54 protein-coding genes and 1 rRNA gene (1 of these 55 running past the window's edge) are annotated in these 55,481 nt (G+C 58.9%); 30 read left to right on the top strand and 25 right to left on the bottom strand.

The genetic code is table 11. From position 1 onward, the window contains the following. The 3 genes in view from ACJ8HA_RS22130 to ACJ8HA_RS22120 are tightly spaced (at most 28 nt apart) and all read left to right on the top strand, a layout consistent with a single transcriptional unit that may run on beyond the window. Window positions 1-1,070, top strand: the 3' portion of a protein-coding gene (locus tag ACJ8HA_RS22130; RefSeq protein ID WP_043141021.1) for a glycosyltransferase family 4 protein. Its footprint begins 97 nt before the window's first position; only the last 1,070 of its 1,167 coding nucleotides appear in the window; the start codon falls outside the window, past its left edge; the stop codon is at window positions 1,068-1,070. A gap of 28 nt (window positions 1,071-1,098) precedes the next feature. Next, window positions 1,099-2,340 (top strand): O-antigen ligase family protein, encoded by a 1,242-nt coding sequence (locus tag ACJ8HA_RS22125; RefSeq protein WP_043141024.1) that lies wholly within the window; start codon window positions 1,099-1,101, stop codon window positions 2,338-2,340. Continuing rightward, window positions 2,337-3,314 carry a glycosyltransferase gene (locus ACJ8HA_RS22120; protein ID WP_442515520.1) on the top strand — a complete coding sequence of 326 codons (978 nt, stop codon included), beginning with the start codon at window positions 2,337-2,339 and terminating at the stop codon, window positions 3,312-3,314. The genes ACJ8HA_RS22125 and ACJ8HA_RS22120 overlap by 4 nt, the downstream gene beginning before the upstream one ends. A gap of 36 nt (window positions 3,315-3,350) precedes the next feature. Here the strand turns inward: ACJ8HA_RS22120 and ACJ8HA_RS22115 are convergent, their stop codons facing one another. Together ACJ8HA_RS22115 and ACJ8HA_RS22110 are read right to left on the bottom strand one after the other, a co-directional pair. Then, on the bottom strand, window positions 3,351-4,445 hold the full coding sequence (locus ACJ8HA_RS22115; RefSeq protein WP_025304689.1) for a glycosyltransferase family 9 protein: 1,095 nt from the start codon (window positions 4,443-4,445) through the stop codon (window positions 3,351-3,353). An 8-nt stretch (window positions 4,446-4,453) separates the two neighbouring features. Further along, complete coding sequence (locus ACJ8HA_RS22110) at window positions 4,454-5,410, bottom strand: polysaccharide deacetylase family protein (RefSeq protein ID WP_025304690.1); 957 nt, start codon at window positions 5,408-5,410, stop codon at window positions 4,454-4,456. Between the two features lie 210 nt (window positions 5,411-5,620). Here ACJ8HA_RS22110 and rfaQ point away from each other — a divergent pair, with 210 nt between their 5' ends. The 3 genes from rfaQ to ACJ8HA_RS22095 are packed head-to-tail and all read left to right on the top strand — an operon-like array spanning window position 5,621 to window position 8,930. Further along, window positions 5,621-6,703 carry a putative lipopolysaccharide heptosyltransferase III gene (gene rfaQ / locus ACJ8HA_RS22105; protein ID WP_043141032.1) on the top strand — a complete coding sequence of 361 codons (1,083 nt, stop codon included), beginning with the start codon at window positions 5,621-5,623 and terminating at the stop codon, window positions 6,701-6,703. Then, complete coding sequence (locus tag ACJ8HA_RS22100) at window positions 6,700-7,827, top strand: glycosyltransferase family 4 protein (protein WP_043141035.1); 1,128 nt, start codon at window positions 6,700-6,702, stop codon at window positions 7,825-7,827. Before rfaQ ends, ACJ8HA_RS22100 begins: the two co-directional genes overlap by 4 nt. Before the next feature lie 2 nt (window positions 7,828-7,829). Continuing rightward, complete coding sequence (locus ACJ8HA_RS22095) at window positions 7,830-8,930, top strand: glycosyltransferase (RefSeq protein WP_442515519.1); 1,101 nt, start codon at window positions 7,830-7,832, stop codon at window positions 8,928-8,930. Between the two features lie 44 nt (window positions 8,931-8,974). Here ACJ8HA_RS22095 and ACJ8HA_RS22090 read toward each other — a convergent pair whose 3' ends face one another. Next, the gene (locus ACJ8HA_RS22090; RefSeq protein ID WP_043141040.1) at window positions 8,975-9,988 is read right to left on the bottom strand and encodes a glycosyltransferase family 9 protein; all 1,014 of its coding nucleotides are present in this window, start codon (window positions 9,986-9,988) and stop codon (window positions 8,975-8,977) included. 125 nt (window positions 9,989-10,113) lie between these two features. On the opposite strand from ACJ8HA_RS22090, the gene waaA reads away from it, so the two are divergent. The 3 genes from waaA to coaD are packed head-to-tail and all read left to right on the top strand — an operon-like array spanning window position 10,114 to window position 12,654. After that, complete coding sequence (waaA, locus tag ACJ8HA_RS22085; RefSeq protein WP_025304695.1) at window positions 10,114-11,391, top strand: lipid IV(A) 3-deoxy-D-manno-octulosonic acid transferase; 1,278 nt, start codon at window positions 10,114-10,116, stop codon at window positions 11,389-11,391. Continuing rightward, window positions 11,392-12,165, top strand: a complete 774-nt coding sequence (locus ACJ8HA_RS22080; protein ID WP_025304696.1) for a glycosyltransferase family 2 protein — start codon at window positions 11,392-11,394, stop codon at window positions 12,163-12,165. A gap of 3 nt (window positions 12,166-12,168) precedes the next feature. Beyond that, window positions 12,169-12,654 (top strand): pantetheine-phosphate adenylyltransferase, encoded by a 486-nt coding sequence (gene coaD, locus ACJ8HA_RS22075; RefSeq protein WP_004931181.1) that lies wholly within the window; start codon window positions 12,169-12,171, stop codon window positions 12,652-12,654. A gap of 3 nt (window positions 12,655-12,657) precedes the next feature. Here the strand turns inward: coaD and mutM are convergent, their stop codons facing one another. From mutM to radC, 4 genes are all read right to left on the bottom strand, one after another. Further along, entirely contained in the window at window positions 12,658-13,473 is an 816-nt protein-coding gene (gene mutM, locus ACJ8HA_RS22070) for a bifunctional DNA-formamidopyrimidine glycosylase/DNA-(apurinic or apyrimidinic site) lyase (protein ID WP_025304697.1), read from the bottom strand. 81 nt (window positions 13,474-13,554) lie between these two features. Further along, window positions 13,555-13,722: a 50S ribosomal protein L33 gene (gene rpmG / locus ACJ8HA_RS22065; RefSeq protein WP_002442576.1), complete on the bottom strand. Its 168-nt coding sequence runs from the start codon at window positions 13,720-13,722 to the stop codon at window positions 13,555-13,557. A gap of 11 nt (window positions 13,723-13,733) precedes the next feature. Beyond that, window positions 13,734-13,970, bottom strand: coding sequence for a 50S ribosomal protein L28 (rpmB, locus tag ACJ8HA_RS22060; protein WP_004931195.1), 237 nt, complete (start codon window positions 13,968-13,970; stop codon window positions 13,734-13,736). 262 nt (window positions 13,971-14,232) lie between these two features. Continuing rightward, entirely contained in the window at window positions 14,233-14,916 is a 684-nt protein-coding gene (radC, locus tag ACJ8HA_RS22055; RefSeq protein WP_025304698.1) for a RadC family protein, read from the bottom strand. Window positions 14,917-15,099: 183 nt separating this feature from the next. Here radC and coaBC point away from each other — a divergent pair, with 183 nt between their 5' ends. The 3 genes from coaBC to slmA all read left to right on the top strand — a co-directional run bounded on the left by coaBC (window position 15,100) and on the right by slmA (window position 17,601). Continuing rightward, window positions 15,100-16,317 carry a bifunctional phosphopantothenoylcysteine decarboxylase/phosphopantothenate--cysteine ligase CoaBC gene (gene coaBC / locus ACJ8HA_RS22050; protein WP_442515518.1) on the top strand — a complete coding sequence of 406 codons (1,218 nt, stop codon included), beginning with the start codon at window positions 15,100-15,102 and terminating at the stop codon, window positions 16,315-16,317. Then, a complete protein-coding gene (dut, locus tag ACJ8HA_RS22045; RefSeq protein ID WP_016929680.1) occupies window positions 16,295-16,753 on the top strand; it encodes a dUTP diphosphatase in 459 nt (152 codons plus the stop codon). The genes coaBC and dut overlap by 23 nt, the downstream gene beginning before the upstream one ends. A gap of 251 nt (window positions 16,754-17,004) precedes the next feature. Further along, on the top strand, window positions 17,005-17,601 hold the full coding sequence (slmA, locus tag ACJ8HA_RS22040) for a nucleoid occlusion factor SlmA (RefSeq protein WP_025304700.1): 597 nt from the start codon (window positions 17,005-17,007) through the stop codon (window positions 17,599-17,601). Window positions 17,602-17,632: 31 nt separating this feature from the next. On the opposite strand, the gene pyrE is transcribed toward slmA, so the two are convergent. Both pyrE and rph read right to left on the bottom strand, forming a co-directional pair. Further along, a complete protein-coding gene (gene pyrE / locus ACJ8HA_RS22035) occupies window positions 17,633-18,274 on the bottom strand; it encodes an orotate phosphoribosyltransferase (protein WP_004931204.1) in 642 nt (213 codons plus the stop codon). Between the two features lie 96 nt (window positions 18,275-18,370). Beyond that, on the bottom strand, window positions 18,371-19,087 hold the full coding sequence (gene rph / locus ACJ8HA_RS22030; protein ID WP_442515517.1) for a ribonuclease PH: 717 nt from the start codon (window positions 19,085-19,087) through the stop codon (window positions 18,371-18,373). Window positions 19,088-19,213: 126 nt separating this feature from the next. Here rph and ACJ8HA_RS22025 point away from each other — a divergent pair, with 126 nt between their 5' ends. Then, entirely contained in the window at window positions 19,214-20,077 is an 864-nt protein-coding gene (locus ACJ8HA_RS22025) for a YicC/YloC family endoribonuclease (protein ID WP_025304701.1), read from the top strand. A 55-nt stretch (window positions 20,078-20,132) separates the two neighbouring features. Here ACJ8HA_RS22025 and ACJ8HA_RS22020 read toward each other — a convergent pair whose 3' ends face one another. Next, window positions 20,133-20,522: a hypothetical protein gene (locus ACJ8HA_RS22020; protein WP_060448513.1), complete on the bottom strand. Its 390-nt coding sequence runs from the start codon at window positions 20,520-20,522 to the stop codon at window positions 20,133-20,135. A gap of 361 nt (window positions 20,523-20,883) precedes the next feature. Here ACJ8HA_RS22020 and ACJ8HA_RS22015 point away from each other — a divergent pair, with 361 nt between their 5' ends. Beyond that, window positions 20,884-22,068 (top strand): NupC/NupG family nucleoside CNT transporter, encoded by a 1,185-nt coding sequence (locus tag ACJ8HA_RS22015; protein ID WP_004931212.1) that lies wholly within the window; start codon window positions 20,884-20,886, stop codon window positions 22,066-22,068. Window positions 22,069-22,102: 34 nt separating this feature from the next. Here ACJ8HA_RS22015 and ACJ8HA_RS22010 read toward each other — a convergent pair whose 3' ends face one another. Then, complete coding sequence (locus ACJ8HA_RS22010) at window positions 22,103-22,537, bottom strand: DUF3574 domain-containing protein (protein ID WP_049209087.1); 435 nt, start codon at window positions 22,535-22,537, stop codon at window positions 22,103-22,105. Window positions 22,538-22,790: 253 nt separating this feature from the next. Between ACJ8HA_RS22010 and ACJ8HA_RS22005 the strand changes: the two genes are divergently transcribed. From ACJ8HA_RS22005 to recG, 6 genes are all read left to right on the top strand, one after another. Continuing rightward, entirely contained in the window at window positions 22,791-23,408 is a 618-nt protein-coding gene (locus ACJ8HA_RS22005; RefSeq protein ID WP_442515516.1) for a trimeric intracellular cation channel family protein, read from the top strand. A 211-nt stretch (window positions 23,409-23,619) separates the two neighbouring features. Continuing rightward, window positions 23,620-24,243, top strand: a complete 624-nt coding sequence (gmk, locus tag ACJ8HA_RS22000; protein WP_033636481.1) for a guanylate kinase — start codon at window positions 23,620-23,622, stop codon at window positions 24,241-24,243. Between the two features lie 54 nt (window positions 24,244-24,297). After that, entirely contained in the window at window positions 24,298-24,573 is a 276-nt protein-coding gene (gene rpoZ, locus ACJ8HA_RS21995; protein ID WP_004931221.1) for a DNA-directed RNA polymerase subunit omega, read from the top strand. An 18-nt stretch (window positions 24,574-24,591) separates the two neighbouring features. Then, complete coding sequence (gene spoT, locus ACJ8HA_RS21990) at window positions 24,592-26,703, top strand: bifunctional GTP diphosphokinase/guanosine-3',5'-bis pyrophosphate 3'-pyrophosphohydrolase (protein WP_015379445.1); 2,112 nt, start codon at window positions 24,592-24,594, stop codon at window positions 26,701-26,703. 5 nt (window positions 26,704-26,708) lie between these two features. After that, a complete protein-coding gene (gene trmH / locus ACJ8HA_RS21985; RefSeq protein WP_033639122.1) occupies window positions 26,709-27,404 on the top strand; it encodes a tRNA (guanosine(18)-2'-O)-methyltransferase TrmH in 696 nt (231 codons plus the stop codon). Next, window positions 27,401-29,482, top strand: coding sequence for an ATP-dependent DNA helicase RecG (recG, locus tag ACJ8HA_RS21980; RefSeq protein ID WP_089196366.1), 2,082 nt, complete (start codon window positions 27,401-27,403; stop codon window positions 29,480-29,482). The genes trmH and recG overlap by 4 nt, the downstream gene beginning before the upstream one ends. A gap of 42 nt (window positions 29,483-29,524) precedes the next feature. Here the strand turns inward: recG and gltS are convergent, their stop codons facing one another. Next, a complete protein-coding gene (gene gltS / locus ACJ8HA_RS21975) occupies window positions 29,525-30,736 on the bottom strand; it encodes a sodium/glutamate symporter (RefSeq protein WP_025304708.1) in 1,212 nt (403 codons plus the stop codon). Window positions 30,737-30,976: 240 nt separating this feature from the next. Between gltS and ACJ8HA_RS21970 the strand changes: the two genes are divergently transcribed. Together ACJ8HA_RS21970 and ACJ8HA_RS21965 are read left to right on the top strand one after the other, a co-directional pair. Next, window positions 30,977-32,377 (top strand): nucleobase:cation symporter-2 family protein, encoded by a 1,401-nt coding sequence (locus ACJ8HA_RS21970; protein ID WP_442515515.1) that lies wholly within the window; start codon window positions 30,977-30,979, stop codon window positions 32,375-32,377. A 128-nt stretch (window positions 32,378-32,505) separates the two neighbouring features. Beyond that, window positions 32,506-34,167 carry an AsmA family protein gene (locus ACJ8HA_RS21965; RefSeq protein WP_442515514.1) on the top strand — a complete coding sequence of 554 codons (1,662 nt, stop codon included), beginning with the start codon at window positions 32,506-32,508 and terminating at the stop codon, window positions 34,165-34,167. 38 nt (window positions 34,168-34,205) lie between these two features. Here ACJ8HA_RS21965 and fabY read toward each other — a convergent pair whose 3' ends face one another. From fabY to typA, 5 genes are all read right to left on the bottom strand, one after another. Then, window positions 34,206-35,153 carry a fatty acid biosynthesis protein FabY gene (gene fabY, locus ACJ8HA_RS21960; protein WP_025304711.1) on the bottom strand — a complete coding sequence of 316 codons (948 nt, stop codon included), beginning with the start codon at window positions 35,151-35,153 and terminating at the stop codon, window positions 34,206-34,208. 21 nt (window positions 35,154-35,174) lie between these two features. Continuing rightward, complete coding sequence (dtd, locus tag ACJ8HA_RS21955; RefSeq protein ID WP_025304712.1) at window positions 35,175-35,612, bottom strand: D-aminoacyl-tRNA deacylase; 438 nt, start codon at window positions 35,610-35,612, stop codon at window positions 35,175-35,177. Next, on the bottom strand, window positions 35,609-36,502 hold the full coding sequence (locus ACJ8HA_RS21950) for a virulence factor BrkB family protein (protein WP_025304713.1): 894 nt from the start codon (window positions 36,500-36,502) through the stop codon (window positions 35,609-35,611). The genes dtd and ACJ8HA_RS21950 overlap by 4 nt, the downstream gene beginning before the upstream one ends. Window positions 36,503-36,553: 51 nt before the next feature. Next, window positions 36,554-37,144 carry a glucose-1-phosphatase gene (yihX, locus tag ACJ8HA_RS21945; protein WP_025304714.1) on the bottom strand — a complete coding sequence of 197 codons (591 nt, stop codon included), beginning with the start codon at window positions 37,142-37,144 and terminating at the stop codon, window positions 36,554-36,556. Window positions 37,145-37,309: 165 nt separating this feature from the next. After that, window positions 37,310-39,133, bottom strand: a complete 1,824-nt coding sequence (typA, locus tag ACJ8HA_RS21940) for a ribosome-dependent GTPase TypA (protein WP_004931243.1) — start codon at window positions 39,131-39,133, stop codon at window positions 37,310-37,312. 370 nt (window positions 39,134-39,503) lie between these two features. On the opposite strand from typA, the gene glnA reads away from it, so the two are divergent. The 4 genes from glnA to ACJ8HA_RS21920 all read left to right on the top strand — a co-directional run bounded on the left by glnA (window position 39,504) and on the right by ACJ8HA_RS21920 (window position 43,813). Beyond that, window positions 39,504-40,913, top strand: a complete 1,410-nt coding sequence (gene glnA / locus ACJ8HA_RS21935) for a glutamate--ammonia ligase (protein ID WP_025304715.1) — start codon at window positions 39,504-39,506, stop codon at window positions 40,911-40,913. Between the two features lie 193 nt (window positions 40,914-41,106). Continuing rightward, window positions 41,107-42,156 (top strand): nitrogen regulation protein NR(II), encoded by a 1,050-nt coding sequence (gene glnL, locus ACJ8HA_RS21930; protein WP_004931246.1) that lies wholly within the window; start codon window positions 41,107-41,109, stop codon window positions 42,154-42,156. An 8-nt stretch (window positions 42,157-42,164) separates the two neighbouring features. Beyond that, complete coding sequence (gene glnG, locus ACJ8HA_RS21925) at window positions 42,165-43,577, top strand: nitrogen regulation protein NR(I) (protein ID WP_025304716.1); 1,413 nt, start codon at window positions 42,165-42,167, stop codon at window positions 43,575-43,577. 113 nt (window positions 43,578-43,690) lie between these two features. Further along, window positions 43,691-43,813, top strand: a complete 123-nt coding sequence (locus tag ACJ8HA_RS21920) for a YshB family small membrane protein (RefSeq protein WP_015379453.1) — start codon at window positions 43,691-43,693, stop codon at window positions 43,811-43,813. Window positions 43,814-43,847: 34 nt separating this feature from the next. Here the strand turns inward: ACJ8HA_RS21920 and hemN are convergent, their stop codons facing one another. Together hemN and yihI are read right to left on the bottom strand one after the other, a co-directional pair. Continuing rightward, the gene (gene hemN, locus ACJ8HA_RS21915) at window positions 43,848-45,221 is read right to left on the bottom strand and encodes an oxygen-independent coproporphyrinogen III oxidase (RefSeq protein ID WP_049209085.1); all 1,374 of its coding nucleotides are present in this window, start codon (window positions 45,219-45,221) and stop codon (window positions 43,848-43,850) included. A 182-nt stretch (window positions 45,222-45,403) separates the two neighbouring features. Further along, window positions 45,404-45,943 (bottom strand): Der GTPase-activating protein YihI, encoded by a 540-nt coding sequence (yihI, locus tag ACJ8HA_RS21910; RefSeq protein WP_072008264.1) that lies wholly within the window; start codon window positions 45,941-45,943, stop codon window positions 45,404-45,406. A 734-nt stretch (window positions 45,944-46,677) separates the two neighbouring features. On the opposite strand from yihI, the gene yihA reads away from it, so the two are divergent. Continuing rightward, entirely contained in the window at window positions 46,678-47,322 is a 645-nt protein-coding gene (gene yihA / locus ACJ8HA_RS21905) for a ribosome biogenesis GTP-binding protein YihA/YsxC (RefSeq protein ID WP_019452177.1), read from the top strand. Window positions 47,323-47,600: 278 nt separating this feature from the next. Here yihA and ACJ8HA_RS21900 read toward each other — a convergent pair whose 3' ends face one another. Together ACJ8HA_RS21900 and polA are read right to left on the bottom strand one after the other, a co-directional pair. Further along, window positions 47,601-47,648, bottom strand: coding sequence for a spot 42 RNA, inhibition of DNA synthesis (locus ACJ8HA_RS21900; RefSeq protein WP_071892919.1), 48 nt, complete (start codon window positions 47,646-47,648; stop codon window positions 47,601-47,603). A 191-nt stretch (window positions 47,649-47,839) separates the two neighbouring features. Next, window positions 47,840-50,638: a DNA polymerase I gene (gene polA / locus ACJ8HA_RS21895; RefSeq protein ID WP_038630023.1), complete on the bottom strand. Its 2,799-nt coding sequence runs from the start codon at window positions 50,636-50,638 to the stop codon at window positions 47,840-47,842. A 497-nt stretch (window positions 50,639-51,135) separates the two neighbouring features. Here polA and ACJ8HA_RS21890 point away from each other — a divergent pair, with 497 nt between their 5' ends. Next, the gene (locus ACJ8HA_RS21890) at window positions 51,136-52,032 is read left to right on the top strand and encodes an acyltransferase (RefSeq protein ID WP_025304720.1); all 897 of its coding nucleotides are present in this window, start codon (window positions 51,136-51,138) and stop codon (window positions 52,030-52,032) included. A gap of 43 nt (window positions 52,033-52,075) precedes the next feature. Here the strand turns inward: ACJ8HA_RS21890 and dsbA are convergent, their stop codons facing one another. From dsbA to ACJ8HA_RS21875, 3 genes are all read right to left on the bottom strand, one after another. Next, window positions 52,076-52,699, bottom strand: a complete 624-nt coding sequence (dsbA, locus tag ACJ8HA_RS21885; protein WP_025304721.1) for a thiol:disulfide interchange protein DsbA — start codon at window positions 52,697-52,699, stop codon at window positions 52,076-52,078. 29 nt (window positions 52,700-52,728) lie between these two features. Beyond that, a complete protein-coding gene (locus ACJ8HA_RS21880) occupies window positions 52,729-53,715 on the bottom strand; it encodes a serine/threonine protein kinase (RefSeq protein ID WP_049209084.1) in 987 nt (328 codons plus the stop codon). Window positions 53,716-53,813: 98 nt separating this feature from the next. Then, window positions 53,814-54,083, bottom strand: coding sequence for a YihD family protein (locus ACJ8HA_RS21875; protein WP_004931268.1), 270 nt, complete (start codon window positions 54,081-54,083; stop codon window positions 53,814-53,816). A 148-nt stretch (window positions 54,084-54,231) separates the two neighbouring features. Here ACJ8HA_RS21875 and mobA point away from each other — a divergent pair, with 148 nt between their 5' ends. Further along, complete coding sequence (gene mobA / locus ACJ8HA_RS21870; protein ID WP_025304724.1) at window positions 54,232-54,819, top strand: molybdenum cofactor guanylyltransferase MobA; 588 nt, start codon at window positions 54,232-54,234, stop codon at window positions 54,817-54,819. After that, the gene (gene mobB / locus ACJ8HA_RS21865; RefSeq protein WP_025304725.1) at window positions 54,819-55,337 is read left to right on the top strand and encodes a molybdopterin-guanine dinucleotide biosynthesis protein MobB; all 519 of its coding nucleotides are present in this window, start codon (window positions 54,819-54,821) and stop codon (window positions 55,335-55,337) included. The genes mobA and mobB overlap by 1 nt, the downstream gene beginning before the upstream one ends. Before the next feature lie 72 nt (window positions 55,338-55,409). Here the strand turns inward: mobB and rrf are convergent. Further along, window positions 55,410-55,481, bottom strand: a 5S ribosomal RNA gene (gene rrf, locus ACJ8HA_RS21860); the annotation flags it as partial.

Genomic DNA, 55,481 nt, shown 5'->3' with positions numbered 1-55,481 from the left:
TCCTGTGCATCAGCGGCGACATTGGCGAAGAGATCCGCCGCCAGTTGCCTGCGCATCAGCCCGTCACCTTCGCCAACCGCCTGATCAATGCGCTGCCGCTGCGCTGCCCGCAGTTCCTGCGCAAATTTTTGCTGAAGTGGAAAATCGAGCGGGCCAACGCCGACGTGGTGATCGTCTGGGACCTGGTGCCGGGGCTGGCGGCCAAACCCAAGCGCGGCAAGCTGGTTTACTACGATCATGGCTGCTCCTGGCGTTACCCCAAGAATAAAAAGACGCTGCGTTTCTTCGCCATGCTGGACGGCGTCATTTCCGCCTCACACGCGTCGAAGCGAGTGATGGAGCTGCGCTTTAATCTGCCTTGCCCCAATCACGTGGTGATCAACCGCATCAAGACGCCGGCAGGGATCGACAACACACCGAAAACGCTGTCGCAGCCGGTCCGGATCGGCACGGCCTCACGCCTGGTCAGCCTGAAAGGCATCAGCGTTTCCTTATTGATGATGCAGGAGCTGCTGCGGCGCGGGCATGACGTCACGCTGGAAGTGGCCGGCAAAGGGCCGGATCGCGCGGCGTTCGAGGCGCTGGCGGATCGGCTTCAGCTCGGCGACCGCATCACTTTCAGCGGTTATCAGGATGACGTCGCCGGTTTCTTCAATCGCACGCACATCTACATGAGCACGCCGATCACCGAGCCGTTCGGCTTGTCCTGCATGGAATCGCTCTATTTCGGCGTGCCGGTCATCTTCCCGCAGGTCGACGGCCAGCCGGAAGCGGTGAAAGACGGGGTCTGCGGCATTGGCCTGACGCCGTCGGTCACCATCGAACAGCACCGGCAGCTCACCGATATCGAGGTCGACTTCCCGCATGAGGTCTACGATCCGTTGACCGACAGCCTGGTAGCGCCCAAGCTGCTGTCGCATATCGACTGTGCGGATGCCGTTGAGAAATTGCTGGAGCGAGAAACCTACCAGACTCTGAGCCGAAATGCGCAGCGCTATCCTGCGGAACATTTCAACTATGCTCAGTTCAAAGTTGAATTCGACGACACGCTGCGATCCTTTATCGTTTAATCAACACGTGAGCCGGAAAACACGCCCGATGCTAAAATACAGAACGCCGCACCCTGCCTTCAGCTATCTGATCTATCTGGGGTGCGCCATCGCTTTTTGCACCATCCCTTTCGGTTCCGCGACCGGACGCAATCTGTTTTACGTTTCCAGCTACATCGCCTTTATCGCCGTTTGCCTGTATCCGCGCTACTACTTCAGCAACGTTAGAAATCTGCTGCTGCCCGCGTTGATGTTCAGCGTCGGTATGGGAACCATCCTCTGGATGCATCACTTCAAACAGCCGGGTGACTACATCAATATCTATCGCTCTTATATGTCGACCGGCAAACTGCAGCTCGCGACCGCTTTCATCTTGCTGATTGCGCTCAATGAGCGGTTGTGCGTGCAGCGCCTGTTGATCGTTGTGGCTCTCGTCACCGGTCTGGCGATCAACGGTTATTCGCTCTATCAAGGGCTGCGTCTGGATATCCCGCGCGTAGAGCTCAACTTCGATCGCGCCACGGTCGCCGCCTACCTGATGACCGCCATCGATCTGGTCATGATGCAAGCCATCCTGATGCTGCGCACCCGCTACCGTCTGGTGTTGTACATTGCGGCATTCCTGCTGTCCTTCTCTGCGCTGGTGCTCACCGGCACCCGCGCGGCGATGCTGGTCTACCCGGTGGCGATTTGTCTGTCGCTGCTGGCCACCAAGCAACTGGTTTCCAGAAAACACAAGCTCGCGTTGATGGCCTCGGTACCGCTGCTGCTCGTAGCCTGCGGCCTGGTGTTTAAACCGCAGATAGAAGAACGCATTCAGGCCTTTGAGACCGATATGCGTCTGATGGATCAGCCACAGACTGAAAACTCGATCATTTCACGGCTGTCGATGCAAACGCTGGCATGGCGTACCGGCTCACAAGCCCCCTGGGGCCAATCCGCCGAACAGCGCGGCGAAGAGATCCGTGCGATGGTCGCACAGCAACCTCGCCTGTCTGGCGTTATGCCCTATATCAACGTCCACCTGCACAACGAGCTGCTGGAAACCTATTCGCTCAAGGGCGTCTGGGGCGTACTGCTGCTGCTGGCACTCTATGTCTGCCTGTTCTTCTCTTCGTTCCGGCCGCAGCGCAACGCGCTGTTGCTGAGCGTGAGCGCCAGCCTGTTCGTTTACGGGCTGAGCGACGTCATCTTCTTCAGCACGGAAGGCACCGCCATGTTCTGTCTGGCGCTGATCGCCGGAGTGCTCTCCGTGGCGAGACAGACTTCCACACAGGAGCAGGCCGCGTGAACATTCAGCCACCGCTGCTCAGCGTTATCGTGCCGTTTTATAATAACGAAGCGTTCATCATCGCTGCGCTGGATTCGTTATTTACGCAGATTTCTGATGATATTGAGGTGGTGATCATCGACGATGGCTCTACCGATGCGTCGGGGGCGCTGGTCAGCCGGTATCTGGCGCAGCGGCAGCATCCGCAGGTGGCTTTTATTTCTCAGGCCAACGGCGGTATTGCGCACGCCCGCAATGTCGGCCTGCAGCAAGCCACCGGGCGCTACGTCACCTTTCTCGACGGCGACGATCTGCTAAGCGACGACTATCTGGCGATCCTGAATCCCCTGCTGATCGCCGGTGAGTATGACCTGATCGATTTTAATTATCAGAAGTTCACCGAACAACCGCCGAAATCCGAGAACCGCGCGACGCAGCCCATAGCCTACGACTTTTCATCGTTGGGGCTGAGCTGCCTGCAACCGCTGTTCGCGCGCTCAATGTGGCATCTCTGGAGCCGGGTATATAAACGCACGCTGCTGGCAGGGGAAGCGTTCGAAGACGGCAGGCGCTATGAAGACGTGATTTTCACGCCTTTTCAGTATTTCAAAACTCGCCGCATCGCCCATCTTGACTGCGAGCTCTACTTCTATCGGGACAACAGCCAGGGCATCACCCGCAATATCAAATCCAAAGATATTGAAGATCTGCTGTTCGCCATGGAGAAGATGCTGCGTTTTGTGGCGCAGCATCCCGGGGATGAGCCGCTGCGCCGGTTGGCCGCCCTGATGCTGGCCAACTGCTTTTCCGAGGTGAAAAGCATGTCGAAAGCGGTGTACGGGTATTATCATTACGCGCCGGCAACGCTGCACATTTTGCGCCGCGCCGCCGCTGTCTGCCGCAACAGCGACGTGCCGGGCAAAAAAGTCCGTCAGATGCGCTATGCGCGAGTGGATACCTTGCTTTCGAAGCTGCGCGGGCGCAGGCCGCGCTAACCGCATCGGCCTCGCGGCCGATGCGTCGCCGCACCTTTAGCGCGCTAAAGGCACGTGCGCGACCAGTTCGTCATAAATCCGCTGCGGTTGAATAACCCCCATCGGGCTTTCCGCCTCCAGCGGCATCGTATAGCCGGTACGCGACACCTGAATGATGCGGTGCAGTTCAGGATCCTGAATCGGCCCGGTGGAGCGTGAATCGGCGGTCACGAACAGGCTGATGGTTTTCACCTTCAACGCCACCGCCAGATGCAGCGGCCCGGTGTCGCCGGTGACAAGAACATGGAAACTGTCGAGCAACGTCAGCAAGCCTTGCAGCCCCGTTTTGCCGATCTGGTTATCCACGCAGGCCTGCGTTTGCGGGCCGATCAAGCTCATAAACTGTTTGGCCTTGCCGTCGTCAAAAGGCGCACCAATCAGCACGATGCGTACATTGGGGTGCTTCGCCACCAGCTCATCGGCCAGCCGCGCATAGTGTGAAACCGGCCAGCAACGCGACTCCGTAGATGCCCCCAATTGAAACCCGATGGTGGGGTGGTCGCTGCTTTTGACGCCGCGCTGATAATCCACGGGAATTTCCATCGTCGGATCGTCGCTGCGGCAACCTAAAATGGAAATCAGCTCCAGCTTGCGGCGCACGAAGTGGCCGTAATAATGGAAGACATAGTTGGTCAGCCAAGGCTCCAGCCCGCAAATGCCCGAGCTGTAGTTATCGCGGATAATGTACTTCGCCCCGGCCAGTACGGCGCTGATGATGTCATAAGGCAGATGGGAGTGCAGGATCAGCGCCAAATCCGGCTGATGTTCGCGCAGCGATTTCAGCAACGGGCGTATCGTCTTGATCTTGCTGTCCCAATACACCACGCGATCGTAATAGCGGCCGTTTTCCACCAGCTCGCGGTTTTTCTTGTGCACCACCAGCGTGATGTGCGCGTTGGGGTAGCGTTCCCGCATCGCCCTCAATGCCGGCGTGTTGAACATGAAGTCGCCCAACGCCGTGGTGGAATAGATGACGATATTGTCAAATTGCTGGGCGCCGTCGAACGTCGCCTTGTCCTGAAAACGGCCGTACTTCGCCGTATAGCGCCGCAAGAACCAGTCGGCAACCTTGATTTTCCATTTCTTCGACATGTGCGTGCTTAGTTCGCTTTAAGTTGATAATACTCGGCCAGCGTCATGCCCACCGTGCGCTGCTGCAGCCAGTCAAACAGCTGCTCCAGATCGCGGTACAGCACTTCGATATCCTGTTCAGTTTTGAACGTCGGGCTGCCGCCCGGCATAAACTCGGAGGAGTGCAGCATAAACTCGACGTAGTCATGCCCCTGCGCCAGCGACGTCTCGGCCACGCTGATCATCTTGGCCACGTTGCCGCCACTCGGCCGCAGCCAGTTGACGGACGGCGAACGGCGCTTGCCGCGCAGCCGATCATAGCCCTGCTTGAACGCATTCATCAGCGCCGAATGCTTGTACTGGATGCTCATCGGCACTTCCAGCAGCGCCGAAGCGCCCGGCTTGGCGATGTTCTGCGGATCGATGAAATAGGCCTGCGACGGGAACCGGCTGTAATCGGTACCGCCGTTGCCCTGCGGGTTACCCGGCGAAAACTGCCAGTTGACCCGCGGCGTCACCGAACAGTCCACCTGATAGCCGTATTCCAGCAGCAGTGAGGCATAGTATTCGTTGAACGCCCAACGGCCGGCGCGATGGCTAAGCATTTTGGTCTGGAAGGCATCTTCCAGCAGCTTGGTCATGTGATCGACCTTGGCGCGGATCTGATCGGCGGGATACTCGATCAAATAAGGCTTGTGGCGCCAGTCATCGTCGGTCAGCGGCGTCAACGGCGGGCTGTTCCAGGCGTGCAGGTGCATGCCGACCTCGCCGGCGTCGCGGGCGATCACGTCGCGCGCGAACTCGACGTAAGCCGGGTCCATCGCCATTTCATAGTTGGTGAGATAAACCGGCTTGAAGGCGTATTTCTCGCACAGCGCCTGAAAGCGCGGCAAGAAACGCGTGTTTTCGGTCGCGATGCGATCGTGGTTTTGCCACAGATTATCGCCTTCGGTATCAATGGTGATGAGAAACGCCGGTTTAGTCATGAATATCGAGCCTGATATCAACAGAATGCACTATGTTACGCAGGCCGTTTCGCCAGGGCAAACGACTTTGCTGCCTGGTTTGGACAACGTTGAAGCGCATTCGTCCCCGGCTCGGCGATTTTTTTGCGGCCCGGCAAGAAAACCGTGCAACAGTAGCCACATGCGATCGGGTCATTTAGAATCAAAGATTGGTTTCCCAGAAAGCGACTCATGATGAACGACGCGCCAGCACTAACTTCCGCCCCATCCGTACAGCGTATTTTGATCATAAAACTGCGCCATCACGGCGATATGCTGCTGGTCACGCCGGTCATCAGCAGCCTGCGGCAAAACTACCCGCAGGCGCAGATCGATGTGCTGCTGTATCAGGAAACGCAGGAGATGCTGGCCAGTAATCCGGAACTGTCGACGCTGTTCGCCATCGACCGCCAATGGAAGAAACAGGGCGTCCGCGCGCATCTGGGGCACGAGCTGGCGCTGCTGCGCCGCCTGAAGGCGCAGCGCTACGATCTGGTGGTCAATCTGGCCGATCAGTGGCGCAGCGCCATCATCACGCGCCTGACCGGCGCGCGCATCCGTTTGGGCTTCGATTTCCCCAAACGTCGCGGCTTCCTGTGGCGCCACTGTCACACGCAGCTGGTGCCGGTCGACAATCACGCCCACCTGCATACCGTCGAACAAAATCTCTCGTTGCTGGCGCCGCTGAACCTGCCCACGCTCAATGAGCATGTCACCATGAGTTACGATCCGCAGGATTGGCAGACCTGTGAGCAACGGTTGCAGAAACAGGGCGTCGCCGGCAGTTATATTGTGGTGCAGCCCACCTCGCGCTGGTTCTTCAAATGCTGGAGCGAAGAGAAAATGGCCGCCACCCTCACCGCCTTGCAGGCCGACGGACACCAGTTGGTGATCACCTCCGGCCCCGACGCCAGAGAACAAGCCATGGTAGAGCGCATTTTGGCGCTCTGCCCGCCGCAGGGCGTAATCTCGTTGGCCGGCCAGCTGACGCTGCGCCAACTGGCCGCCCTGATTGATCACGCCAAGCTGTTTATCGGCGTGGATTCAGTGCCGATGCACATGGCCGCCGCGCTGCAAACGCCGTGCGTGGCGCTGTTCGGCCCTTCCAAGCTGACTTTCTGGCGGCCGTGGCAGGCTACCGGCGCCGTGATCTGGGCCGGCGACTTCGGCGAACTGCCCGATCCGGACGCCATTGATACCGGCACAGACGAACGGTATCTCGACCTTATTCCTACAGACGCGGTGATTGCAGCCGCGCGGAGCACGCTGGCATGAAAGCATTTCGTTTGGCGATCGTTCGCCAAAAATACCGCCCGGACGGCGGAGCCGAACGTTTCGTTTCCCGCGCCCTGGAAGCGCTGGAACAACAGGATCTCGATCTGAACGTCATCACCCGCGAATGGCAAGGTGACGCCAATCCCAACTGGCACATTCACCTGTGCAATCCGTTAAAGCTCGGCCGCATCAGCCGCGAACGGGGCTTCGCCGTGGCGGCCAGGGCGCTGTGGCAGAAAGAGCGCTTCGATCTGGTGCAAAGCCACGAACGCATTCCCGGCTGCGACATCTACCGCGCCGGCGACGGCGTACACCGCCGCTGGCTGCTGCAACGCGCGCGTCTGCTGCCAGAGTGGCGCCGCAAGTGGCTGTTCTCCAACCGCTATCACCGCTATGTGATGTGCGCCGAACGCGCCATGTACGCCGCGCCGGAGCTGAAAGCCGTCATCTGCAACGCCGAGATGATCAAGCAGGAAATCATCGCCGACTTTGGCGTGCCCGCCGACAAAATCACGGTGATCTATAACGCCATCGACAACCAAAAGTTCCCGCCCGCCGACGAGGCCCAGCGCCGGCGTCTGCGCGAGCAATATCAGATCCCGCAACAGGCGCACTGCCTGGTCTTCGTCGGCTCCGGTTTCGAGCGCAAAGGGCTGGCCGCCGCCATCCGCGCCGTGGCGGTGACCGACAGCCACCTCCTGGTGGTCGGTAAAGACAAGGCCGAAAAACGCTACCGGGCGCTGGCGCAGTCGCTGGGCTGCGGCGATCGCATTCACTTTATGGGCGTGCAGAAACAGACCTTGCCGTTCTATCAGGCCGCGGACGCGCTGCTGCTGCCGACGCTGTACGATCCGTTCCCGAATGTGATTCTGGAAGCGATGTCCTGCGGCCTGCCGGTTATCACCAGCACCACCTGCGGCGGCGCCGAGTTTATCACCCCGGGCCAGAACGGCTTCGTGACCGACGCGCTCGACGTGCCGGCCATCACGGAAGCCATTCGGGCGCTGCCGCGCCAGGCGCTGGGATCCTCCATGGGCGAAGCGGCAAGATTGCGCATTATGACGGCTACGCCGGCGCATCTCTCCGAACAGCTCATTTCCCTCTATAACCGGTTACTGGATTAGCTATGCGTATTCTGATGATCATCGATGGCCTGCCGGGAGGCGGCGCGGAAAAAGTGGTGCTGACCCTGTGCCAGGGCATGCAGCAACAGGGGCATGACGTCAGTCTGATCTCGCTGCGTGACGTCTGCAATTACCCTATCCCGTCAGGCATTGATTATCAGGTGGTGGCCGATCGCAGCCGTGCCCCCTGGCGCAAGCTGACCGAGCTGTCGCGCCGCGCCACCGCGCTGGATCGGGAGATAGCCGAACACGAGCGCCAACACGGCGCGTTCGATCTGGTGTTCTCCAACCTGCACAAAACCGATCGCATCGTCAGCCGCAGCAAGCGGCTGGCTTCGGATCGCCTGTGGTTCTGCATTCACGGCATTCTCTCCACCTCCTACCTCGGCCACCGCAAAGGCCTGGATCGCTGGCTCAAGCAACGTAAAATCGCCAACGTTTACCAGGGGAGAAATATCGTCGCCGTTTCACAGGCGGTCGGCGGCGATCTGCAGCAGAATTTGCCGATCCGCCCGCGTCGGCTGGCGGTCATCAATAACCCGTTCGACATCGACGCCATCCGGCAACAGGCGGCGGCACCTTGCGAACTGGCCGGTCAGGACTATCTGGTGCACGTCGGCCGCTTTCACGCCACCAAGCGGCATGACCGCCTGCTGAAAGCCTATGTGCAATCCGGTATTCAGGCGCCGCTGGCTTTGATCGGCACCGGGGATGACGCCCGCGTCGCCGAGGTCAAGCGTCTGGCGGCAGACTTGGGTATCGCAGAGCGCGTGCTATTCCTCGGTTTCCAGGCCAATCCCTATCCGTTTATCCGCCATGCCTCGCTGTTGGTGCTCAGCTCCGATAGCGAAGGGTTTGGCAATGTGCTGGTAGAATCGCTGTTGTGCGGCACGCCGGTGGTTAGCACCCGCTGTCCGGGCGGCCCTGCGGAAATTCTGGAAAAAGCCGGCATGGCTAACGCGTTGGCGGAATTAAACGAAGCGTCGCTGGCAGAAAAAATGGCGGAAATTTACGCCAATCCGCCACAGATAAATCAACAGCAATTGCTGAACTATGGGCTGGACCCTATTTGCCGTCAATATATTGAGCTGAAAGAAAAATAATAAAAAAATAAATAAGGCAGGTGATACCTGCCTTATTTTCTTCGTTAGCTGAGTGCCTGCATTTTCTGCCAAACCTCATCGACAGAAACATCTTCACAGTGCCCCGACTCACTCTGCAAAATATGATGGCGGCCAGTCCATGGATGCCAGGACGTTTTATCGGTATCGCCAAAGAACACCACCATGTCCTTATTCAACGCGGCGGCAAGATGCATCTGCCCGCCGTCGCTGCACAGCACCCGGTCGCATAAATCAAACCCGCCCAACAGCTCGCGCACCGACGCCGTCGGATAAAGCGCGACGCGTTCGTTTTGGCACAGCGCCAGCAGCTGTTCGGCGCGCTGCCGATCGCCGATGTCGTCCGGCGCCAGCGTGCCCTGCGGCGACCAGAAGATCAGCACGCCGGTGTGGGGATCGGCGGTCAGACGGTTGATGATTTCGGCATAGCGTTCAACCGGCCAGCGTCTTTTCGGGCTGCGGCTGCTGATATGCACGGCGCATACCCGTTCGACCGACGGTAGACGTTCCTGCAGCCGCTGCACCGCCAATTGCCGCTCTTCCGGCGTCAGGAATACCCGCACCGGCGGGATCGGAATGGCTTGATCGGTGATCGCCGATAAATAGCTGTAGGTGTGTTCGACCTGATGGAGGCCGCGGAAATCGTCCTTGCGGAACGGGCGCTGAATCTCTTTCGTGCCCAGATCGGCACCGATGATATGGGTGGCGCCGGCCATTTTTGCTAAACGCAGGCTGTATTTGCAAGGCACCGGGTTGGCCAGAATGACCGCATCGAACTTTATTTTGCGCAGCTTCAGGAAGATCATCAGACGTTCGAAATAAACGCCCAACGTCGTTTCATTTTTCGCCTTGTGCTTGGCCTTTTTATAGACAAAGACTTTCTCGAGATGAGGGTTGTTTTTAACAACGTCCTGGCTGACTTTATTGATCAGCAGATAAACTTTTGCGTCTGGATAGGCAATTTTCACCCCTTCAATCAAGGGCGTAGTGCAAACAAGATCGCCGATGTTGTCGCGGCGAATAATTAAAATATTCTTCATTCCGAGCCTATCGGCGAAATCGCTCGCCGGTTGTCTGAAACTGACACCCAAGGTTACCAAATTAGCGCCTTTCCCTTCCAGTTATGGTACTATTCCGAATAACCCATATAAATGAAATTGATAGAATGTTGCTGCGTTTATATCAGGTACTACTCTACCTCATCCAACCCCTGATCTGGCTCCGCTTACTGCTGCGCAGCCGCAAAGCTCCAGCCTACCGTAAACGCTGGGCGGAACGCTATGGCTTCTGCGCCGGGAAAGTCGTGCCGGGCGGCATTATGCTGCATTCCGTCTCCGTCGGCGAAACGCTGGCGGCCATCCCGCTGGTGCGGGCGCTGCGCCATCGTTACCCCGCTTTGCCGATAACTGTGACCACAATGACCCCGACAGGTTCAGAACGCGTCCAGTCCGCTTTCGGCAAAGACGTGCATCATGTCTATCTGCCCTACGATCTGCCCGGTTCCATGAACCGCTTCCTCGACCAGGTGAATCCCAAGCTGGTGATCATCATGGAAACCGAGCTATGGCCTAACCTGATCAACGCACTGCATCAGCGGCAAATCCCCCTGGTGATCGCCAATGCGCGCCTGTCGGCTCGCTCCGCCGCTGGCTACAAGAAAATTGGCGGATTCATGCGCGATATGCTGCGCCGCATTACGCTGATCGCCGCACAGAACCAGGAAGACGGCGATCGGTTTATCGAACTGGGCCTGAAACGCTCGCAGCTGGCCGTAACCGGCAGCCTGAAATTCGATATCTCCGTCACCCCGGAGCTGGCCGCCCGCGCCGTTACATTGCGCCGCCAATGGGCGCCGCGCCGCCCGGTGTGGATCGCCACCAGCACCCATGACGGTGAAGAAACCATCCTGCTTGAAGCGCACCGCAAACTGCTGGAAAAACACCCCGACCTGCTGCTGATCCTGGTGCCGCGTCACCCGGAGCGCTTCCCGACCGCCAAAGAGCTGGTGCAGAAGGCCGGCTTCAGCTACACCCTGCGCAGCAGCGGCGAAATCCCGTCCGGCAGCACCCAGGTGGTGATCGGCGATACCATGGGCGAACTGATGCTGCTGTACGGCATCGCCGATCTGGCCTTTGTCGGCGGCAGCCTGGTGGAACGCGGCGGGCACAACCCGCTGGAAGCCGCCGCGCACGCCATCCCGGTGCTGATGGGCCCACATACCTTCAACTTTAAAGACATCTGCGCCAAGCTCTCGCAGGCCGAAGGCCTGATCACCGTGACCGACGTGGATTCGCTGGTGAAGGAAGTGGAAACCCTGTTGACCGACGAAGATTACCGTCGCTACTACGGCCGCCATGCGGTGGAAGTGCTGTATCAGAATCAGGGAGCGTTGCAGCGCCTGCTGCAGCTGCTGGAACCGCACCTGCCGCCCCGGAGTCACTGAATGAGCAGCCGCAAAAGCCTGTCGGTGGTGATGATCGCCAAAAACGAAGCCGGGCTGTTGCCGGACTGCCTGCGCTCTGTCGCCTGGGCCGATGAAATCATCGTGCTGGACTCCGGCAGCGAGGACGACAGCGTCGCCGTCGCCGAAAGTCTGGGCGCCAAAGTCTTCACGCACACCGACTGGCAAGGATTCGGCAAGCAGCGTCAGCTGGCGCAAAGCTACGCCAGTCATGACTACGTTTTGATGATCGACGCCGACGAACGCGTCACCCCCGAGCTGCGGCAATCCATCGAGCGGGTGTTGAACGCACCGGACGACGGCGCCGTCTACAGCTGTGCGCGGCGCAACCTGTTCCTTGGCCGTTTCATGCGCCACAGCGGCTGGTATCCCGACCGCGTCAACCGCCTGTACGCCAACCAACGCTATCGCTATAACGACGATCTGGTGCACGAATCGCTGAACATCGGCGACGCCAAAGTGATCCCCCTCAGCGGCGATATGCTGCACCTGACCTGCCGCGACTTCTTCGCCTTCCAGCGCAAACAGCTGCGCTATGCCGAAGAGTGGGCCACGCAACGCCACCGGGCCGGCAAGCGTTGCGGCTATCTGTCCATCCTGACCCACACGCTCGGTGCCTTCGTCAAAACCTGGCTGCTGCGGGCCGGTTTCCTTGACGGTAAACAGGGGTTGCTGTTAGCGGTGGTCAACGCGCAATATACCTTCAATAAATATGCCGCATTATGGGCATTGGGCCGCAACTACTCAGAGAAGTGAATCATGACCAGCAAAGCCATCTATCCCGGGACCTTCGATCCCATGACCAACGGCCACCTGGATTTAGTGACGCGCGCGTCGCTGATGTTCGATCACGTGATTCTGGCCATCGCCGCCAGCCCGAGCAAAAAGCCGCTGTTCAGCCTGGATGAGCGCGTGGCGCTGGCGACGCAGGTCACCTCGCATCTGGACAATGTGGAAGTGCTGGGTTTCAGCGAGCTGATGGCGCACTTTGCCGCTCACCAGAATGCCAATATCCTGGTGCGCGGCCTGCGGGCGGTGTCTGACTTTGAGTACGAATTGCAGCTGGCGAACATGAACCGCCATTTGATGCCGACGCTGGAAAGCGTGTTCCTGATGCCTTCCGAAGAGTGGTCGTTCATCTCCTCTTCACTGGTGAAAGAGGTCGCGCGTCACGGCGGCGATATCGCGCCTTTCCTGCCTGACGTGGTTACGCAGGCACTGATGGCGAAGCTCGCCGCCGAGTGATGCTCAGCGCTGGCAGCGCCGGCAAAAGAAGGTGCTGCGCTGCCCGTGCTTGGCGGATTCGATCGGCGTGCCGCACGCGCGGCAAGGTTCTCCCGCCCGCCCGTAAACCTGCAACTCCTGCGCGAAATACCCCGGTTTGCCGTCCGACTGCAAAAAGTCGCGCAATGTCGTACCGCCCTGCTCGATGGAGCGCTGCAACACCGCCTTGATGGTCTTCACCAGCCGTTCCGCTTCGGCTTTGCTCAACGATCCCGCCGGACGATCGGGCAGGATCCCGGCGCTGAACAGCGATTCACTGGCGTAAATGTTACCGACGCCGACCACCAGCTTGTTATCCATCAGCCACGGTTTGATCAGCGTGCGCTTATTGCGTGATTTTTCATACAGGTAGTCGCCGTTGAACGCTTCACTCAGCGGTTCCGGCCCCAGATGCGCCAACACGCTGCTGGTCGCCAGGTCTTCGCACCACAGCCAGGCGCCGAAACGGCGCGGATCGGTATAGCGCAGGATCATGCCGTTGCTGATCACCAAATCGACGTGGTCGTGTTTGCCCGCTTCATCTTCGTTCTCCTCGCGCAGCATGCGCAGGCTGCCCGACATGCCCAGGTGCACGATAATCCAACCGTTCTCCAGCTCGATCAGCAGGTATTTGGCTCGGCGCTGCACGCTGAGCACCGGCCTATCGCTCAGCGTCAGGATCTGCTCGGAAACCGGCCAGCGCAGGCGCGCGTTGCGCACCACCGCATACTGAATGCTGTGGCCAACAAGATAAGGCTCTATACCGCGTCTGCTCGTCTCAACTTCCGGTAATTCAGGCATCTGGCTTCCCCTCCGACGTTTTCTACCCTTTATAAAACAAAAAACCCGGCCAAGGCCGGGTTTTTCATTAATCCACTAAAATTATTTAATTTTAGCTTCTTTGTATACTACGTGCTGACGGACAACTGGATCGAATTTCTTCAGTTCCAATTTTTCCGGCTTAGTACGCTTGTTCTTCGTGGTGGTATAGAAGTGACCAGTACCAGCAGAAGAAACCAGCTTGATCTTCTCGCGAACACCTTTAGCCATGATTCAGTTCCTTAATACTTCTCACCACGGGCACGCAGATCGGCCAGAACCGTCTCAATACCCTTCTTATCGATAACACGCATACCTTTAGCAGATACACGCAGAGTTACAAAGCGCTTCTCAGCCTCAACCCAAAAACGGTGTGAGTGCAGGTTAGGCAGAAAACGGCGTTTGGTCGCGTTCATTGCGTGGGAACGGTTGTTACCGCTCACCGGGCGCTTGCCAGTAACTTGGCAGACTCGGGACATGTCTATTCTCCAAAAATCAAATCAGCTCGAGCTTCGTATAGGGTATGGCCGCCTCGTCAGGCTTTTAGAGCCCATCTCAGCAAACTTCATACTGAGGAGACTCTCGTCATCAGGTAGAAACCACACATCAGGTCAGAAACCTGCTGAGATAGGCTCTTGCGCCAAACCCAAGATTCTCAAAGGTGGCGTAGTATACGCTCTGAAGCGTAAGTGCTCAAGTCCCGAACAGCTAAAGATCCCACAAGGATCGCGAAAAAATCGCTTAAAGCCATCCGCGCTCGGCAAAAGAGACGCATTCACCCCGACCGATCACCAAATGATCGAGCACTCGGATCTCCAATAACTGACAGGCTTTCACCACCTGTTCCGTTATCAAACGGTCGGCATGACTGGGTTCAGCCTTACCCGAGGGGTGATTATGCGCGAGAATCAGCGCGGCGGCATTAGCCTTCAACGCTTCACGCACAATTTCTCTCGGGTAGACGACGACGCTGCTGATGGTACCAGCAAACATCTCCTGATGGCGAATAACCCGGTGCTGATTGTCTAAAAACAATACCAAAAAGACCTCTCGCTCGCGATGGGCCAGCAGACTTTGCAGATAATGCTGGGTGACGCGCGGATTGAGCATGGCGTTTTCCTGCGACAAATGGCTGGAAAAGAAGCGCAGCGCCAGCTCGGCAATCGCCTGCAGCTGCGTATAGCTGGCATCCCCCAGGCCTTTTTGGCTACAAAAAGCCTGATGATCGGCCGACATCAGGTGATAAAGCGAGCCGAACCGGCGCAGCAGCTGCTCCGCCAGCTGCATCACGTGCACGCCGGGCAATCCGGTGCGCAAGAAAATGGCCAACAGCTCTGCGTCGGACAGCGCCGCCGCCCCCTGCATCAACAGCTTTTCACGCGGCGCCAGCGCGCCCGGCCAGCACGCCACAATCGGGTTGCTCATCGTGTTCCTCCCTGAAAGGGCTACAGCATGCCATGTGCTGCCCGGCGCGTTCGACAGGTGTTTGATAACATTGCGAAGTGTTTCGCAAAGCACAATGTAACGCCCTGCAGCCATTGCGGAATCACTCACCTGAACGGCGGATATGCTAAAATGGCGCATCTTTCGGCTTTCAATCGGACAATGATGATGACGGGACTTTCCGGCAAACATATTGTGCTTGGCATCAGCGGCGGCATCGCCGCCTACAAATGCCCAGAGCTGGTGCGCCGCCTGCGCGACAGGGGTGCAGAAGTGCGCGTGGTGATGACCCACGCCGCCAAGGCGTTCATTACGCCACTGACGCTGCAGGCCGTTTCCGGCTACCCGGTGTCCGACGATCTGTTGGATCCCGCCGCCGAAGCCGCCATGGGCCACATCGAACTGGGCAAGTGGGCGGATCTGGTGATTCTGGCGCCGGCGACCGCCGATCTGCTGGCGCGCGTCGCCGCCGGCATGGCCAACGATCTGCTGACTACCGTCTGCCTGGCGACCGACGCCCCTATCGCCGCCGCCCCCGCCATGAACCAGCAGATGTATCGCGCCGCCGCCACGCAGGCCAACCTGCAAACGCTGCAGACGCGCGGCATGCTGCTCTGGGGGCCGGACAGCGGCAGCCAGGCCTGCGGCGACGTCGGCCCGGGCCGCATGCTGGATCCGCTGGACATCGTCGACCTGGCGAACGCGCATTTCTCCGCCCCGCAGGATCTGCAACATTTGCAGGTTATGATCACCGCCGGCCCAACGCGTGAAGCGCTGGATCCGGTACGTTTCATCAGCAATCACAGCTCCGGCAAAATGGGCTTCGCCATCGCCCGCGCCGCCGCCGTCCGCGGCGCGCAGGTGACGCTGATCGCCGGGCCGGTCAGCCTGCCGACGCCGCCATCGGTCACCCGAGTGGACGTCACCAGCGCGCTGGAGATGGAGCAGGCGGTGCAACAGCGCGCGGCGCAGCAGCAGATTTTCATCTCCTGCGCCGCCGTGGCCGACTACCGCCCCGAGCAGATCGCCGATGAAAAAATAAAAAAACAGGGTGATGAAATCGTCCTCAAGATGGTAAAAAACCCCGATATCGTCGCCGGCGTGGCCGCGATGACCAAAAATCGACCGTTTGTCGTGGGGTTTGCCGCCGAAACCCAGAATGTGGAAGAATACGCGCGGCAAAAACTGGCGCGTAAGAAGCTGGATTTGATTTGCGCTAACGATGTATCGCTTGCAGAGCACGGGTTCAACAGCGACACCAATGCCCTGCACCTTTTTTGGCGGGATGGAGAAAAGCGCCTGGCGCTGAGCGACAAGGCACTCCTTGGCCAACGTTTAATAGACGAGATAGTCAGCCGTTATGATGAAAAAAATCGACGTTAAGATCCTCGACCCGCGTATCGGTCAGGATTTCCCGCTACCGACCTACGCCACGCCGGGCTCCGCCGGTCTCGACCTGCGCGCCTGCCTGGACAGCGCGGTAGAGCTGGCGCCGGGTGAAACCACGCTGCTGCCCACCGGCCTCGCGATCCACATCGCCGACGCCGGCCTGGCGGCAGTGATCCTGCCGCGCTCCGGCCTGGGCCATAAGCACGGCGTCGTGCTGGGCAACCTGGTCGGCCTGATCGACTCCGATTACCAGGGCCAGCTGATGGTGTCCGTTTGGAACCGCGGCCAGAAGCACTTCACCATCGAGCCGGGCGAACGCATCGCGCAGATGGTCTTCGTGCCGGTGGTGCAGGCCGAATTCAACCTGGTGGAAGAGTTCGACAGTAGCGAGCGCGGCGAAGGCGGCTTCGGCCACTCGGGGCGCCACTAAGCGCCACCCAATGCACGATGGCCGGCAGGGAAACGTCGCCTGAACCTTGCCTTTCCGGGGAGAAGGATGTCTCTGCGGCAAGGTTTTACCGCGACAATTGCAGCGCACACCAGGCAGCGCGGAAAAAGGCCGTTAAGGCCGCTGACCCCAGCATCGTAAAAAAGCTATCACATAAGCCGCACAGAGCCTGCTCTGCAGCGGCCGGTGCCCGGGTTTCCGTCAGTTAAGTTTTAGCAAGGGTCTAATCAGACATGGCAGAAAAAGAAAATACGAAAAGGAATCGGCGCGAGGAAATATTGCAGGCGTTAGCCCAGATGCTGGAATCCAGCGACGGCAGCCAGCGCATTACCACCGCCAAGCTCGCCGCGAACGTGGGTGTTTCTGAAGCTGCGCTGTACCGGCATTTCCCCAGCAAGACACGGATGTTCGACAGTCTGATCGAGTTTATCGAAGACAGCCTGATCACCCGCATCAACCTGATCTTGCAGGACGAGAAAGAGACGTTTAATCGTCTGCGCCTGATTTTACTGCTGATTCTGGGCTTTGCGGAACGTAACCCGGGGCTGACGCGCATCATGACCGGCCACGCGCTGATGTTTGAACAGGATCGCCTGCAGGGCCGCATCAACCAGCTGTTCGAACGCATCGAGGCGCAGCTGCGTCAGGTGCTGAAAGAGCGCAAATTGCGCGAAGGCAAAGGCTTCATCGTCGATGAAACGCTGTTGGCCAGCCAACTGCTGGCCTTCTGCGAAGGCATGTTGTCGCGCTATGTGCGTTCGGAATTCCGCTATCGTCCAACGCAGGAATTCGACGCCCGCTGGCCGCTATTGGCGGCACAGCTGCAATAACGAAAACGCCGGGCATGCCCGGCGTTTTTATTTATACCCCGTACTGCTCGCGGTAAGCGCGCACCGCCGCCAGGTGGTCCGCCATTTCCGGTTTCTCTTCCAGATAAGCGATCAGGTCCTTCAGCGTCACGATCGAAATCACCTTGCAGTGATAGTCGCGTTCCACTTCCTGAATGGCGGAGATATCCGCGCGGCCGCGTTCCTGACGGTCGAGGGAGATCAGCACCCCCGCCAGCGAAGCGCCGCTGGCGCCGATGATTTCCATCGACTCGCGGATCGCGGTGCCGGCGGTGATCACATCATCCACCAGCATCACACGCCCCTGCAGCGGGCTGCCGACCAGCGAACCACCCTCGCCGTGGGTCTTGGCTTCCTTGCGGTTAAAGCAGTAAGGCACGTCGCGCTCATGGTGTTCCGCCAGCGCAACCGCCGTGGTGGTGGCGATAGGAATGCCTTTATAGGCCGGGCCAAACAGCAGATCGAAATCGATGCCGGAGTCCATCAGGGCTTCGGCGTAGAAGCGCCCCAACAGCGCAAGATCGCGCCCGGTATTAAACAGGCCGGCGTTGAAGAAATACGGGCTGGTGCGGCCGGATTTCAGGGTGAACTCGCCGAATTTCAATACCTGCTTGTTAAGCGCGAACTCGATAAACTGGCGCTGATAGGCTTTCATTACTGCTTCTCCTCGTCTGAATCTGCTTGGGTCTTGTCATTACTGCCGCCCGATCGTCGGGCATAAAAAAGGCGACTTCTCAGTCGCCTTAAAAAATCAGTCCGCCAGCGCCGCTTTCTGCGCCTGGAAGATGGTTTCGATGCCCCCTCGGGCCAGCGCCAATAGCGCCAACAGCTCATCGTGGCTGAACGGCTCGCCTTCGGCGGTGCCCTGCACTTCAATCATGCGGCCGTCTTCCATCATCACCACGTTCATGTCGGTTTCCGCCGCGGAATCTTCCACATACTCCAGATCGCACAGCGCTTCGCCGTTGACGATGCCGACGGAAACCGCCGCTACCATGCCCTTCATCGGGTTGGCTTTCAGCTTGCCGTTGGTCACCAGGGTGTTCAGCGCATCGGCCAGCGCCACGCAGGCGCCGGAGATGGAGGCGGTGCGGGTACCGCCGTCGGCCTGCAGTACGTCGCAGTCGAGGGTGATGGTGAATTCACCGAGCTTTTTCAGATCCACCGCGGCGCGCAGCGAGCGCGCGATCAGGCGCTGGATCTCCAGCGTGCGGCCACCTTGTTTGCCTTTGGCGGCTTCACGTGCGTTGCGGCTGTGGGTGGAGCGCGGCAGCATGCCATACTCGGCGGTGATCCAACCTTGCCCCTGGCCTTTCAGGAAGCGCGGAACGCCCTCTTCTACCGTGGCGGTGCACAAGACTTTGGTATCGCCAAACTCAACCAGCACTGAGCCTTCAGCGTGTTTGGTATAGTGACGGGTCAGTGTCAGGGGGCGAACTTGCTGTGGTGCTCTGCCTGCAGGACGCATGGGCTCTCTCCGGCTTCAAATCAACTATTGGCTGCGCATTATACGGGCTTCGTGACGTAATGCCTATCCTGCCCGCAGTCGCGACGCTATAATCGCCCCATCTTTTCCTATTACGGGTACGCATCAATGATCCGCAGCATGACCGCCTACGCCCGGCGTGAAATCAAGGGTGAATGGGGCAGCGCAGCCTGGGAGCTGCGTTCCGTTAACCAGCGCTACTTAGAAACCTACATCCGTCTGCCGGAGCAATTCCGCAGCCTGGAGCCGGTGATCCGTGAACGTATCCGTGGCCGCCTGACCCGCGGCAAAGTCGAATGCAACCTGCGTTTCGAACTGGATCCAAGCGCGCAAAGCTCGCTGATCCTGAACGAAAAACTGGCCAAACAGCTGGTCGAAGCCGCCAACTGGGTGAAAATGCAGAGCGACGAAGGGGAAATCAACCCGATCGACGTGCTGCGCTGGCCGGGCGTGATGTCCGCGCAGGAGCAGGATCTGGACGCCATCAGCGTCGAGCTGATGCAGGCGCTGGACGGCGCGCTGGATGACTTTATCGTCGCACGCGAGAGCGAAGGCGCCGCGCTGAAGACGCTGATCGAACAACGCCTCGACGGCGTCAGCGCCGAAGTGGTCAAAGTGCGCGCCCAGATGCCGAACATCCTGCAATGGCAGCGCGAGCGCCTGGTCAGCAAGCTGGAAGAGGCGCAGGTACAGCTGGAAAACACCCGCCTGGAGCAAGAGCTGGTGCTGATGGCGCAGCGTATCGACGTCGCCGAAGAGCTGGACCGTCTGGAAGCGCACGTGAAAGAGACGCACAACATCCTGAAAAAGAAAGAAGCCGTCGGCCGCCGCCTCGACTTTATGATGCAGGAGTTCAACCGCGAATCGAACACCCTGGCCTCCAAGTCGATCAATGCCGACGTCACTGCTTCCGCCATCGAGCTGAAAGTGCTGATCGAGCAAATGCGCGAGCAGATCCAGAATATCGAGTGATCCTGCCCCTTATGTCATCAAGCCCGCGCCACGCGGGCTTTTTTATGGCTGCAAATCAGCGATAGGCGGCCGCCTGCTCCTCACCGATCAACCCCATTTTCTGCAGCTGCACCGCAATGCTCCAGGTTGAGCGCTCGAACTCATCGCTCAGCGCTTCCAGCGTCGCCCCGGCCGCATGGCTCTCGCGCAGCCGCAGTTTTTCCTCTTCCGGCCAGGGGAAGTAGGCATTGGCAGGTCGGCCCTCGACCAGATTCTTCTGCCGTTTCTCCTCCGGCGTCAACCGGGCTTTTTTCTGCAGTTCGGCCTCACCTCCAAACTCGTTGGCTAACGCGAACAGCAGCCGGATAGCCTCCGGTGCGCAGGCCGCTGAAGCCGGTTTCAACAGCTCGCCGGTGTCGGGATTAACGCCGTTGGCCAGCGCCCTGAGCAAAGTGCCAATATTCATCGTTCGCCTCCTTGTCCGAGAAAATGCGCGCCGGTCACGGCGCCTGTTCCAAACATGTTTCTCTTCCTCAGCCAAGAAAACCACGCTTTACGTCGGGAAAAATCGCCGATTGCGAACCAAATTCCAGGCGTTTGCACATAAGTAACGGGGATTACATCAAGTTGCGAGCCGGCAGGCCTCTGGGGAGACGGCTCACCGGGGGCTTATGAAAAACTGCCGAGCAGCGCGTGCGGATGACAATCGGCAAGATATCCCGCATGCCATAAGTATTTTGTTCTAATTATCACGCAAGGTAATGAAAGGATGGCGATGCTGTGGCTAAATGTGTTTTTTTCCTGCCCGTGAACCGTACGGACCGTTTATGCCACAAATTCTGCAATTTATTATGGCCCTGGTGGTGATCATCGCCCTGGCGCTGCTGGTCAGCAATAATCGCAAGAAAATCCGCCTGCGCTATATCATCCAGCTGTTGGTGATCGAAGGCGCGCTAGCCTATTTCTTCCTGCACTCCGCCAGCGGGCTCAGCGTGATCAAACACGTCGCCGGCTTCTTCGACACCCTGCTCGCCTACGCAGCCCAAGGATCGGAGTTCGTGTTCGGCGGCATGAGCAAGGATGGTCTGGCGTTCATCTTCCTCGGCGTTTTGTGCCCTATCATCTTTATTTCCGCCCTGATCGGCATTTTGCAGCATTTCCGCATCCTGCCGCTGATCATCCGCCTGGTCGGCACCCTGCTGTCCAAGGTCAACGGCATGGGCAAGCTGGAATCGTTCAACGCCGTCAGCACGCTGGTGCTGGGGCAGTCGGAGAACTTTATCGCCTATAAAGGCATCATCGGCGATATATCGCCGCGCCGCATGTACACCATGGCCGCGACCGCCATGTCGACGGTTTCGCTCTCCATCGTCGGCGCCTACATGTCGATGATCGACGCGCAGTACGTGGTGGCGGCGTTGATCCTTAATATGTTCAGCACCTTCATCATCCTGTCGATCATCAACCCGTATCAGGTTGAAGACGAGCCGGAGCTGAAGCTGAACAAACTGCATGAAGATCAGAGCTTCTTCGAAATGTTGGGCGAGTACATTCTGGCCGGCTTCAAGATTGCGATGATCATCGCGGCGATGCTGATCGGCTTTATCGCGCTGATCTCCGCCGTCAATGCACTGTTCTCTGCGGTGCTCGGCATCAGCTTCCAGCAGATCCTCGGCTACGTGTTCTATCCGCTGGCCTGGCTGATCGGCATCCCGGCGGAAGAGGCCCTGAAGGCGGGCAGCATCATGGCGACCAAACTGGTAGCCAACGAATTCGTGGCGATGATTGAACTGAAGAAGATCGCGGCGGAGCTGTCGCCGCGCGGGCTGGGCATTCTGTCGGTGTTCCTGGTGTCGTTCGCCAACTTCGCCTCCATCGGCATCGTCGCCGGCGCCATCAAAGGACTGAACGAGCAGCAAGGCAACGTGGTGTCCCGTTTTGGCCTGAAGCTGGTTTACGGCTCGACGCTGGTGAGCCTGTTGTCGGCGGCCATCGCCGGCCTGGTGCTGTAATCCCCACTCCCGGCCGCAGGGCCGGGAGTTCGTTTTAAAACGCCACGCACACCGGCGCATCCACCCGCATTACCGAATCCTGCGCGAACTGCTGCTTATAGCCGCTGCGCAGCGCCTCGATATTCGCCTCGCTCTCTTTGCCCTGCGCATGAATCAGCAGCAGCGCCTTGCTGTTCTCGCGCGCCAGCTTGCCGTCGTGACCCAGCCACTGTCCTTTGGCATCAAAGACCGTCAGCCCGTCTTTAAAACGCGGCGTCACCTGGCTATCAACGAAGGTTTGCCACTCGGCGGCGGTGATCGCCGGCCCCGCAGGGCGGTTCAGGCCGAAGTAGAGCGTTGTTTGCATCATCGGATCGCCGGTACGGCAAGCCGGGATGGGTGACACAGCCTGGTGGCCTGGCGCCACGCAGCCGCTCAGCAACAGGGCGGCCACCACGGCGCCGGCGGCCAGTTTCGGGGGGTTTTTCATCTGCAGTCTCGGTTTCTCGGTTGAAGGATTAGCTGCAAAAAGCATAGTCAGCGATGGAAACCAGCGCGAAATTTCTAATGCTTTTATTAACAGCAAGATGTTAAAAAAGGCTGGTTATCGGCAATAAAAACGGAGTTTGGATTAGCTAAATTAATCCGAAACGCCATCAGTGAAAAAAACTCAGTGGCGCGCGTCCTCGGCGGCGATTACCCTGCCGGCCATCATTCTGAGGCAAGTACGCTGTGAACCCCTTATGTTACTGAGCATCCTTTATATCATCGGCATCACCGCCGAAGCCATGACCGGCGCGCTGGCCGCCGGCCGCCGTCAAATGGACATGTTCGGCGTGATCATCATCGCCTCTGTCACCGCAATCGGCGGCGGGTCGGTGCGCGATATGTTGCTCGGGCATTTTCCGTTGGGCTGGGTCAAACACCCGGAATACATCGTCATCGTCGCGATAGCGGCGATCGTCACCACCTGGGTGGCTCCTCTGATGCGCCATCTGCGCCGCCTGTTCCTGGTGCTCGACGCCGTCGGCCTGATCGTCTTCTCCATCATCGGCGCGCAGGTGGCCCTGGATATGAGGCACAGCGCCATTATCGCCGCCATCGCCGCGGTGATCACCGGCGTCTTCGGCGGGGTGCTGCGCGATATGTTCTGCAACCGCATCCCGCTGGTTTTCCAGAAAGAGATCTACGCCGGCATCTCCTTCAGCGCCGCCTGGCTGTATATCGGCCTGCAGCACCTCAGCCTGCCGCACAATCTGGTGGTGATCCTCACCTTGGTCGCCGGCCTGAGCGCGCGTCTTATCGCCCTGCGCTTCCGCCTCGGCCTGCCGGTGTTCAACTACCAGCATCCGGATCACTGATCTCGGGGCGGCAACGCGCCGCCGCCGAGGCCAAAACTGCAAAAATGTCGCCCTTCGACGCGCAAATTCGCCCTTTCGACGCTTTTTCCACGCAAAGCCGCGGGCAAAATGCGAGCTAACGCTGCACCCGGCGCGTTAGCCGTGTATACTGTGCGGAGAAAATACACATCCGCTGTTTTTGGCATATCAACCGTTATCAACGAACATCATCATGGCTCAAGGCACGCTTTATATTGTCTCTGCTCCCAGTGGCGCAGGTAAATCAAGTCTGATTCAGGCTTTGTTAAAGACGCAACCGCTGTACGACACGCAGGTTTCGGTTTCGCACACCACGCGCGACAGTCGCCCGGGTGAAAATCACGGCGAGCATTATTTCTTCGTCTCGAAAGACGAATTCCGCCGGATGATCGAGCAGGACGCGTTTCTTGAGCACGCCGAAGTGTTCGGCAACTATTACGGCACTTCGCGCGCCGCCATCGAACAAGTCTTGTCGACCGGCGTGGATGTGTTTCTGGATATCGACTGGCAGGGCGCGCAGCAAATCCGCGCCAAAATGCCGCAGGCGCGCAGCATCTTCATTCTGCCGCCGTCGAAGGAAGAACTGGGCCGCCGCCTGCGCGGGCGCGGGCAGGATTCCGAAGAGGTGATCGCCAAACGCATGGCTCAGGCCGTGGCGGAAATGACGCATTACGCGGAGTACGATTACCTGATCGTGAACGATGATTTCGATCTGGCGCTGTCCGATCTGAAGACCATCATTCGCGCCGAACGCCTGCGTTTGGGCCGCCAATTGCTGCGGCATGACGCTTTAATCAGCAAACTATTGGCAGACTGAAGGCAGTTTCAGTATCATGCCCAGTCTTTTCGTCACCTGTGGAGTAGCACAAATATGGCACGCGTAACTGTTCAAGACGCTGTAGAGAAAATTGGTAACCGTTTTGACCTGGTGTTGGTCGCTGCTCGTCGGGCGCGTCAGATCCAGACCGGCGGCAAAGATGCACTGGTTCCGGAAGAGAACGACAAGTACACCGTTATCGCCCTGCGCGAAATCGAAGAAGGCCTGATCACCAGCCAGATCCTCGACGTGCGTGAGCGCCAGGAACAGCAAGAGCAGGAAGCCGCAGAGATTCAAGCGGTTACCGCGATTGCTGAAGGTCGTCGTTAATTAGACTGCGAGTCCGCCTTGTACCTGTTTGAAAGCCTGAATCTGCTGATTCAACGTTACCTGCCCGAGGAGCAGATTAAGCGCCTCAAACAGGCATACCTCGTCGCGCGCGACGCGCACGAGGGCCAGACACGCTCCAGCGGTGAGCCCTACATTACTCACCCGGTCGCCGTGGCCTGCATCCTGGCGGAAATGCGTCTCGATCACGAGACGCTGATGGCGGCGTTGCTGCACGACGTCATCGAAGACACCCCAGCCACCTATCAAGATATGGAACAGCTGTTCGGCAAGAGCGTCGCCGAACTGGTTGAGGGCGTCTCCAAGCTCGACAAGCTGAAGTTCCAGGACAAGAAAGAAGCGCAGGCGGAAAACTTCCGCAAGATGATCATGGCGATGGTGCAGGATATCCGCGTCGTGCTGATCAAGCTGGCCGACCGTACGCACAACATGCGCACCCTCGGTTCGCTGCGCCCCGACAAACGCCGGCGCATCGCGCGTGAAACCCTGGAAATCTACAGCCCCCTCGCCCACCGTCTGGGTATTCATCACCTGAAAACCGAGCTGGAAGAGCTGGGCTTCGAGGCGCTGTACCCAAACCGTTATCGCGTGATCAAGGAAGTGGTGAAAGCCGCGCGCGGCAACCGCAAAGAGATGATTCAAAAAATCCTCTCCGAGATCGAAGGGCGGCTGACCGAGGCCGGCATCGCCTGCCGCGTCAGCGGAAGGGAAAAACACCTCTACTCCATCTACCTCAAGATGCACCTGAAAGAACAGCGTTTCCATTCCATCATGGATATCTACGCGTTCCGGGTGATCGTGAAAGAGGTCGATACCTGCTACCGCGTACTCGGCCAAGTGCACAGCCTGTATAAACCGCGCCCGGGGCGGGTGAAAGATTACATCGCCATTCCCAAGGCCAACGGCTATCAATCGCTCCATACCTCGCTGATCGGCCCGCACGGCGTACCGGTCGAAGTGCAGATCCGCACCGAAGACATGGACCAGATGGCTGAGATGGGGGTGGCCGCGCACTGGGCTTACAAGGAAAGAGAACAGGGCGAAACCGGCACCACGGCGCAGATCCGCGCCCAACGCTGGATGCAAAGCCTGCTGGAGCTGCAGCAAAGCGCTGGCAGTTCGTTTGAATTTATCGAGAGCGTCAAATCCGATCTGTTCCCGGATGAGATTTACGTTTTCACCCCGGAAGGTCGCATAGTCGAGCTGCCCGCCGGCGCCACGCCGGTCGACTTCGCCTATGCGGTGCATACCGATATCGGCCATGCCTGCGTCGGCGCGCGCGTCGATCGTCAGCCATACCCGCTGTCGCAGTCGCTGACCAGCGGCCAGACCGTCGAGATCATCACCGCACCGGGCGCGCGGCCCAACGCCGCCTGGCTGAACTTCGTGGTCAGCTCGAAAGCACGTGCCAAAATTCGCCAGATGTTGAAGAACCTCAAGCGCGACGACTCCGTCGGCCTCGGCCGCCGACTGCTCAACCATGCGTTGGGCGGTAGCCGCAAGCTGGCCGAAATCCCGCAGGAAAACATTCAGCACGAGCTGGACCGCATGAAGCTGGCGACGCTGGACGATCTGCTGGCGGAAATCGGCCTCGGCAACGCCATGAGCGTGGTGGTGGCGAAGAATCTGCAGGGCGATCAGTCCAGCCTGGGCACCACCTCCGGCGTGCGTAACCTGGCCATCAAGGGCGCCGACGGCGTGTTGATCACCTTCGCCAAGTGCTGCCGTCCGATTCCGGGCGACCCGATTATCGCTCACGTCAGCCCGGGCAAAGGGCTGGTGATCCACCATGAATCTTGCCGCAATATTCGCGGCTATCAGAAAGAGCCTGAGAAGTTCATGGCGGTCGAGTGGGATAAAGAGACCGAGCAGGAGTTCATCGCCGAGATCAAGGTGGATATGTTTAACCACCAGGGCGCGCTGGCCAACCTGACGGCAGCGATCAACGCGGCCGAGTCCAATATTCAGAGCCTGAACACCGAAGAGAAAGACGGTCGGGTTTATAGCGCCTTTATCCGCTTGACCACCCGCGATCGCATCCATTTGGCAAACATTATGCGTAAAATCCGTATCATGCCGGATGTGATCAAAGTTAACCGCAACCGAAACTAGCGCTTATGAGTCCTGAACGCTATGCGCGGATTTGTGAAATGCTCGCGACCCGGCAGCCGGATTTGACGGTCTGCCTGGAGCAAGTGCACAAGCCGCATAACGTCTCCGCCATTATCCGCACCGCCGACGCCGTCGGCGTGCATCAGGTCCACGCCGTGTGGCCCACCACCCGCATGCGCACCCTGGTTTCCTCCGCCGCCGGCAGCAACAGCTGGGTCAGCGTTAAAACCCATCCCACCATCGGCGACGCGGTCGGTCACCTGAAAGCGCAGGGCATGCAAATTCTGGCCACCAACCTGTCTGCGCGCGCGGTCGATTTCCGCGAAGTGGACTACACTCGGCCAACCTGCGTGCTGCTCGGCCAGGAAAAAACCGGCATCACCGAAGAAGCGCTGGCGCTCGCCGACCAGGACATCGTCATTCCGATGATCGGCATGGTGCAATCGCTCAACGTCTCCGTGGCTTCGGCGCTGATCCTGTATGAAGCGCAGCGCCAGCGGCAGAATGCCGGCCTGTATCGCCGCGACAACAGCATGTTGGATGAAGAAGAGCAGCAGCGTCTGCTGTTCGAAGGCGGCTACCCGGTGCTGGCCAACGTGGCCAAGCGCAAAGGGCTGCCACGCCCGCAGATTGACGAGCAGGGCCAGGTGGTCGCCAGCGCCGAATGGTGGGCGGCCATGCAGGCGACGGTGCGCAAATGAAAGGCCGCCTGCTGGATGCTGTCCCACTCACCACGCTTTCCGGGGTTGGCGCCAGCCAGGCGGGCAAACTGGCCAAGCTTGGCCTCGAGACCATTCAGGATCTGCTGCTGCACCTGCCGCTGCGCTACGAAGACCGTACCCGCCTCTACCCGATCAACGATCTGCTGCCGGGCATCTACGCCACGGTAGAAGGGGAAGTGCTGCGCAGCGACATCAGCTTCGGCCGCCGTCGCATGCTGACCTGCCAGATCAGCGACGGTACCGGCATCCTCACCATGCGGTTCTTCAATTTCAACGCCGCAATGAAGAACAGCCTGGCCACCGGCCGCCGCGTGACCGCCTACGGCGAGATCAAACGCGGCAACCACGGCGCGGAGATCATTCATCCGGAATACCGTATTCAGGGCGAAGCCAGCGAGGTCGAGCTGCAGGAGTCGCTGACGCCGGTCTACCCCACCACCGAGGGGGTGCGGCAGGCCACGCTGCGCAAGCTGACCGACCAGGCGCTGGCGCTGCTGGATACCTGCGCCATCGCCGAACTGCTGCCGCCGGAGCTGAGCGGCGGCCTGATGAGCCTGCCGCAGGCGCTGCACACCCTGCATCGCCCGCCGCCGGACATTCAGCTGGCGGATCTGGAACTGGGCAAACACCCGGCGCAAAAACGCCTGATCCTCGAAGAGCTGCTGGCGCATAACCTCAGCATGCTGGCGGTGCGCGCCGGCGCGCAGAGTTATCAGGCGCAACCGCTGCTGCCGGACGATCGGCTGAAAAACCGTTTTCTCGCACAGTTGCCGTTCTCGCCGACCGGCGCGCAAACGCGCGTGGTGGCCGACATCGAAGCCGACATGCAAAAAGACTTCCCGATGATGCGGCTGGTACAGGGCGACGTCGGTTCCGGCAAAACGCTGGTGGCGGCGCTGGCGGCGCTGCGCGCCATCGCGCACGGCAAGCAGGTGGCGCTGATGGCGCCGACCGAGCTGCTGGCCGAACAGCATGCCAACAACTTCCGCCAGTGGTTCGAACCGCTGGGGCTGCAGGTCGGCTGGCTGGCGGGCAAACAGAAAGGCAAGGCGCGCATCGCGCAGCAGGAAGCCATCGCCAGCGGCCAGGTATCGATGGTGGTCGGTACCCATGCCATCTTCCAGGAGCAGGTGCAGTTCAACGGCCTGGCGCTGGTGATCATTGATGAGCAGCACCGCTTCGGGGTGCATCAGCGGCTGGCGCTGTGGGAGAAAGGCGAAGAGCAAGGCTTCCACGCCCATCAGCTGATCATGACCGCCACGCCGATCCCGCGCACGCTGGCGATGACCGCCTATGCCGATCTCGATACCTCGGTCATCGACGAGCTGCCGCCGGGCCGCACGCCGGTGACCACCGTCGCCATTCCCGATACCCGCCGCGCCGACATCATTCAACGGGTGAAAAGCGCCTGTCTGGAAGAAGGACGGCAGGCTTACTGGGTATGTACGCTGATCGAAGAGTCCGAGCTGCTGGAAGCGCAGGCGGCGGAAGCCACCTGGGAAGAATTGAAAGCCGCGCTGCCGGAGCTGAAGGTGGCGCTGGTGCACGGCCGCATGAAAGCGCAGGAAAAGCAGGCGGTGATGCAGGCGTTTAAACAGGGCAAGCTGCAGCTGTTGGTCGCCACCACGGTGATCGAGGTCGGCGTCGACGTGCCCAACGCCAGCCTGATGATCATCGAAAACCCGGAACGGCTGGGCCTGGCGCAGCTGCACCAGCTGCGCGGCCGCGTAGGGCGCGGCGCGGTGGCTTCACACTGCGTGCTGCTGTACAAAACGCCGCTGAGCAAAACCGCGCAAACGCGCCTGCAGGTGCTGCGCGACAGCAACGACGGCTTTGTCATCGCCCAGCGCGATCTGGAGATCCGCGGCCCGGGCGAGCTGCTGGGCACCCGCCAGACCGGCAGCGCCGAATTCAAGGTGGCGGACCTGTTGCGCGACCAGGCGATGATCCCCGAAGTGCAACGCGTCGCCCGCCATCTCCATCAGCACTACCCGGAACACGCCCAGGCGCTGATCGAACGCTGGCTGCCGGAGAAGGCGCGCTACTCCAACGCATAAAAAAGGGCGCCGCAGGCGCCCTTCTCATGATGACTCGCGATATTACCCCACCGCCGGGAACACCGGCAGCAGCAGATACAGCTTGATAACGATGGCGTTGGCGATATCGATAAAGAACGCTCCCACCATCGGCACCACCAGAAACGCCAGATGCGACGGGCCGAAGCGATCGGTGATCGCCTGCATGTTGGCGATCGCCGTCGGCGTGGCGCCCATGCCGAAACCACAGTGGCCGGCGGCCAGCACCGCCGCGTCGTAGTTCTTGCCCATCACCCGGTAGGTAACAAAGATCGCGTACAGCGCCATCACCAGCGTCTGCACCGCCAGGATCGCCAGCATCGGTAACGCCAGCGAAGCCAGCTCCCACAGGCGCAGGCTCATCAACGCCATCGCCAGGAACAGCGACAGGCTGACATTACCCAGCACCGATACCGCCCGTTCGAACACGGTATAGAAACCGGTGAAGGCCAGCGTGTTGCTGAGGATCACCCCGACGAACAGCACGCAAACGAAGTTAGGCAGCTCAAACACCGTACCGTTCAGCAAGCCGGCAATCAGCTGCCCCAGGCTCAGACAGATGGCGATCATGGCGATGGTTTCGATCATCACCAGCGAGGTGATCAGGCGGCCGCTTTCCGGCTTCTCGAAACCGCTCGGCTGCACGCTGTCTTCCGGCGTGCCTTCCGGCGTAGAGGAGTGTTTGACCAGATAGCGCGCCACCGGGCCGCCGATCAGGCCGCCCAGCACCAGGCCGAAGGTGGCACAGGCCATGGCGACTTCCGTCGCGTTTTCAAAGCCGTAGCGCTCGATGAACAGCTTGCTCCAGGCCGCCCCGGTGCCGTGGCCGCCCGACAGGGTGATCGACCCGGCGATCAGGCCCATCAACGGATCCAACCCCAGCATTTTCGCCATGCCGATGCCGATGGCGTTCTGCACCAACAGCAGCCCCAGCACCACGAACAGGAATACCATCAGCGCCTTGCCGCCGGCGCGCAACCGCGCCAGGTTGGCATTCAGCCCGATAGTGGCGAAAAAGGCCAGCATCAGCGGATCCTTCAGCGACATGTCAAAGCTGATTTCCCAGTTGGCGAACTTTTTCAGGGCTAACAACAGAAGGGCCACCAGCAAACCGCCGGCGACGGGGGCAGGAATGGTATATTTTCGCAGCAGAGGAATGCTTCTGACGCACTTGCCCCCGAGGAGCAAAACCAGCGTCGCGGCGACTAACGTGCCATAAGTATCAAGATGAAACATCCAGGTACTCCATGTAAGGGAAAAGATCCAAATAAAAATAATAAGTTATAGAAAACCACTGAGTTTTTAAACTTGATGAGTCCAGGATTAGAAGTAAAAAACGCTAAGATGACAAGAAAAAATGAATGAAAATGCGACATAAACAGGAAAGTTGACAATATAATATTTAGGCGCAACCGTTTGCTTTTGCGGGGCGGCGCATTAAAATGCCTGCTTTGCCGTATCTGGAAACGCCACACCATGAGCATGTCATCCTCCGAGCTTGATGCCACACGCCAAGCCGCCTCAGAATCCCGCGCCAGCGAACTGATTTATCGCCTCGAAGACCGCCCGCCGCTGCCGCAAACGCTGTTTGCCGCCGGCCAGCATCTGTTGGCGATGTTCGTTGCGGTGATCACTCCGGCGCTGCTGATCTGCCAGGCGCTGGGCCTGCCGGCGCAGGATACCCAGCACATCATCAGCATGTCGCTGTTCGCCTCCGGCCTGGCTTCCATTCTGCAAATCAAAACCTGGGGGCCGGTGGGTTCCGGGCTACTGTCGATTCAGGGCACCAGCTTCAACTTCGTTTCGCCGCTGATCATGGGCGGTCTGGCGCTGAAAAACGGCGGCGCCGACGTGCCGACCATGATGGCCGCGCTGTTCGGCACCCTGATGGTCGCTTCTTGCACCGAAATTTTGCTGTCGCGCGTGCTGCATCTGGCGCGCCGCATCATCACCCCGCTGGTTTCCGGCATCGTGGTGATGATCATTGGCCTGTCGCTGATTCAGGTCGGTTTGACCTCGATCGGCGGCGGTTATGCCGCGATGAACGATCACAGCTTCGGCTCACCGAAAAACCTGCTGCTGGCCGGCGCGGTGCTGACGGTCATCATCCTGCTGAACCGCCAGCGCAACCCTTACCTGCGCGTCGCTTCATTGGTGATCGCCATGGCGGTCGGCTATCTGTTGGCTTGGGCGATGGACATGCTGCCCGCCGACGCTCCGGCGGCACCCACGGCGGCGATCACTATTCCCACGCCGCTCTATTACGGCCTGGGCTTCGACTGGAACTTGCTGCTGCCGCTGATGCTGATCTTTATGGTCACCTCGCTGGAAACCATCGGCGACATCACCGCCACCTCTGATGTCTCCGAACAGCCGGTCAGCGGGCCGCTGTACATGAAGCGTCTAAAAGGGGGCGTACTGGCCAACGGCCTGAACTCGATGCTGTCGGCGGTGTTCAATACCTTCCCCAACTCCTGCTTCGGCCAGAACAACGGCGTGATCCAGCTGACCGGCGTCGCCAGCCGCTATGTCGGCTTTGTGGTGGCGCTGATGCTGATCGCGCTGGGGCTGTTCCCGGCGGTAGCCGGCTTCGTGCAGCACATCCCCGAGCCGGTACTGGGCGGTGCGACCATCGTGATGTTCGGCACCATCGCCGCCTCCGGCGTGCGCATCGTGTCACGCGAGCGCCTGAACCGCCGCGCCATCATGATCATGGCGCTGTCGCTGGCCGTCGGCATGGGCGTCTCCCAGCAGCCGCTGATCCTGCAGTTCGCGCCGGACTGGCTGAAAACCCTGCTCTCTTCCGGCATCGCCGCCGGCGGCATTACCGCCATCGTGCTGAACCTGGTGTTCCCGCAGGAACACGAGAAAAAGTAACCCGCCCATTGGCGTTCAAACGGCCGCTTGCGGCCGTTTTTTATTGTCTATCAGACCATTGCCCTTGAGATGCCCGGCCAATTGCGGCATAAACAGGGTATCTTTTTTGACCGATGCGGATGTAGACGATGAAATTTATCGGAAAGCTGTTGCTGACGTTGCTGCTGCTGATCGTGCTGGCGGTGGTGGTGCTGTACCTGGTCGGGCAAACTCGCTGGGCGGCAGGCCGCCTGAGTGCCTGGATCAGCGACAACAGCGAATACCGCCTGTCGATAGGAAAAATCACCCATTCGTGGAGCCAACCGGACCAGATCGGTCTGGAAGACGTGCAGCTGGCGCGCAGCGGCCAGCCGCAGGCGCTGGTTGCCAAACGCGTCGATCTCGGCCTCAGCCTGCGCCAAATCACCGAGCCGCGCTATTTTCACAGCGTCACGCTGCGCGACGGCACGCTGAACGTGCAGCCACAGGCGGCGGCGTTGCCTGTACAGGCCGACGTGCTGCAGTTGAGCAACATGGCGCTGCAGTCCAACGATAACGAGTGGCAGCTCAACGCGCAGCAGGTCACTGCCGGCATCACGCCGTGGCGCCCGCTGGCCGGCCATCTGCTGGGGGACAACAACCAGTTTCAGTTCAGCGCCGGTTCGATGACGCTGAACGGCATCCCCGCCTCGAAGGTGTTGGTGCAGGGGGAGCAAAAGCAGGGCCAACTGCTGTTGAACAACTTCGGCGCCGATCTGGCGCAGGGCGACCTGACCGGCGTGGCCAGCCGCGCCGCCGATGGCAGCTGGCGGGTGGATCGCCTGCGGCTGAGCGGCGTGCGCCTGCAGACCCCGTTGACGCTGGCAGAATTCATGCAGCGCTTTACCACTCTGCCGCCGGTCACCCTCAAGCGTTTCGATCTTATCGACGCGCGCCTGGAAGGCAAGGCATGGGCGGTTAACGATCTCGATTTGTCGCTGCAAAACGTCAGCGTCGAAAAAGGCGACTGGCGCAGCGAAGACGGCTCGCTCAACTTCAACGCCAGCGACGTGATCAACGGCGGTTTCCACCTGATCGATCCGATCGCCACCCTACGGCTCTCTTCCGCCGGCATCGCCATTCAGCAATTCACCACCCGCTGGGAAGGCGGGCTGCTGCGCACCTCCGGCAACTGGCTGCGCGCCGGCAAACGCCTGCAGCTGGATGAAGTGGCCATGGCGGCGCTAGAGTACACCCTGCCGATAGACTGGCGCGAGCTGTGGCTGAAACCGCTGCCGGGCTGGCTGGCGGAGGTGTACGTCACCAAGCTGACCACCAACCGCAATCTGATCATCGATATCAACCCGGCATTCCCATTCCAGATCACCGCGCTGGACGGTTACGGCAGCAACCTGCTGCTGGCGCGCGACCACCAGTTGGGCATTTGGTCCGGTTCGCTAAACCTGAACGGCAGCGAGGCCACCTTCAACAAAATCGACGTGCGGCGCCCTTCGCTGGCGCTGAACGCCGACGGCAACCAGATCACCGTCACCGAGCTCAGCGCCTTTATGCCCAATGGGTTGCTGGAGGCCAAAGCGACCGTCGATCAGCTGCCGGGCAAGCCGTTCCAGCTGATGCTGCACGGCCGTTCGGTACCGATCAATACCTTGCAGCAATGGGGATGGCAGCCGGTGCCGCTGACGGGCGACGGCAACCTTGAGCTGCAGTTGAAAGGGCTGCTGAACAGCGACGGGCCGTTCAAGGCCTCATTGAAAGGCAATCTGCAGGCCACCGCCGGCGACGGCCAAGCGGTGAACCAACAACTGCCGTAATGCACTGCGCGGCCCGCCCTCAGGGCAGGGCCGCCACCCTACTCTTCCAGCGCTTCAGAGCCACCCTGATCCAGCGGCACATCCGGCTCAGCCGGCAACACCATGTAGGTGCCTTCGAATACCGCGCCCTTATCCTCGTCGCCGAACAGATGCACTTCGGCGTGCACGCGCGCGCGGCGGCCGCGCGCCAGACGCGCCAAATCGCCGCTCAGCGAGCCCAGATCCGCCACCGCACGCGGCCTGCCGGTAATCGGTTTGCTGTAGCGAATGTGCGCGTCCGCCAGAATGATGGTGCCGCCGAGATGGCGCTCGCGCAGCAGCAGCCAAATCAGCCCCCAGGCGGTCAGCGTCGCCAGCGAGAACAGGCTGCCGGCGAACAGCGTGTGGTGCGGATTCTGGTTGCCGATCTCCGGCATGGTGGTGACGAAGCGCTGGCCGGTGTATTGGCTGATGCGCACGCCCATCTTTTCGCTCAGCGGAATGTGTTCATACCAGGCCTGCTGCAATTGGCCGCACCAATCAGGGCGATGCAGGATATCGTCCAGCGTCGCCACCGGTTTGATCATTAAAAAGTGACGGATCGGGGTGGTCTGCGGCGCGGTGATCTCGCCCTGATTGACGAAGCCCAGCTTGGCGAAGAAATCCACCGCGTCTTCACGGGCGCTGCACACCACCCGCTTCACGCCTTCCTGCCGTGCGACGGACTCCAGCGTTATCGCCACCAGCGTTCCCAACCCTTTATCCTGCAACGTCGGGTCTACCGCTAGAAAACGGATCGCCGCCTCGTTGTCGGCATTGATATACAGCCGCCCGATGGCGACAATTTTACCGGCCTCGTCCACCACCATTTGGTGATGGGCCATGGCGTCATAGGCATCCTTTTCCGAACCCACCGGCTGGTGCAGCGGCTTGCGCAGCATTTCCCAGCGAAACTGGTAATACTCCTTCAGTTCTTGCTCTGTTACGGGTACTCGTAGGTGATACATAGACGCCTGTTCTCCGAATGCTTAGACCTGTAGCCAGAATGTCACCGGACCATCGTTGACTAGCGCCACCTGCATGTCGGCGGCGAACTCGCCGGTCTGGGTCTCTACGCCGCGTTCACGGCATTGGCCTACAAAATATTGATACAACCGATCGGCTTCCTGCGGCGCGGCGCCGCGCGAAAAGCTGGGCCGCATGCCCTTCTGGGTGTCCGCCGCCAGGGTGAACTGCGAAACGACCAGCACGCTGCCCCCGGCCTGCTGGACGTTGAGATTCATCTTGTCGTTTTCGTCGCCGAAAATGCGGTATCCCAACACGCGTTCGCACAGGCGCTGCGCTTTTTGCTCGTTATCGCCCTGCTCCACGCCCAATAACACTAACAAACCGGGGCCAATCTTGCCTACTGTCTCGCCACCCACCGTGACGCTGGCGTTTAACACCCGTTGAATCAACGCAATCATTCCTGCTGCCCTTCTGGTTTTTGTTCCTGTTGCTCCGCCTTCTGCCGACGGTAGTCGCGGTATTCGCCGATGGTCACGGTGATTTCCGCACCGAGTAACACGATACACCAGCTCCAATAGACCCACAGGAATAAAATCGGGATCACCGCCAGCACGCCGTAAATCAGCTGATAGGAGGGGAACATGGTGACGTACAGCGCGAATCCCTTCTTGCCCAGTTCGAACAGCAATCCGGCCACCACCGCGCCAATCAGTGCATCTTTGGGCGGCACGCGCACCGTCGGCACGATGCAATACAGCAGCCAGAAGGAGATGCACGACAAAATCAGCGGGAAGATGCGCAGCACCTGATCCACCAGGCCATTGACGCCGGTCTGCGCCAACCAGTTGAGCGACAGCAGGTAAGAACTGATGGCCATGCTGGCGCCCACCAGCAGCGGCCCCAGCGTCAGCACCATCCAGTACACGGCAAAGGAGAAGACGATCGGCCGCTTGTTCTTGCTGCGCCAGATAGTGTTCAGCACGCTGTCCACCGAGGAAATCAACAGCAGCGCGGTAACGATCAGCCCGCAGGTGCCGACGGCGGTCATCTTGTTGGAATTGGCGACGAACTGTTCCAGGTAGTTCTGGATCACATTGCCGGCGGCCGGCACGAAATTGGAAAAGATAAAGCTCTTCAGCTGTTCGCTGATGTCGGAAAACATCGGGAAAGCGGCGAACAGGGCGAACACCACGGTGACCAGCGGCACCAGCGACAGCAGGGAAACGTAGGCGAGATGGCCCGCCAACATCGTCAGGCCATCGTGGTCGATGCGTTGGTACAGCAGCCGTCCGAAGGTGACGCTTGGCTTAATCGCAGAGGGCAGCTTCTTGCGGCGGAAAAACGACATGGTCACTCCTTGATGTCCGTTGATACGCCTTAAGCTTAACGCGCTCTGCACTCATTGAGCAAAATAGGCCGGCACCACGTCGCGATCGGTGACGTGCACCGTCTTGATTCCCAGCGCCTGCGCGGCGAGGACGTTCGCCGGATGATCGTCAAAGAACACCGCGTCGGCGGCAGCGGTGTTTTCCGCGGCCAGCACATGCTGGTAGATGTTGGCTTCCGGTTTGCGCATGCCGAGATCTTGCGACAAATAGAGATGATCGGCGGCGGCGGCCACTTCAGGGTAGTGCTGCGGCCAGTAGTTGCAGTGCAGACGGTTGGTGTTCGACAGCACCACCACCCGGTGGCCTTCGTTGCGCAGGCGCTGCATGATGTCGATCACCTCCGGGCGCAGCGCGACGAATACCGCCTGCCAACCGGTGGCGAACTGCTCAAAGCTGAGCGCGATGCCCATTTCATCGCACAGTTTGCCGGCGAAGTCTTCATCGCTGATTTCACCGCGCTCATGCTGCTGGAACACCTCACCCATGGTGAAACGATCGGACAGCACCGCCAACGGCGTGCCGCTCAAATTGCTCCACACACCCAGCACACGCTTGAAATCGATATCGACGATCACATTACCTAAATCAAAGATATACAGCATAGTCCTCTCCTATGGGCCGGTGAGATTTCACTGTAGCGGGAAAAGGAACAGCTGAACAGGGAGCGAACGGAAAAGCGCATAGCGCGCCGCACAAACGGGGAACAACAGAGGAAAAAACTCAGGGCGCGAGAACCGCGCCCTAAGCAGGGGACACTCAATCAGCGATTAAGCATCTTTTGGACCGCGGCTGGCACGCTTACGATCGTTTTCCGTCAGGTGACGCTTACGGATACGGATCGAGGTCGGCGTCACTTCTACCAGTTCGTCGTCATCGATGAACTCCAGAGCTTGCTCCAGGGTCATTTTGATGGCCGGAACCAGGGTAGTCGCTTCGTCGGTACCGGAAGCACGCATGTTGGTCAGCTTCTTACCGGTCAGGCAGTTTACGGTCAGGTCGTTGGAACGTGAGTGAATACCGATGATCTGGCCTTCATACACTTCCGCACCGTGGCCCAGGAACAGCTTGCCGCGATCCTGCAGGCCGAACAGCGCGAACGCGACCGCTTTGCCCTGGCCGTTAGAGATCAGCACGCCGTTCTGACGCTGGCCCACTTCGCCCGGACGCACGTCGTCGTAGTGGCTGAAGGTGGAGTACAGCAGACCGGTACCCGAAGTCATGGTCATGAATTCGTTACGGAAGCCGATCAGACCGCGGCTTGGGATCACGTAGTCGAGACGCACGCGGCCCTTACCGTCCGGATCCATGTTTTTCAGGTCAGCTTTACGCTCGCCCATCGCCTGCATCACGGAACCCTGATGCTGCTCTTCGATATCCAGCGTTACGTTCTCGAATGGCTCCTGCTTGCGGCCATCGATTTCGCGGAAGATAACTTTCGGACGGGAAACCGCCAGCTCGAAACCTTCACGGCGCATGTTTTCGATCAGCACCGACAGGTGCAGCTCGCCACGGCCGGAGACGCGGAAGGCGTCCGCATCGTCGGTTTCTTCAACGCGCAGCGCCACGTTGTGCACCAGCTCTTTGTTCAGACGGTCAAGGATCTGACGCGACGTCACGTACTTACCTTCTTTACCGCAGAACGGCGAGGTGTTGACGTTGAAGAACATGGTGACGGTCGGTTCGTCGACGGACAGCGCCGGCAGCGCTTCTACGGCATTGGTGTCGCAGATGGTGTCGGAGATGTTCAGCTCGCCCAGGCCGGTGATGGCGATGATGTCGCCCGCTTCCGCCAGGGTGCTGTCGATACGCTCCAGACCCAGGTGACCCAGCACTTTACCCACTTTACCGTTGCGAGTTTTACCTTCGCTGTCGATGATGGTGACCTGCTGGTTCGGCTTCACTTTACCGCGCTTGATGCGGCCGATGCCGATAACGCCCAGGTAGTTGTTGTAGTCCAACTGGGAGATCTGCATCTGGAATGGCGCTTCCAGCTCAACCTGCGGCGCAGACACGTGGTCGACGATCGCCTGATACAGCGGGGTCATGTCTTCCGCCATGTCGGTGTGATCGACGCCGGCGATGCCGTTCAGCGCAGAAGCGTAGATGATCGGGAAGTCGAGCTGCTCGTCGGTCGCGTCGAGGTTCACGAACAGGTCGAACACCTGATCCACAACCCAGTCAGGGCGCGCGCCAGGGCGGTCAACCTTGTTGATGACCACGATCGGCTTCAGACCGTTGGCGAAGGCCTTCTTGGTCACGAAGCGGGTTTGCGGCATAGGGCCATCCATTGCATCCACAACCAGCAGCACCGAGTCAACCATCGACATCACGCGCTCTACCTCACCGCCGAAGTCGGCGTGTCCTGGGGTATCCACGATGTTGATACGGTAACCATTCCAATTAATGGCGGTGTTTTTTGCGAGGATGGTAATCCCACGCTCTTTCTCCAAATCGTTGGAGTCCATTACGCGTTCGGTGGCTTCCGCACGCTCTCCGAAAGTACCGGATTGTTGCAGCAGCTTGTCAACCAGGGTGGTTTTACCATGGTCAACGTGGGCAATAATGGCGATGTTACGCAAATTTTCGATCACAGCTTTGCCTCGGGCATTAGAAATAGCGCGCTATTGTACACGTATTAAGCGAGGGACTAAACAAGATCACAACCATCTCTTATAAACAACCGCGTACCGGTCAGTTTGTGATCCCTTTCACGGTGCAAAAAGCCGCAATCGTTGCACTTTTGCACCATTTCGGTGCCCACGCTCACCCCAATTGCACCATGACGGTGCAATTTATCGCTGATGGTGCATACTGTGGCTGGGTAAAACCCGCGCAGAAAGGCGATGAAAGCCTTTTTAAAAAGTTGGCACGCTTTTCGCTTTAGTCTTTTCAAGGCGAAAAAAAGCCAGTTCCACAGATTCGTTCCACGACGACGACAATGATAAACCGGGAGAGTTAAGTATGTCCGCTGAACACGTTTTGACGATGCTGAATGAGCATGAAGTGAAATTCGTAGACCTGCGTTTCACTGACACCAAGGGTAAGGAACAGCACGTGACTATCCCGGCTCATCAGGTAAACGCCGACTTCTTCGAAGAAGGCAAAATGTTTGACGGCTCCTCTATCGGTGGTTGGAAGGGCATCAACGAATCTGACATGGTACTGATGCCGGATGCCAGCACGGCGGTTCTGGATCCGTTCTTCGAAGAACCAACGCTGATCATTCGCTGCGACATTCTCGAGCCGGGCACCATGCAAGGCTACGATCGCGACCCGCGTTCCATCTCCAAACGCGCCGAAGATTTCCTGCGCTCCTCCGGCATCGCGGACACCGTCCTGTTCGGGCCAGAGCCTGAATTCTTCCTGTTCGACGACATTCGCTTCGGCAGCAGCATCCGCGGTTCCCACGTGGCCATCGACGACATCGAAGGCGCCTGGAACTCCGGCACAAAATACGACGGCGGCAACAAAGGCCACCGTCCGGCGGTGAAAGGCGGTTACTTCCCGGTTCCACCGGTCGACTCTTCGCAGGATCTGCGTTCCACCATGTGTTTGACCATGGAAGAGATGGGCCTGGTGGTTGAAGCGCACCACCACGAAGTGGCGACAGCCGGTCAGAACGAAGTGGCAACCCGCTTCAACACCATGACCAAGAAAGCCGACGAAATTCAGATCTACAAATACGTGGTGCATAACGTGGCGCACGCCTTCGGTAAAACCGCGACCTTCATGCCGAAGCCTATGTTCGGTGACAACGGTTCCGGCATGCACTGCCACATGTCGCTGTCCAAGAACGGCACCAACCTGTTCGCCGGCGACAAATACGGCGGCCTGTCTGAAACCGCGCTGTTCTACATCGGCGGCATCATCAAGCACGCCAAGGCGATCAATGCCCTGGCCAACCCGACCACCAACTCGTACAAACGTCTGGTGCCGGGCTACGAAGCGCCGGTGATGCTGGCTTACTCCGCCCGTAACCGCTCCGCATCCATCCGTATTCCGGTGGTCGCCAGCCCGAAAGCGCGCCGCATCGAAGCCCGCTTCCCGGATCCGGCGGCTAACCCATACCTGTGCTTCGCCGCGCTGCTGATGGCCGGCCTGGACGGCATCATCAACAAGATCCACCCTGGCGACGCCATGGACAAAAACCTGTACGACCTGCCGCCGGAAGAAGAAGCCGAGATCCCAAAAGTGGCCGGCTCGCTGGACGAGGCGATGGCCGCACTGAACGAAGACCGCGAGTTCCTGACCCGCGGCGGCGTGTTCACCGACGATGCGATCGATGCCTACATCGAACTGCGCAAAGAAGAGATGGACCGCGTTCGTATGACGCCACACCCGGTTGAGTTCGAACTGTACTACAGCGTCTAAGCCCTACCCGCGCCGTCTGCGCAGGCGGACGGCGCCCATATTTTTGTTATCGCTTTTTTGTTGCCGTGGAAACTTTCAGCCCATCTTCGGATGGGTTTTTTTCTCCACCGTATTTTCTGCAAAACTATTCCATACCGCGCCGATCCCGGATGGAGTAGGATAGATGCACTAAAAAGGTGCAGGAGTCTGCTGTATGGCAACTGGCAAGCTGCCCGATGCTGGGCAGATCCTCAATTCACTCATCAACAGCATCCTGCTGTTGGATGACTCTCTGGCGGTTCACTACGCCAACCCGGCGGCACAGCAGCTGCTGGCGCAAAGCTCCCGCAAGCTGTTCGGCACGCCGCTGCCCGATTTGCTCGGTTATTTTTCGCTGAACGTCTCTCTGATGCGTGAAAGCCTGCGCGCCGGGCAGGGCTTCACGGACAACGAAGTGACCCTGGTGGTCGACGGCCGCGCGCATATCCTTTCCCTGACCGCTCAGGCGCTGCCGGAAGGCTATATCCTGGTCGAGCTGGCGCCGATGGACAATCAGCGCCGCCTGAGCCAGGAACAGCTGCAACATGCCCAACAGGTGGCAGCCCGCGATCTGGTGCGCGGTTTGGCGCACGAAATTAAAAACCCGCTGGGCGGCCTGCGCGGCGCAGCGCAGCTGCTGGCCAAAGCGCTGCCCGATCCGGCGCTGACCGAATACACCAAGGTGATCATTGAGCAGGCCGATCGGCTGCGTAATCTGGTGGATCGTCTGCTCGGGCCGCAGCGGCCCGGCCAGCATATTACCCAGAGCATTCATCAGGTCGCGGAGCGCGTCTGCCAACTGGTGTCCCTGGAAATGCCGGATAACGTCACGCTGGTGCGCGACTACGATCCGAGTCTGCCGGAAATGGCTCATGACCCGGATCAGATAGAACAGGTGCTGCTGAACATCACCCGCAATGCGCTGCAGGCGCTGGGCGAGGCGGGCGGCACCATCACGCTGCGCACCCGCACCGCGTTTCAGATTACGTTGCACGGTACCCGCTACCGCCTGGCGGCACGTATCGACGTCGAAGACGACGGCCCCGGCGTGCCGGCGCAGCTGCAGGACACGCTGTTCTACCCGATGGTCAGCGGCCGTGAAGGCGGTACCGGCCTGGGATTATCCATCGCCCGCAATCTGATCGATCAGCATTGCGGAAAAATTGAATTCAACAGTTGGCCAGGTCATACCGAATTCTCGGTCTACCTGCCCATTCGTCAGTGAGGTTTGCTATGCAACGAGGGATAGTCTGGATCGTCGATGACGATAGCTCCATCCGCTGGGTGCTTGAGCGCGCGCTCACCGGCGCGGGCCTGAGCTGCGCCACCTTCGAAGGCGGCAATGACGTGCTGGAAGCCTTGGCCACGCAAACCCCCGACGTGCTGCTATCCGATATCCGCATGCCGGGTATAGACGGTCTGGCGCTGCTCAAACAGATCAAACAGCGCCATCCAATGCTGCCGGTGATCATCATGACCGCGCATTCGGATTTGGACGCCGCCGTCAGCGCCTATCAGCAAGGGGCTTTCGACTACCTGCCGAAGCCGTTCGACATCGACGAAGCAGTGGCGCTGGTCGAGCGCGCCATCAGCCATTATCAGGAGCAGCAGCAGCCGGTGCGCAGCCAGCCGGCCAGCGATCCGGCGGCGGACATCATCGGCGAAGCGCCGGCGATGCAGGACGTATTTCGCATCATCGGCCGGCTCTCGCGTTCGTCGATCAGCGTGCTGATCAACGGCGAATCCGGCACCGGCAAAGAGCTGGTGGCGCATGCGCTGCACCGCCACAGCCCGCGCGCCAAGTCGCCGTTCATCGCCCTGAACATGGCAGCCATCCCCAAAGACCTGATCGAGTCGGAGCTGTTTGGCCACGAGAAAGGCGCCTTCACCGGTGCGAACCAAATCCGTCAGGGACGCTTTGAACAGGCCGACGGCGGCACGCTGTTCCTCGACGAGATCGGCGATATGCCGCTCGACGTGCAAACGCGCCTGCTGCGGGTGCTGGCGGACGGCCAGTTCTACCGGGTCGGCGGCTATGCGCCGGTGAAGGTCGACGTGCGCATTATCGCCGCCACGCACCAAAACCTGGAGCTGCGGGTACAGGAAGGCAAGTTCCGCGAAGACCTGTTCCATCGCCTGAACGTGATCCGCGTACACCTGCCGCCGCTGCGCGAGCGCCGGGAAGACATCCCGCGGCTGGCGCGCCACTTCCTGCAGATCGCCGCCAAAGAGTTAGGCGTCGAGGCCAAGAACCTGCATCCGGAAACCGAAACCGCGCTGACCCGCCTGCCCTGGCCGGGCAACGTGCGCCAGCTGGAGAATACCTGCCGCTGGCTGACGGTGATGGCCGCCGGGCAAGAGGTGCTGATTCAGGATCTGCCGAGCGAACTGTTCGAAACCGCCGCGCCGGAGAGCCCCAGCCACAGCCTGCCGGACAGCTGGGCCACGCTGCTGGCTCAGTGGGCCGATCGCGCGCTGCGTTCCGGTCATCAAAACCTGCTGTCGGAAGCGCAGCCGGAGATGGAGCGTACGCTGCTCACCACCGCCCTACGCCACACCCAGGGGCACAAACAGGAAGCCGCACGCCTGCTGGGCTGGGGGCGTAATACTCTGACCCGCAAGCTCAAAGAGCTGGGCATGGAATAGGAGCGTGGGTGGATGATGAAAAACGCAGTCCGGCGCACAAAAAAACGCCAACCTCAGGCTTTACAGCCGGAGCGGGCGCAGTATGATCGTGTCGCACACTCTGGAGGTTGACGATGCTGGACTCATTCATCGTGTTCATTTCTCAGGGCGCGGAGCTGGGCTCTGCCGCCAGCCACACCCCGCAGGCGGCGGTCGCCGCGGTGTTGTGCGCCGCGCTGATTAACTTCTTCAGTTAAAAAAACAGCCGCATCAGCGGCTGTTTTTTCATCCTCAGATCACCCGAGAGAACTGCTGGCTGCGCGCCTGTTGCCGCAGATAGCGATCGAAGCACATGCAGATATTGCGGATCAGCAAGCGCCCGCGCGGCGTGACGCGAATGCCTTGCTCGTCGCGCTCCACCAGCCCATCGCGTTCAAACGGCGCCAGCAGCTGCAGGTCTTCGGCGAAGTAAGCGGTGAAATCGATGCCGTATTGCCGTTCAAGCGGCTGATACGCCAATCGGAAGTTACAGATCAGCGTTTTGATCAGATCGCGCCGCAGGCAATCGTCGTCCGTCAGCGCCAGCCCGCGCCACAGCGCGTTGCCCTGCGCCTGCACGCTGTCATAGTAACGCTTCAGCTCTTTCTGGTTCTGCGCATAGCTGTCGCCGAGCATGCTGATGGCCGACACGCCCAGCCCCAGCAGATCGCTGTCGCCCTGAGTGGTGTAGCCCTGGAAATTGCGGTGCAGCTTGCCTTCGCGCTGCGCGATCGCCAGCTCGTCGTCCGGGCGGGCAAAGTGATCCATGCCGATGAACTGATAGCCGGCGTCGGTCAGGAACGCGATGCTCTGCTGGAGGATATCCAGCTTCTGCTGCGCGCCCGGCAGATCGGCGTCTTTGATTTTGCGCTGGGCGGCGAACAAGTTCGGCATATGCGCGTAGTTGAACACGCTGAGGCGATCGGGATTCAGTTCAGCCACCCGCTGCAGCGTGAAAGCGAAGCTTTCCGGCGTCTGTTTCGGCAGGCCGTAGATCAGATCGATATTGGTCGAGCGGAAGCCCAGCGCTTTGGCCCGCTCAATCAGGGCGAAAATAAAGGCTTCGTCCTGCTCGCGATTGACCAGCTGCTGCACCTGCTTGTTGAAATCCTGCACCCCCATGCTCAGACGGTTAAAGCCTTCTGCACGTAAATGATCGAGCACATCCAGCTCTATCTCGCGCGGATCGACCTCGATCGACATCTCCGCATCGGGCAGGAAATCAAAGTGTTCGCGCAGCAACGCCACCAGCCGGCTGATTTGCGCTTTATCCAGGTAGGTCGGCGTACCGCCGCCCCAGTGCATCTGGCCGACTTTACGGCCGGCGAACAGCGGCGCACGGCTGGCGATCTCTTGCGCCAAAACGTTCAGGTATTCGTCGGCCTTGTGCGTCTGGCGCGTCACCAGCTTGTTGCAGCCGCAGAAGTAGCACAGCTTATGGCAGAAGGGGATATGCACGTACAGCGACAGCGGTCGCTCAGGATAGCGCGCAGCGGCGCGTTGAAACGCCGCTTCGTCGTAGCACTGGTTAAACTCCAGCGCCGTGGGGTATGAGGTATAACGCGGCCCTGAGTAGTTATATTTTTGGATCAGGGCCAAATCCCAGACAATCGTCTGCTCTGACATGCTCACTCCTTCCGATATCTTTTTCTACCGGGCCGGGAGAGAGGCGGTTGTCTGCGCTGTCTGGCCACGGAAGCACTGCGAAAACGCGCTTTGCGCTTAGACAGCCGCCATAGTTTACCGAATAACCACAGCAGATAACACATCAAGAGTAGGGCTATTGTCGAGATTAGCCACATGGCGCGTTAAAAGGCGTCTTTCGGATTGCCGCCTTTCAGCAGCTTCAGAATATCTTCCTGCTTCTCTTCTTCTTCGTCGTCGTCTTCACCCAGTTCGATACCCAACACGTCCATCAGCACATCGATGCGATCCAGCGTTTTGTCGACATAGGTCTGCTCTTCCGCGTTCAGCGTTTCGCCGTCGTCGATGCGATCCAGCAGCGCGTTCAGGCGCTCGTCATTTTCCAGCTTCGCCAACTCTTCTTCCGGCGACAGGCGTGGTTTCGCTTCGGCCTTCGGCTTCGGCTGCGGTTTGGCCTTCACTTTGGTTTCGTCGACCACCAGCGCAACCGGCACTTTACTGCCGATACGTGGATCTTTGGCTTCTGCCGCCGATTTGTTCTTCTGACTGCCGGACTCGACCTGGGTGCGCGAACCGGAAGCGAGGCCGCGGCGCTTTTTCAAGCGTTTGCGCTCACGCGCTTCCTGATCGAGCTCCATACGGCTTTTCTTTTTCGTTTTTGACTTCGCCGCGCTGCCGCGAGGTGCTTTTGATGGCTGGTTCATAGCGTGTGCTCTTAGGTATGTAGATTCAGTATAGAATTGCGGCGGAATCTAGCAGAAAGCGGACAAAGAAAAAAGGCGGCAGGTTAAACCTGCCGCCTATTTCGCACCTTCTTGCGAAGGGTATTCCTGTTACGCGCTCCTTGCGTACATGCAACATCCCGGTTTTTCCTTCTGCTATAACCGCATTCCCTGCCACTACGTCCTTCATCCTGAAAGGAAAATCGTCCATGGCGCAATCCATTCGCATCCGCTCTTCCCGAGCGCGCTTCCTGCGGGCATCCAAACTGCCGATACTTCACCATCCGATGTGCCTGCCGCCTGTTCCGGTGCGAAAGGGTCACTTCCTTTTGCGTTCATCCTGGCACTCATTGCACGCCCTGTGCATTCCCTGAGATTTGTCATCCTTCCCGGATGTTCCCTAATCCTGCGCAACCCTGCGTTAACTACTACTTTACGTTATTGTTGCGAAGGCTCAAGGCACCTGACGCCAATTTGAACGACATTTCCCTACAACGAAAAAACAACGCTTTGTTTTTAAAACAAAAACAAAAATATCACTTTCGAATAAAGCGACATTACCCGCGATTCGAATGGCAAATGTCTCACAACGCACGCGCGGCATAACTGCCGTTTTATCGCGTCCCGCCGCTTAAAAACGGAGAAACACGCCATTTTTACCGCTGATGCAGTTATAATCGCCAACCAGTTAGCCATCCTCACGGAGACGAAAAATTTTGACCAGCAAGAACTACAACTATCATGTGACCCATTTCGTCACCAGCGCACCCGATATTCGCCATCTGCCGGGGGATGCAGGAATTGAAGTCGCCTTTGCCGGCCGTTCCAACGCCGGTAAATCCAGCGCGCTGAATACGCTGACCAACCAAAAAAGCCTGGCGCGCACCAGTAAAACGCCGGGGCGCACCCAGCTGATCAACCTGTTCGAAGTGGAAGACGGCATCCGCCTGGTCGACCTGCCGGGCTATGGCTACGCCGAAGTGCCGGAAGAGATGAAGCGCAAATGGCAGCGCGCGCTGGGCGAATATCTGCAGATGCGCAACAGCCTGAAAGGCCTGGTGGTGCTGATGGATATTCGCCATCCGCTGAAAGATCTCGACCAGCAGATGATCCAGTGGGCGGTCGACGTCGGCACGCCGGTGCTGGTGCTGCTGACCAAGGCCGACAAGCTGGCCTCCGGCGCACGCAAGGCGCAGCTCAACATGGTGCGTGAAGCGGTGCTGCCGTTTATGGGGGATATCCAGGTCGAAGCCTTCTCATCGCTGAAAAAGATCGGCGTCGACAAACTGCGCCAGAAGCTGGACACCTGGTTTAACGAGATCCCGCCGGAAGTGCTGCCGGAAGACGAAGCCGGCGAATAAGCCCAGGCCTAACGCCAGAGCCGATGCCTCACCGCATCGGCTTTTTTATCCCCGTCGAACGGCCGCAGACGAAATTTTTTGTTATCTAATTACAGTTTTGAAATAAAGCCATCATAAAAACTTATCGCCAGGGCTGGCTTATCTCGCCGGATTACGCGAGTCGAAAGGATGGAAGCAGGAACGAAAAGCGGTGCGGAGCGATAGGAAAAACGTATGGTTTGCTGCTGTTTTTACAATAAAAAACGCCCCAGTCAATACTGACTGGGGCGGCTAAATATTCAGCCAAATCCGATTACGTGAAGTAAAAGGTCTGAAAGATAGAACATCTTACCTCTGTACCCTACGCCTGTAACTCTACATCATTTTTTCGCAGGGCAAAAGAATTTTTTGTAGTTTACTTACACAATTTGCGGCGCAAGAACGGCGAAGTTGGGGAAACTATCGCCGAATCTTGTAGCTTAATTACGAAAAGTGCTTAGGTTATCGCCAGTTAGCGCATCCGGCGATAACCCGACGATCAGTGCGCCTCATCCCAGTTCATGCCGACGCCCACGTCAACCTTCAGCGGCACCGCCAAGGTCATGCTGCCTTCCATCAATTGGCGGATACGTTGGCTGGCTTCTTCGAGCACCGACTCGTGCACCTCAAACACCAATTCATCGTGCACCTGCATGATTGCGCGCACCAACGGCTTCTCCTGCCCTTGCAGCCAGGCGTCGACCTCAATCATCGCACGCTTGATGATATCAGCTGCCGTGCCCTGCATCGGGGCGTTGATAGCGGCGCGCTCGGCCGCCTTGCGGCGCATGCCATTGCTGGAGCGGACGTCCGGCAGGTACAGACGGCGACCATCCAACGTGCTGACATAGCCCTGTTCTGAGGCCTGCTGGCGGGTACGCTCCATGTAGTCCAGCACGCCTGGGTAACGCTCGAAGTAGAGATCCATATAGCGCTGAGCTTCCCCACGCGGGATCCCCAGCTGACGAGCCAGGCCGAAGGCGCTCATGCCGTAAATCAGGCCGAAGTTAATCGCCTTGGCGCTGCGGCGCTGCTCGCCGGTCACTTTATCCAACGGCACGCCGAAAACTTCCGACGCCGTGGCGCGGTGAATGTCTTTCCCTTCGGCGAAGGCCTTCAGCAGCCCTTCATCCTGTGACAAATGCGCCATGATGCGCAGCTCGATTTGCGAGTAGTCGGCCGCGACGATGCGGTAGCCTTCCGGCGCGATAAAGGCCTGGCGAATGCGTCGCCCTTCATCGTTGCGCACCGGGATGTTCTGCAGGTTCGGATCGCTCGAGGAGAGACGGCCGGTAGCGGTCACCGCCTGATGGTACGAGGTATGCACCCGGCCGCTGACCGGATTGATCATCAGCGGCAGCTTATCGGTATAGGTGGTCTTCAGCTTCGCCAGGCCGCGGTATTCCAGGATCACCTTCGGCAGCGGGTAGTCGAGCGCCAGCTCGGCCAGCACCTCTTCGTTGGTGGACGGCGCCCCGCCCGGGGTTTTCTTCAGCACCGGCAGCTTTTGTTTTTCGTACAAGATAGCCTGCAGCTGCTTGGTCGACGCCAGGTTGAACGGCTCTTCCGCCAGCTCATGGGCCTGCACCTCCAGTTCCGCCAAACGCTTGGCCAGCTCCTGAGAGTGGGCCGACAAAATGGCCGGATCGATCAGCACCCCGGTGCGTTCGATATGCGACAGCACCGGCAGCAGCGGCATTTCAATCTCATTGAATACCGTCAGCAGCTCCGCGCTCTGTTTCAGCTGCGGCCACATCGCCAGGTGCAGCTGCAGCGTGACATCCGCGTCTTCGGCGGCGTAAGGCGCCGCCTGCTCCAGCGCGATCTGGTTGAACGTCAGCTGGTTTTTACCCTTGCCGGCGATCTCTTCGAAGGTGATGGTTTTGTGGCCCAGATAACGATCGGCCAGGCTGTCCATATCATGACGGCCACCGACGCTGTCCAGCACATAGGACTCCAACATGGTGTCATAGGCGATACCGCGCATCTCGATGCCGTAGCGCGCCAGCAGGCTCATGTCGAACTTCAGGTTTTGCCCGACCTTGAGCGCCTTCTCGTCCTCCAGCAGCGGCTTGAGCGCTTCCAGCACGTAGGTGCGATCCAGCTGTGGCGGTGCATCCAGATAATCGTGTGCCACCGGCAAATAAGCCGCTTCACCCGGCGCGATCGCGAAGGACAGGCCGATCAGGTTGGCGGTCAGCGTATCCAGGCCATCGGTTTCGGTATCGAAGGCAAATACGTCGGCCTTTTTCAGCCGCGCCAGCCAGTCGGTAAAGGTCGTTTCGTCCAGGATGGTGACATAACCGTCCTGAGACAGCTTGGCCTCCGCCAGCGCTTTCGGCGTTTCCGCAGCGATGGCCGATTTGGCGGCGCCGGCAGCTTTCGCGCCCGCGCCTTTCTTGTTTTCCAGCCAGACGCCGGCCTCCACGTCCGCCAGCCAGCGTTTGAACTCGTACTGTTTGAACAGCTGTTGCAACGTGTCGACATCCGGCGCGGAGACCGTCAGGTCCGCACAGGTCAGATCCAACTCGACGTCGGTTTTGATCGTCGCCAGCTTATAGGAGAGATACGCGACCTCTTTGTTCTGTTCCAGCTTGGCCGCCATGGTTTTGGCGCCGCGGAAGCTCAGCGTGGCGATATTCTCCAGATTGCCGTACAGCGCATCCAGCCCGCCGATCCCCTGCAGCAACGCCTGGGCGGTTTTCTCGCCCACGCCCGGCACGCCGGGAATGTTGTCCGATGAATCGCCCATCAACGCCAGGAAGTCGATGATCAGCTCCGGCGGAATACCATATTTATCGCACACTTCCTGCGGGCCGAGGATCGTGTTGTTCATGGTATTGATCAGGGTGACGTTCGGCGTCACCAACTGCGCCATGTCTTTGTCGCCGGTGCTGATCAGCACCGCGTGGCCGGCCTTTTCGGCCTCCAGCGCCAGCGTACCGATGACGTCGTCCGCCTCAACGCCGGGCGTCACCAGCAGCGGCAGGCCCATCGCCTTGACCATGCTGTGCAGCGGCTCGATCTGCGCACGCAAATCGTCCGGCATCGGTGGCCGGTGTGACTTGTATTCAGCGAACAGATCGTCGCGGAAGGTCTTCCCTTTAGCATCAAACACCACGGCAACGTGGCTCGGTTGATACTGCAGCAGCAGGCTGCGCAGCATATTCAGCACGCCATACATCGCGCCGGTTGGCTCGCCCGCCGAGTTGGTCAGCGGCGGGAAGGCGTGATAAGCGCGGTAGAGGTAGGAGGAACCGTCAACCAGGATTAGTGGATTTTCTGCAATCTGGGCCATAGCGTTTCTTTATCGTGATCGGACATAGGGGTAAGCATGCCATAGCTGGCCGCCGGAGACGAACCTTAGCGTGCATTGCGGACGAAAATGATGTGATGGTGCGCGAGGATCCGCAAGATCTTACCTGTGGATAACTTTGTGCATAGAAAAGAGACCGAATTATAACGCTGTGATTATCGTTATAACGGCGAATAAAATTCCTATTTAAATCACCGCGTTAAAAGAACGAATTCCGGCGACGCTTTATTACTGGCTTTTATTGAATTTGTGGATATAACTTTCGCCGGATTTTAATCGCACTATTAATCAAATTCGGCGCCTCAATTACCCTAGCACAAGCTGGGAAAGTTGCACGAAAACTCAGCAAATGGTTATCCGATGAGACGAAAAACAGTGATTTTTAGCGGCGCTTTACCCCGACGATCTCTGTTAAAATAGGCTTTTGTTCATGCGCTTTGGCATGCAACGATGTTCCCAACAACCGTCAGCCCATAACCATGCCAAGATTGTTAACGCCTGTTATCTTTATCATTTCCGTCATACTCACCATTCTGGTGACGGTGTTGTGTTCCATCCCCATCACGTTGGCCGGCATCGTGAAACTCCTGGTGCCCATTCCCGCCGTCTGGCGATATATCTCGGCTTTCGCCGATTTCATGATGTGGTGTTGGTGTCAGGGGCTGGCGCTGTTATTGCGTATTAACGGGCAATTGCGTTGGGATATTGAAGGGCTGGAAGGGCTGGATCGTAAAAACTGGTATCTGCTGATCAGCAATCACGAAAGTTGGTCAGACATTGTCGTGTTGTGCGTGCTGTTCAGAAATCATATTCCAATGAATAAGTATTTCCTCAAGCAACAGCTCGCCTGGGTACCTTTCGTCGGCCTGGCCTGCTGGGCGCTGGATATGCCATTCATGAAACGTTACTCCCGTGCCTATTTGCTCAAGCACCCGGAGAAACGCGGCAAGGATATCGAAACGACGCGCCGTTCCTGCGAAAAATTCCGCCAGCGCCCAACCACCATCGTCAATTTCGTCGAAGGTTCGCGCTTCACCGAAGCCAAGAAAATTAAAAGCAATTCACCCTACCGCAATTTGCTGGCGCCCAAAGCCGCCGGCATCGCGTTTACCCTTAGCGCGCTGGGCAATCAGTTCGACAAAGTGTTGAACGTTACCCTGCTCTATCCGGAAAATAACCAACGGCCTTTTCTGGACATGCTGTGCGGTCGTCTGACGCGTATAGTGGTAAGAATTGAGACGTTGCCGATCGATGAAACCCTGCACGGGGACTACTTCAACGACAAGCTGTTCAAGCGGCGCTTCCAGCTATGGCTGAATACGCTGTGGCAGGAAAAAGACCGGTTGCTGGATAAATTGAAGCGGCAATATGGATAAAAAAAACGCCGGCAATGCCGGCGTTTTTCATGTTGAATCAGGCTTATTTCTGCTGGCTGAGGAATTTAACCACGTCGGCGAACTGCTTCACGTAAGCGTCCATCGAGCTGGTATCCAGGCCATCGTTTTTAACCATGTATTTGCCGTTCACAAATACCGCCGGCACGCCGCGCAGCTGCAGATCTTCCGCGGCTTTCTCCTGTTGAACCACCAGAGATTTCACCACGAAGCTGTTCCAAGCTGCGTCATAATCTGCGGCGGTCACGCCCGCTTTTACGAAGACGTTACGGATATCGTCCGGCGTTTGCACGGTCTGGGTTTTTTGCACCGCTTCAAACATCAGCGGGCTTACTTTATCTTCCACGCCCAGCGCCATCGCCACCGCCCACGCCTGAGTCAGCTGTTTGCCCAGTGGCCCCAGGAACTCCACGTGGTACTTGGTCATTTTGGTGCCGGCAGGCAGCGCCTTTTTCACGTTTTCGGACACGTGATAGACCTGCTCGAATTGGTAGCAGTGCGGGCAGTAGAAGGAGAAGAACTCCAGTACCTGCGGCTCACCGGTCACCGGCTTGTCCAGGGTCACATACTGAGTGCCATCGCTAAACTGTGCCGCCGAGGCACTGAATGCCATCACCATGCCAACGAGCGCCAACCATATTTTTTTCATAAGACTAAACTCTCCATTGTGTTAAAGCTTCAATACATTGGCGTCAGCTGCAGAGGAGGCTCCTGCAACAGCTTAACCTGTTCGGTGAAGGCCGCAGTCTGAGACAACCAGAAATCAGACTCCGCCATCCACGGAAAACTCTTAGGGAAGGCCGGATCCTGCCAACGGCGAGCGACCCAGGCCAGGTAATACACCATACGCATCGCCCGCAGTGGCTCAATTAACGCCAGCTCGCGCTGATCGAACTCGGCAAATTCGCCGTACGCTTCCAGCAAGACGTCCAGCTGCATCAATTGATCGCGCCGCTCGCCGTGCAGCAGCATCCACAAGTCTTGCACCGCCGGGCCGTTGCGCGCGTCATCAAGATCGACAAACAGCGGGCCGTCGCGCCACAGAATATTGCCCGGATGGCAATCGCCGTGCAAACGGCGCGGCTGCCAGTTCAGATGCCAGTGCGGCTTGATCGCCGCAATCAGGTTATCCGTCGCCTGCAGGAACGCTTCACGCTGCGCTGCCGGCAACAGCTCGCAATCGGCCAGCGCCTGACGCGGGGCAATAAGATACTCTTCAATCCCCATGGTCGGCCGCTCAGCAAACAAACGCTCACCGCCGACCTGATGGATACGCCCCAGAAAACGGCCTACCCATTCCAACTGATCCAGATTGTCTATCTCATATTGCCGGCCCCCCACGCTGGGGAACAGCGTAAAGAAAAAACCGCCGTGCATATGCAGCGTAGTGCCTTGCAGCGCCAGCGGCGCCACCGCCGGGATCTCCGCGCCGGCCAGATCCAGAGCGAACTGATGTTCCTCACCGATTTGTGCGGCACTCCAGCGCTCCGGACGGTAAAACTTCACCACGTAGCGTCGGCGATCTTCGTCCATAAACTGATAGACGCGGTTCTCATAGCTGTTCAGCGCCGTCAGGCCGGAATCAACGCGCAGGCCAATCCCTTCTAGCGCGTCCATAATCAAATCGGGCGACAGGGTGTCGAAATTAAAAGCAGAGTTATTCATAACGTTCGTTTGATCGCTGACAGCATGGTGCCGGGAATGAGAAATAGTAGCATTAATGGCGCATTTCACGCGCTATGCTTTCTCGCACCGCACGAGGATCAGTCCTTGATAACGCCGCGAGCGCGCAACAGCGCCGTTTTAAAATCTTCTTCGTAATCTTTCTTCAGACCCGGGATCTGATCCGTGCCGGCGCTACCGCGCATTTTCAGGTGGTAAATAAGAATATCATCGCTCAATTCGGACAACTCGCCCTGGAAGCCCGCTTCCTTCGCCAGCTTTTGCAAAAACTGCATCAAATTGAGATCGGGATCTTCCTGCCAGGCCGGGTGCAACAGCTCGATCAACTCGTTTACGCGATGCGTTTTCATCTCAATATCGTCCAATAGCATGAATAAACTCACAAAGTAACAGGCTTACCCACGCAGTGAAAGAACCGGCTTGTCAATAAAGGTAAATCCTGATGTCGCGCTGGCTTTAGCGCTACAATCAGCGCATCGACAAGGCGGGATAAACGAGATGCATAAAGAAATCAGCGGCGTCATTTTGGCCGGCGGACGGGCCACGCGCATGGGCGGTGAAGACAAAGGCCTAGTGTCGATTGGCGGGATCGCACTCTATCAACACGTATTGGCTCGGTTACGCCCGCAGGTGGCCTCCGTCGCCATCAGCGCCAATCGCAATCAGGCACGTTACCAGGCGAGCGGTTTGCCGGTGATTGGCGATCTGACGCCCGACTTCGCCGGACCGTTGGCCGGGATGCTCGCCGGGCTCACACAGGCTCACAGCGAATGGGTGGTCTTTGTCCCCTGTGATGTCCCCGACTTTCCCGCCGACTTAGTCGCACAACTCTGGCGGCAAAAAGGCGCGGCGCAGGCGGCCTTTGCCAGCGATGGTGAACGAGATCACCCTACGCTGGCGTTATTGCATAGCCAAATAGCACCGCAGCTGGCTGACTATCTGGCCCGAGGTGAACGCAAGCTGATGCTGTTCCTGCATCAAATTGGGGCACAACGCGTGGCGTTCTGCGGACAACAAGCGGCATTTCATAACCTGAATACGCCGGAAGACTGCCGGAATTGGCAGCAAGCACGAGAGCTAAAGTAATGAATCGTTCATTGCCCCCTTTGCTGGCCATCGGTGCCTATAGCGGAACGGGAAAAACCACCTTGCTCAAACAGCTGATCCCGCTGCTGAAACAGCGCCAGGTGCGGGTTGGGCTGATAAAGCATACGCACCACGATATGGATGTGGATACACCGGGTAAAGACAGCTATGAGCTGCGCAAAGCGGGTGCCGACCAAACGTTGGTCGCCAGCGATCGCCGCTGGGCATTGATGACCGAAACGCCGGAGCAACAACCTTTGGATCTACGCTACCTGGCAGAGCGTTTTGATGCCGATAAGGTCGACTTGATTCTGGTGGAAGGGTTCAAACATGAGCCGGTCAGCAAGATCCTGCTTTATCGGGCCGAGATCGGTAGGCCGCTAGAAGACATGCTGGATCAGTTTGTCGTGGCGGTAGCCAGCGACCGACCGCTATCCATCACGGCTAAGCCGTTGGATCTCAATCAGCCGGAAAGCATCGCCGATTTTATTGTCGAGTGGTTGAAAGGCGCAGCGTAGCTGCGCTTTTTTACGTTTTACGCACAGCAAAAAGCCCTGAACGTCAGTTCAGGGCTTTCGGCTTTATTTGATGCCTGGCAGTGTCCTACTCTCGCATGGGGAGACCCCACACTACCATCGGCGCTACGGCGTTTCACTTCTGAG

The sequence above is a fragment of the Serratia sp. CY33802 genome (assembly GCF_052169095.1).
Classification (GTDB): Bacteria; Pseudomonadota; Gammaproteobacteria; order Enterobacterales; family Enterobacteriaceae; genus Serratia; species Serratia bockelmannii.
Note: the sequence above shows the minus strand (reverse complement) of the source record. Positions and strands in the feature narration are given on the sequence as shown.

What these genes read in the sequence shown, in the direction of transcription:
- ACJ8HA_RS22125 (WP_043141024.1), top strand. Translation starts at nt 1,099, where the DNA reads ATGCTAAAATACAGAACGCCGCACCCTGCCTTCAGCTATCTGATCTAT.
- ACJ8HA_RS22115 (WP_025304689.1), bottom strand. Translation starts at nt 4,445, where the DNA reads ATGTCGAAGAAATGGAAAATCAAGGTTGCCGACTGGTTCTTGCGGCGC.
- ACJ8HA_RS22110 (WP_025304690.1), bottom strand. Translation starts at nt 5,410, where the DNA reads ATGACTAAACCGGCGTTTCTCATCACCATTGATACCGAAGGCGATAAT.
- rfaQ (WP_043141032.1), top strand. Translation starts at nt 5,621, where the DNA reads ATGATGAACGACGCGCCAGCACTAACTTCCGCCCCATCCGTACAGCGT.
- ACJ8HA_RS22100 (WP_043141035.1), top strand. Translation starts at nt 6,700, where the DNA reads ATGAAAGCATTTCGTTTGGCGATCGTTCGCCAAAAATACCGCCCGGAC.
- ACJ8HA_RS22095 (WP_442515519.1), top strand. Translation starts at nt 7,830, where the DNA reads ATGCGTATTCTGATGATCATCGATGGCCTGCCGGGAGGCGGCGCGGAA.
- ACJ8HA_RS22090 (WP_043141040.1), bottom strand. Translation starts at nt 9,988, where the DNA reads ATGAAGAATATTTTAATTATTCGCCGCGACAACATCGGCGATCTTGTT.
- waaA (WP_025304695.1), top strand. Translation starts at nt 10,114, where the DNA reads ATGTTGCTGCGTTTATATCAGGTACTACTCTACCTCATCCAACCCCTG.
- ACJ8HA_RS22080 (WP_025304696.1), top strand. Translation starts at nt 11,392, where the DNA reads ATGAGCAGCCGCAAAAGCCTGTCGGTGGTGATGATCGCCAAAAACGAA.
- coaD (WP_004931181.1), top strand. Translation starts at nt 12,169, where the DNA reads ATGACCAGCAAAGCCATCTATCCCGGGACCTTCGATCCCATGACCAAC.
- mutM (WP_025304697.1), bottom strand. Translation starts at nt 13,473, where the DNA reads ATGCCTGAATTACCGGAAGTTGAGACGAGCAGACGCGGTATAGAGCCT.
- rpmG (WP_002442576.1), bottom strand. Translation starts at nt 13,722, where the DNA reads ATGGCTAAAGGTGTTCGCGAGAAGATCAAGCTGGTTTCTTCTGCTGGT.
- rpmB (WP_004931195.1), bottom strand. Translation starts at nt 13,970, where the DNA reads ATGTCCCGAGTCTGCCAAGTTACTGGCAAGCGCCCGGTGAGCGGTAAC.
- radC (WP_025304698.1), bottom strand. Translation starts at nt 14,916, where the DNA reads ATGAGCAACCCGATTGTGGCGTGCTGGCCGGGCGCGCTGGCGCCGCGT.
- coaBC (WP_442515518.1), top strand. Translation starts at nt 15,100, where the DNA reads ATGATGACGGGACTTTCCGGCAAACATATTGTGCTTGGCATCAGCGGC.
- dut (WP_016929680.1), top strand. Translation starts at nt 16,295, where the DNA reads ATGATGAAAAAAATCGACGTTAAGATCCTCGACCCGCGTATCGGTCAG.
- slmA (WP_025304700.1), top strand. Translation starts at nt 17,005, where the DNA reads ATGGCAGAAAAAGAAAATACGAAAAGGAATCGGCGCGAGGAAATATTG.
- pyrE (WP_004931204.1), bottom strand. Translation starts at nt 18,274, where the DNA reads ATGAAAGCCTATCAGCGCCAGTTTATCGAGTTCGCGCTTAACAAGCAG.
- rph (WP_442515517.1), bottom strand. Translation starts at nt 19,087, where the DNA reads ATGCGTCCTGCAGGCAGAGCACCACAGCAAGTTCGCCCCCTGACACTG.
- ACJ8HA_RS22025 (WP_025304701.1), top strand. Translation starts at nt 19,214, where the DNA reads ATGATCCGCAGCATGACCGCCTACGCCCGGCGTGAAATCAAGGGTGAA.
- ACJ8HA_RS22020 (WP_060448513.1), bottom strand. Translation starts at nt 20,522, where the DNA reads ATGAATATTGGCACTTTGCTCAGGGCGCTGGCCAACGGCGTTAATCCC.
- ACJ8HA_RS22015 (WP_004931212.1), top strand. Translation starts at nt 20,884, where the DNA reads ATGCCACAAATTCTGCAATTTATTATGGCCCTGGTGGTGATCATCGCC.
- ACJ8HA_RS22010 (WP_049209087.1), bottom strand. Translation starts at nt 22,537, where the DNA reads ATGAAAAACCCCCCGAAACTGGCCGCCGGCGCCGTGGTGGCCGCCCTG.
- ACJ8HA_RS22005 (WP_442515516.1), top strand. Translation starts at nt 22,791, where the DNA reads ATGTTACTGAGCATCCTTTATATCATCGGCATCACCGCCGAAGCCATG.
- gmk (WP_033636481.1), top strand. Translation starts at nt 23,620, where the DNA reads ATGGCTCAAGGCACGCTTTATATTGTCTCTGCTCCCAGTGGCGCAGGT.
- rpoZ (WP_004931221.1), top strand. Translation starts at nt 24,298, where the DNA reads ATGGCACGCGTAACTGTTCAAGACGCTGTAGAGAAAATTGGTAACCGT.
- trmH (WP_033639122.1), top strand. Translation starts at nt 26,709, where the DNA reads ATGAGTCCTGAACGCTATGCGCGGATTTGTGAAATGCTCGCGACCCGG.
- recG (WP_089196366.1), top strand. Translation starts at nt 27,401, where the DNA reads ATGAAAGGCCGCCTGCTGGATGCTGTCCCACTCACCACGCTTTCCGGG.
- gltS (WP_025304708.1), bottom strand. Translation starts at nt 30,736, where the DNA reads ATGTTTCATCTTGATACTTATGGCACGTTAGTCGCCGCGACGCTGGTT.
- ACJ8HA_RS21970 (WP_442515515.1), top strand. Translation starts at nt 30,977, where the DNA reads ATGAGCATGTCATCCTCCGAGCTTGATGCCACACGCCAAGCCGCCTCA.
- ACJ8HA_RS21965 (WP_442515514.1), top strand. Translation starts at nt 32,506, where the DNA reads ATGAAATTTATCGGAAAGCTGTTGCTGACGTTGCTGCTGCTGATCGTG.
- fabY (WP_025304711.1), bottom strand. Translation starts at nt 35,153, where the DNA reads ATGTATCACCTACGAGTACCCGTAACAGAGCAAGAACTGAAGGAGTAT.
- dtd (WP_025304712.1), bottom strand. Translation starts at nt 35,612, where the DNA reads ATGATTGCGTTGATTCAACGGGTGTTAAACGCCAGCGTCACGGTGGGT.
- ACJ8HA_RS21950 (WP_025304713.1), bottom strand. Translation starts at nt 36,502, where the DNA reads ATGTCGTTTTTCCGCCGCAAGAAGCTGCCCTCTGCGATTAAGCCAAGC.
- yihX (WP_025304714.1), bottom strand. Translation starts at nt 37,144, where the DNA reads ATGCTGTATATCTTTGATTTAGGTAATGTGATCGTCGATATCGATTTC.
- glnA (WP_025304715.1), top strand. Translation starts at nt 39,504, where the DNA reads ATGTCCGCTGAACACGTTTTGACGATGCTGAATGAGCATGAAGTGAAA.
- glnL (WP_004931246.1), top strand. Translation starts at nt 41,107, where the DNA reads ATGGCAACTGGCAAGCTGCCCGATGCTGGGCAGATCCTCAATTCACTC.
- glnG (WP_025304716.1), top strand. Translation starts at nt 42,165, where the DNA reads ATGCAACGAGGGATAGTCTGGATCGTCGATGACGATAGCTCCATCCGC.
- ACJ8HA_RS21920 (WP_015379453.1), top strand. Translation starts at nt 43,691, where the DNA reads ATGCTGGACTCATTCATCGTGTTCATTTCTCAGGGCGCGGAGCTGGGC.
- hemN (WP_049209085.1), bottom strand. Translation starts at nt 45,221, where the DNA reads ATGTCAGAGCAGACGATTGTCTGGGATTTGGCCCTGATCCAAAAATAT.
- yihI (WP_072008264.1), bottom strand. Translation starts at nt 45,943, where the DNA reads ATGAACCAGCCATCAAAAGCACCTCGCGGCAGCGCGGCGAAGTCAAAA.
- polA (WP_038630023.1), bottom strand. Translation starts at nt 50,638, where the DNA reads ATGGCCCAGATTGCAGAAAATCCACTAATCCTGGTTGACGGTTCCTCC.
- ACJ8HA_RS21890 (WP_025304720.1), top strand. Translation starts at nt 51,136, where the DNA reads ATGCCAAGATTGTTAACGCCTGTTATCTTTATCATTTCCGTCATACTC.
- dsbA (WP_025304721.1), bottom strand. Translation starts at nt 52,699, where the DNA reads ATGAAAAAAATATGGTTGGCGCTCGTTGGCATGGTGATGGCATTCAGT.
- ACJ8HA_RS21880 (WP_049209084.1), bottom strand. Translation starts at nt 53,715, where the DNA reads ATGAATAACTCTGCTTTTAATTTCGACACCCTGTCGCCCGATTTGATT.
- ACJ8HA_RS21875 (WP_004931268.1), bottom strand. Translation starts at nt 54,083, where the DNA reads ATGAAAACGCATCGCGTAAACGAGTTGATCGAGCTGTTGCACCCGGCC.
- mobA (WP_025304724.1), top strand. Translation starts at nt 54,232, where the DNA reads ATGCATAAAGAAATCAGCGGCGTCATTTTGGCCGGCGGACGGGCCACG.
- mobB (WP_025304725.1), top strand. Translation starts at nt 54,819, where the DNA reads ATGAATCGTTCATTGCCCCCTTTGCTGGCCATCGGTGCCTATAGCGGA.